Genomic DNA, 55435 nt, shown 5'->3' with positions numbered 1-55435 from the left:
GATATCGACGATGGCCTGCGCGCGGGTTTCCTCGATCTTGACGAACTGCTCCAGCTCGATTTCGTGGCCGAGCAGTGGCGCGGGGTTGAACGGCGCTTTCCGCGCGCCGCGCGCGAGCGGCAATTGCGCGAACTGGTGCGCGGCCAGATCGGCCTGATGGTCAACGACCTGATCGGCGAGACGCGGGAGCGTGCCCAGGGCATGGCCTCGGTGGCGCAGGTGCGCGGCGCCAGCCGCCCCACGGCCGCCTTTTCCGGCCCGCTCGCGGAGGCCGAGCGGCAGCTCAAGCGCTTCATGTACGAGAAGCTCTATTACCATCCCGAACAGCTTGCCACGGCCGAAAAGGCGCGCGAGGTCACGGCCACGCTGTTCGCTGCCTATCACGCCGATCCGGCGCTGATGGGCGAGGGCTGGGCCGGGCGCCTTGACGAGGCCGAGCCGGCCCGCAGCCGTCACATCGCCGACTATATCGCCGGGATGACCGATCGTTTCGCCATCGCCGCCTATGCCCGGATCACCGGGATCACGCCCGAAGGGCTGAGCAATGTCTAAGGCGGTCCGGATCTGCCTCGTCGGCGCCTCGGGTCTCGTCGGCTCGGCCCTGATCCGCGCCGCGGTCGGCCGGCGCGACGTTCGCCTGGTCGCCATTGCCCGCCGCGAGCTCGACCTTCCGCCCGGCGCGCGGATGGAAGTGCTGGTCGCCGATCCCGCCAACTGGGGCGACGCCATCGCCGCCGCCCGGCCCGACACCGTGGTCAACTGCCTCGGCACAACGTGGAAGCAGGCCGGCGAGGACGAGGCCGTGTTCCGCGCGGTCGATCAGGATCTCGTGCTGGCCTGCGCGAAATGGGGGCAGGAGGCGGGCGCCCGCCAGTTCATCTCGGTCTCCTCGGTCGGCGCGGCGATCAGCGCCAAGCAGTTCTACCTGCGCGTCAAGGGCGAGGTCGAGACTACGCTCGGCAAGCTCGGCTACAACCGGCTCGACATCCTGCGCCCCGGCCTGCTGCGGGGCAGCCGCCGCGAATTGCGCCCAGCGGAGCGGATCGGCCAGGTGGTGGCTCCGCTCGCCGACCTGTTCCTGCGCGGGGGGCTTGCCCGCTACCGCTCGGTCCGGGCGGACTGGCTGGCCGAGGTGATCCTCGCCCTCGCGCATGAAAAGGCGCGCGGACGGTTCGTTCACGAACACGAGGCGATGGAGCGCGCGCTGAAGCGGCAGGCCTATCACGCCTCGATCGCTCAGGCGCAGGCTGTGGATTGATCGCGGCCTACGCAAAACGCGCCGTTGACTTCGCAGGTGCACAAGGGCAGGCGAGGAAGCGTCGCTGACCGCGCGGGAGAGTTCCGGCGAATCGCCCCAACAGGTGATGCGCCGGGCGCCGAAGGAGCAACCGCCCCGGAATCTCTCAGGCAAAAGGACCGCACAGGGTCGATAGCGACGCTCTGGAAAGCGCTTTTCCGGTAACGGAAGGGCCACCGAAGGGGTAACCTCGCGCCGGCGCTGCCGGGTCCGGGGGAAAGCTCTCAGGTTTCCGTGACAGAGGGGGCGCCGATTGGTGCCCTGAATCTGTCTGGAAAGCCTGACTGTGAGCGAAAATTTCGAAACCGCCAATGATGATGAAGCCCCGCTCGAGGTGCTGACCCTGCCGCTTGACGGCTGGCACCGCCAGCGCGGCGCCCGCATGGTCGAATTCGCCGGATACTGGATGCCGGTGCAGTACGAGGGGATCATCGCCGAACATCTCTGGACCCGCGAACATGCGGGCCTGTTCGACGTTTCCCACATGGGCCAGCTCACGGCGTCAGGCGAAGGCGTCGCCTCTGCGCTGGAAGCCGTGCTGCCGGCCGACATCGCCGCGCTGAAGCCTGGCCGCCAGCGCTATTCGCTGCTGCTGAGCGAGGAAGGCGGAATCCTCGACGACCTGATGGTCACCAACCGGGGCGATCATTTCTACCTCGTCGTAAACGGCGCGACCAAGTGGGACGACATCGGCCACCTGCGCGAACACTTGCCAGACGAGATCACGCTCAATCATCTCGACGAGCATGGCCTCCTCGCCCTGCAGGGGCCGGAAGCGGCCGAGGCCCTTGGCGCGCTTGGGCTCAAGCCCGCGATCGCGGGGATGCCCGAAGTTGCCGAGCTGAAATTCATGCAGGCCGCGCCCTATTTCTGGGGCGAGGTGCCGCTCGGCGTCAGCCGCTCGGGCTATACCGGCGAGGACGGCTACGAGATTTCCGTGCGTGGCGAAGATGCCGCGGCTCTGGCCGAAGCGCTCTGCGCCCAGCCGCAGGTGAGGCCCATCGGCCTTGGCGCGCGCGATTCGCTGAGGCTCGAAGCGGGGCTCCCGCTTTACGGCCACGACCTGTCCGAAGAGACCGATCCGGTCAGCGCGGGCCTTGCGTTCGCGATCAGCAAGCGCCGCCGGGCCGAGGGCGGGTTCCTCGGCGCCGATCCGGTGCTGGCCGCGCTGGCGGACGGGACCTATGCCCAGCGCGTCGGCCTCGCCCTCGAAGGACGTCAGGCCGCGCGCGAGGGTGCGCTGGTCATGTCCGGGGATGCCGAGGTCGGCCGCGTTACCTCGGGCGGGTTTTCGCCCAGCCTGGGCCGCCCCATCGCCATGGCCTATGTTGCCGCAGACAAGGCCGCCGAGGGCACCGCGCTCGAGATCGAGGTGCGCGGCAAGCGCCTGCCCGCCAAGGTCGTGACCATGCCCTTCGTTCCCCATCGCTACTTCCGCTGAGGAGATCCACCATGACCACCTATTACACCGAGGACCACGAGTGGATCGCCGTCGAGGGCGATACCGGCACGGTCGGCATCACCAACTATGCGCAGGGCCAGCTGGGCGACATCACCTATGTCGAACTGCCCGCCGCTGGCGCGACCGTGGCCAAGGGCGATGCGCCCTGCGTGGTCGACAGCGTCAAGGCCGCGAGCGATGTCTATACGCCGGTTTCGGGCGAGGTTGCCGAGGTGAACGAGGCTCTCGCTGATGCCCCGGAACTAGTCAACACCGAGGCCGAGAGCGGCGGCTGGCTGTTCCGCGTCAAGCTTGCCGACCCGGCCGAGCTCGGCGCGCTGATGGACAAGGCGGCCTACGACGCCTTCGTCGAAAGCCTCTGACACGATGCGTTACCTTCCCCTGACCCCGGCCGAACGGGCCGAGATGCTGGGCGTGATCGGCGCGGGCAGCGTCGAGGCGCTGTTCGAGGACGTGCCGGCCTTCGCCCGCCTGCCGGGCCCGGTACCGGGGCTGCCGCTTCACGCCAGCGAAATGGCGGTGGAGCGGCACATGGCACGGCTTGCCAGCGCCAACCTTTCGGCAGCCGAGGCGCCGTTCTTCCTCGGGGCAGGGGCCTATCGCCACCACATCCCCGCCTCGGTCGATCACCTGATTCAGCGGGGTGAATTCCTCACCGCCTATACGCCCTATCAGCCTGAAATCGCGCAGGGCACCTTGCAGGTGCTGTTCGAGTTCCAGACCCAGGTCGCGCGGCTGTTTGGCACCGACGTGGCCAATGCCTCGATGTACGACGGCTCGACCGCCTGCTGGGAAGCCATCGCCATGGCCGGGCGCGTCACCCGGCGCAAGAAGGCGGTGATCTCGGGCGGACTGCATCCGCACTACATCGCCACTGCAGCGACCATGGCACGCTTTACCGGCGATGCGCTCGACACGCGCCTGCCGGACCTCGCCGCCGAGCCGGACGATGCGGCGGTGATCGCCGCGATTGATGGCGAGACGTCCTGCGTCGTCGTCCAGTATCCCGACGTGCTGGGCCGCGTGCCCGACCTTGCCGCCATCGCGGCGGCGGCCCAGGCCAAGGGCGCGCTGCTGATCGCGGTCGTGACCGAGCCGGTCGCGCTCGGCCTGATCGAGGCGCCGGGCAAGCTTGGTGCGGACATCGTGGTGGGCGAGGGGCAGTCGCTCGGCGTCGGCCTTCAGTTCGGCGGGCCCTACCTCGGCCTGTTTGGCTGCCGCGACAAGTTCGTGCGGCAGATGCCGGGGCGCCTTGCCGGTCAGACCGTGGATGCCGACGGCAAGCGCGGCTTCGTGCTTACCCTTTCGACCCGCGAGCAGCATATCCGGCGCGAGAAGGCGACGAGCAACATCTGCACCAATTCCGGGCTCTGCGCCCTGGCCTTCTCGATCCACATGACCCTGCTTGGCGGGGAAGGGCTGGCCAAGCTGGCGCGGGTCAATCACGCCGCCGCGCGCAAGACGGCGGACGCCTTGGCCAAGGTGCCGGGGGTGACCCTGCTCAACTCGGCCTATGTCAACGAGTTCACCGTGATCCTCCCGCGCGATGCGCGCGAGGTGGTGCGCGAGCTGGCGGAATACGGCGTGCTCGGCGGGGTATCGCTGGGGCGCCTCTATCCCGAGGCTTTTGCGCTTCACAACGGGCTGGTCGTCACCGCTACCGAGACGACGAGCGACGATGACATCCATGCGCTGGCGACGGTCCTGACCGAGTTGCTGGCCGATACCCACGAAGGGAGCCCGACATGAGCGCGGTCAACGCGGCCGGGTGGCGGCCGGAAATGAGCCAGGGTTCCGCGCAAGGCGCTGTCACCGCCTCTGGCGACAAGGGCCTCATGCTGGAAGAGGCCCTGATCTTCGAACTGGGCCGTCCGGGCACCTGCGGGGTCGATATCGACGAGCCGGAGGGCGCCGTTCTTCCCGGCCTTGAAAAGTTCCTGCGCGCGTCGGCGCCCGACCTGCCGGGCCTGACCGAGCCGGAAACGGTGCGGCACTATACCCGCCTTTCGCGCCAGAACTATGCGATCGACCTCGGGCCGTTCCCGCTCGGCTCGTGCACGATGAAGCACAACCCGCGCCTCAACGAGAAGGTCGCGCGGCTGCCCGGCTTTGCCGACGTCCACCCGCTCCAGCCGCAGCAGACCGTGCGCGGCGCGGTCGAGGTGATCGTTCAGCTGGCCGACTGGCTGGTGACCCTGACCGGGATGCACGCCGTGGCGATGACGCCCAAGGCCGGTGCGCACGGCGAACTGTGCGGCCTGCTCTGCATCCGCGCCGCGCTCGAAGCGCGGGGCGACAAGCGCGAGGTGATCCTCGTGCCGGAAAGTGCCCACGGGACCAATCCGGCCACGGCGGCCTTTGCCGGCTACCGGGTGGAGAACATCCCGGCGACCGCGGATGGCCGGGTCGATCTTGCCGCGCTCACGGCCCGGTTGGGGCCGGACGTGGCGGCGGTGATGATCACCAATCCCAACACCTGCGGGCTGTTCGAGCGCGACATGAAGGCGATTGCCGACGCGGTCCATGCCGCCGGCGGCCTGGTCTATTGCGACGGGGCGAACTTCAACGCCATCGTCGGCAAGGTCCGCCCCGGCGACCTTGGCATCGACGCCATGCACATCAACCTGCACAAGACCTTCTCCACCCCGCATGGCGGCGGCGGACCGGGTTCGGGGCCGGTCGTGCTGTCCGAGGCGCTCGCGCCCTTCGCGCCGCTGCCCTATGCGGAGCGCACGGCCGAGGGCTATTGCCGCCTGATCGAGGAAGAGGACGCCGGCACCGATCACCCGCACGCCTTCGGGCGGATGTCGGCCTTCCATGGCCAGATGGGCATGTTCACCCGAGCCCTGACCTATATCCTCAGCCACGGCGCCGATGGCCTGCGGCAGGTGTCGGAAGATGCCGTGCTCAATGCCAACTATGTGCTGCGCAGCCTCGAGGACGTGCTCGACGCGCCGTTCGGCAAGGCCGGGCCCTGCATGCACGAGGCCCTGTTCAGCGATGTGGGGCTGGCCGAGGGCTTCACCACGCTGGACATCGCCAAGGGCCTGATCGACGAGGGTTTCCACCCGATGACGGTCTATTTCCCGCTGGTGGTCCACGGGGCCATGCTGGTCGAGCCGACCGAGACCGAGAGCAAGGCCGGGCTTGACCGCTTCATCGCCTCGCTGCGCAGCCTTGCCGAGCGGGCGCGGGCGGGCGACGCGGCGCTCAAGGCCGCGCCGGTTCTGGCGCCGAGGCGGCGGCTCGATGAAACGCTGGCGGCGCGCAAGCCCGTGCTGGTCCACCCGGCATGATCGCTGGCGCCGACCCGCGCGCGCTCATCCCCTATCTGGTGATCGGGGTGATCATGCTGCTGCGTTGGCGCAATATCAGCCGCGCCCGGCCGCTGCGTCCGGCCATGCTGGTGGTGGTGCCGGGCATCGTGGCCGTGGTGACTGCACTGGTGCTGTGGCGTCTGCCGGTGCTGCACTGGGGCTGGGCGGTCTTCGCGCTGGGGCTGGTGGTAGGGGCTGGCGCCGGATGGCAGCGCACGCGGCTGATGCACCTGGAGCGTGACGCGGAGACCGACCGGATCATGGTGCGCAATTCGCCGGCCGCGTTCCTGTTCGTGCTGGCCGTCCTCGCGGCGCGCAAGCTGTTCGCCTGGGAAACCGGCCTGAACGAGGGGCATTCGTCGGCAGCCCATTCGTCGGCAGCCATGCTGGCGCTTTACGCCTCGCTCGGCTTCGCGCTGGGTTTGGTCACGGCCTCGCGCATCGAACTGTGGCGGCGGGCGAAGGGGCTCGACTGAACCGCTTCGCCCGCGCCGGTTCACGAAGGCATCAATTGATGGCGTCGGACCCGGCCTGACCGACCGACTCGATATCGCGGCCAGCACCCTTGACCGTGTTGCAGGCCGAGGCGGTGAGGGTGATGCCGGCAACGGCAAGCGCGAGCAGAAGCTTGCGGACCATGGTTCGTTCCTTTTCCAGCGGCGCGCGCGGCGCGCCTGTCGAAAGGAAAAACGCCTGCCCCCGGGGCCGGTTCCGGCTGCGTGGTCAGTCGGCGTTGGGCGCCGACTGCGGATCGATCGGCGGCCGGCGGTGCAGCACCTGTTCGCGCCGGGCGATGATCAGGCCTGCGGCCACGATGAGCGGCCCGCCGATCCACAGCGCATCGGGCGGCAATTGCCCGAAGATAAGCCAGCCCCACAGGGTGGCCCAGCCGATCTGCGAATAGTCCATGACGATCACGCTGGAGACATTGCCGTAGCGCAGCGCGGCGGTGAGCAGCAACTGGCCGAGCAGGCCGGTCAGCCCGATTCCGCCGATCAGCGCCCATTCGTAGGCATCGTGGGAAGAGACGTAGAAGGGCAGCAGCAGCGAGAGCATGGCCGCCCCGGCGGTGGAGAACCAGAAGACCACGCAGATCGGTTCTTCCGTGCGCGCCATCTGCCGCACCTGGATCGACACCAGCGCCACGCCGAACGCGGCGCCCAGCCCCACCGCGAGCCCGAGCGGGGAGAGGTTGTCACTGTCCGGCCCGGCGATGGCGATCACCCCGGCGAGGCCGAGCAGGACCGCGCCAAGCCGCCAGCGCCCCACCTTCTCGCCCAGCAGGGCGACAGAGAGGATCACCGCGAAGATCGGCGCGGTGAAGCTGAGCACGGTGGCCTCGGCCAGCGGCATGAGCTGGACCACGCCAAGGGTGAGGAACATCGCCGAAGTGCCGATCAGCGCCCGCTGTGCGTGAAGGCGCGGCCGCGCGGTCTTCACCCGGTGCAGCTCGCCCCGCGCCGCCAGCCAGCCAAGCAGGGTCAGGGCGGGCACGAACTGGCGCCAGAACATGGTCTCGGGCAGGGCGACCCCGTGCTCGCCGCTCAACTTGACCATCATCAGCATGGTCGCCAGCATCCCGGCCGACAGCAGCCGCAGGCCGAGCGCGAGGAACGGCCGGTGGTGCGGCCGGGCGGCGGACGGCCCGCTGGATTGCACGTTTGACTGCACAGGGGGGCTTTAGCCGGGCGCCGCGATCAGGCAAGGGGCGGCCATGGATTTCGTGAGCGACCATCTTGCCCTGGTTTGCGGCCTCGCTGCCGCGCTGGTCGCGGCCCTGGCCTGGTGGGGCGACCGGCGGCGCCTGCACCGGCGCGACCGCGACCGGGTGGGCATCATGCCGTGGACCGGCCTGTTCTTCTGGGCGACCCTGCTCGCGGTTCTGCTGCTGGCCGTGGCCGGGCAGGAGTGGCTGGGGCGGAAATAGCGTCCGCCCCGCGCCATCAGGGTGAGCGGATCAGAGGCAGCTTTCCAGATAGGCCTGGTCGAAGCCGAACTGGCGGGCCTTTTCGAGGGTATAGGGGCGCAGGCCGGTCGAGCGGAATTCGCCGATGATCTTGCCGTCGTCGCTCTCGTCGAGATACTCGAACTTGAACAGCTCCTGCGTCACGATCACGTCGCCTTCCATCCCGATCACCTCGGTGATGTTGGTCGTGCGGCGCGAACCGTCGCGCAGGCGCTTGACCTGGACGATGAGGTCGACCGATTCCGCGATCTGGCGCGAGATGGCTTCCTTGGGGATCTTGATGTCGCCCATCAGGATCATGTTTTCCATACGGCCGAGGCACTCACGCGGGGAGTTGGCGTGAAGCGTGCACATCGAGCCATCGTGGCCGGTGTTCATCGCGGCGAGGAGGTCGAAACACTCCGCGCCGCGGATTTCGCCGAGGATGATGCGGTCAGGACGCATACGCAGGGCGTTCTTCACGAGGTCGCCGATGGTGATCGCGCCTTGCCCTTCGAGGTTCGGTGGGCGGGTTTCGAGCGGTAGCCAGTGCGGCTGCTGCAGGCGAAGTTCGGCGGCGTCTTCGATGGTCAGCACGCGCTCGCCCGGATCGATCATCTTCGACAGGGCGTTGAGCATGGTGGTCTTGCCTGAACCGGTACCGCCCGAGATGACCACGTTCATCCGGCAGGCGCCCGCGATCTTGAGCGCGGTGGCCATCTTGTCCGACATCGAGCCGAAATCGCGCAGCATGTCGATCGTGATCGGCTTCTCGGAAAACTTACGAATCGAGATTGCCGTGCCGCGCAGCGAGAGCGGCGGGACGATCACGTTGACGCGGCTGCCGTCCTTGAGGCGGGCGTCGGCCAGCGGCGTGGTCTGGTCGACGCGGCGGCCGACCTGGTTGACGATGCGCTGGGCGATCTGGAACAGGTGTTGCTCGTCGCGGAAACGGATCGGGGCGAGCTGGAGCTTGCCCTTCTTTTCGATGTAGGTCTGCTCCGGCCCATTGACCATGATGTCCGAGACGTCGGGGTCGTTGAGCAGCTCTTCCAGCGGGCCGAAGCCGAGCAGTTCGTCGATCAGCACCTTTTCCAGCGCGAACTGCTCGCGCCGGTTGAGGGTGATCTTCAGCTCGGCCAGCACCTCGAGGATGATCGGGCGGAATTCTTCCGACAGCTCGTCCTTGGACAGCGTGGCGGCGGCTTCCGGGTCGACGCGTTCGAGCAGGCGGGGAAGCACCTGCTCCTTGATCTTGTGAACCGAGGCCTCGAAGCCCTCGGCCTCGTACTGGTTGTTGACCACGGTATTGGCGCGGTCGGCCAGCCGCGACATGGCGTCGTTCTTGCCGTCGAGCGATCCGAAGCCGGGCAGGCCCTCGGCCATCTGCGGGACCTGCGGAAAGGCCTCAGTCGGCATCGGTGGCCGAGGAGAATCGACAGAGGGCGGGGCAACCGACGATTTCATCGGCCGGGCAACGCCAAAGGAAGGACGCGCTCCGGGGCTCATGCCGCCGACCCCGTTCTTCCGTCCGAATGCGCTCATGATCCGTATTTCCCCGTCATTTCAGACCCATAGACTAGGCGGACCGCGCTTCGCCGTGGGCTCGACGGCTCAGGTATATGGTTGAAACTTTGAAAACTTCCTAAATGCGCGTGGCTTGCGTTGAAGGGCGGGGCGCTCGCCGCGTTCGGCCGGCCTGCGCAAAATCCCTTGCTGGGGTCTATGCGGCTGGTTCACCACTTGGTGGGTCTGCGACAGGGAACTGAAACAGCACGGAAGGGGCGGAATCGTCAGGATGGAAACGGCGCACCACGGCACCGAGCGGCGCGGCCTGATCCTGGCGCTGCTGGGCTTCGCCACGCTCTCGATCGGCGATACCATCGTCAAGACCATGGCCGGGCAATGGGCCGCCAGCGCGGTGACCGCCTGCCGCTATGCCTTCGGCGCGCTGGGCCTTGCCGCGCTGGTCGCTGCGCGGGAAGGGGTGGGGGCACTGCGGCCGGTGCGTCCGGCCCTGCAATTGCTGCGCGGGGTGAGCGTGGCGGTGGCGACCATCGGCTTTGCCGGCGCGGTGTTCATCATGCCGCTCGCCGATGCCACGGCGATCGTCTTCGTCAGCCCGATGCTGACCGGCCTGCTTTCCGCGTTGTTCCTCGGCGAGCCGGCACGGCGCGAGACCTGGATCGCTACCGTCGCCGCCTTTGCCGGGGTCCTGGTGGTGCTGCGGCCTAACCTGCTGGCACTGGGCCCCGGCGCGCTGCTGCCGCTGCTGACGGCGGGCGGGATGAGCCTGCTGATTATCGGCAACCGCGCCCTGGTGGGGAGCGCTTCGGCGCTCGCCCAGCAGTTCTACGCGGCGGTTGTCGCGGCGCCGGTCCTCGTCGCCATCGCGGTGGCCGGGGCATTCAGCGATTTTGCGCCGATGGCGGTCGGCGTCCCGTCGCCCTCGGTCGTGGCGCGCTGCGCGATCGTGGCGGTCACGGCGACGACCGGGCACTGGCTGATCTACCGCGGCACGGTGCTGGCCGGAGCCGGCGCGGTGGCGCCGATGGCCTATGTCCAGATCCTCGTCGTGGCCCTGCTGGGCTGGGCCGTGTTCGGAAATGTCCCCGCGCCGCTCAGCGTGGCCGGCATGATGATGATCGTCGGTGCCGGGCTCTACCTGTGGCGCGCCGGCCGGATGCGTGAGCCGGTCGAGGTGGAGTGAGCGGGGAAGGGGAGCCTGCTGGCTGTGCCGCCGCCCTGCGCGGTCGCCCGGCCCAGGCCGGGTTTCTCGGCTGGATCGCGGGCAAACCGCGGGATTTCGACGCGCCGACCCGAACGCCGGGGCGCTGGCGGTAAACAGGCCGTTTACCAACAATCGGAAACCCCGGGAAACCACCTATAGTTAAATAGGTCGCACCCGGCGGGCTGCCTGCCGGGCCTGTCGGTTGCTTGGGTGAGTCGGTGGAAAATTCATTGTTCCGACATTTTCCGTGGCGCTGGGCGCTCTACTGGTTGGTCGCCCCCAACCTGGCGATCGTGCTGATGTGGCCGTTCGGCGGGCCGCCGATGGGCAAGCCGATCCTGATCGCCGGATGCTTTGGCCTGATCTTCTCGCAGGCCCCCTGGCTGTGGCTGCGCCGGACCTGCGGGATGTTGCTGACGCTGGGCATGGTGACCTTCTACATCGCCCGCAATTTCAACATCGATCCCAGCCAGATCGCCTTTGCTCCCACTTATTTTTCCGAGGCTTCGCCGCTGCGCTCGGCCCAGTTCGGGCTGGGCGTGGCCGCGGTGCTGGTCTCGCTCGGCATCGTCTGGACCTGCGTTCCGCGCGTCCAGCGCTTCGCGATCCCGATGAACTGGCTGATGGGCTTCCTCGCCGTGACCGGGGCGATGCATTTCGATACCTATGCCACGGCGGCCACGCGCGGCACCTATGATGCGATCTCGGCCCCGGTAAACCTGTCATCCGCGGTCGAAACCAGCGGTCACAGCCAGCCCCGCGCCGATCGCCGCAACCTGGTGGTGATCCTCGTCGAAGCGCTGGGCATGCCGAATTCGCCCGTCACTCGCCGCCTGTTCGAGGCTGACTGGGACCGTCCCGAATGGCGGGCCCGCTACAACGTCAATCGCGGCACCGTCCCCTACTACGGGTCGACGACCAATGCCGAGATGCGCGAACTGTGCGGGGTCTGGTCGCTGAACCAGGTCGCGGACTTCAGCAAGACCGACTGCCTGCCCCGCCGTTTCGCCCGCGCCGGCTATGAAACCACGGCGATGCACGCCTTTACCGGCGAATTCTTCGGCCGCGCCACATGGTGGAAAGAGGCGGGCTTCGATCACACCCTGTTCCGCGAAAAGCTGGTGCAACACGGCGCGCGCATTTGCGGCGGCGTTTTTCCCGGTGCCTGCGACGAGGACGTGCCCGGCCAGATCGCCGCCGGCCTGAAGCGCGCCGTCCGGCCCCAACTGGTCTATTGGGTCACGCTCAACTCGCACCTCCCGGTGGTCGAGGCGCCCGACCTCGGCACGGACAACTGCACCTTCGGCGGGCCGGAACTCGCCGAGCAGAGCGACCTGCTCTGTCCGCTGTTCCTCGTCCACCACCGCCTGGCCGACGCGATCACCCGCATGGCGCTCGATCCGACGCTGCCGCCGACCGACATCCTGATCGTGGGCGATCACATGCCGCCGTTCTTCCAGCGCGACGCCCGCGCTCAATTCGAAGGGCATGAGGTTCCGTGGGTCCTGCTGCAGGCCAAGGGCGGCAGCGCCCCGCGCGCCGTCGCAACGAACCTCTCCCGCTGAGCCGCGCCCTGTGGCATGGCAGGCCATGCGCCTGCCTTTCCTCATTCTCACGACCGCCCTGCTTTGCGCCGTCCCGGCTCCGCTTGCCGCCCAAAGCGCGCCCAAGCCGCCCCGTCCCGCCACCGGCCCGGCTCTGCCGGAGTGGCTCGCCGGCAATTGGTCGATGGAGGACGGCGCGCTCTGGGCCGAGGAAATCTGGACCAGCGCGCGCGGCGGGATCATGCTCGGCATCGCCCGCCAAGGCTTCGGCGCCAATCTCGAGAGCTGGGAGATGCTGCGCATCGCGGTGAAGGGCGGGGCCCTGGTGCTCACCCTCCAGCCGAGCGGCGGCGGCACGGCGATCGATTACCCGGCGGTCCTGACCTCCGCCGAATCGATCGAATTCGCCAACCCCTCCGCGCGCGAACATCAGCGCATCCGCCTGTGGCGCGCCGGCCAGCTATTGATGAGCGAGACCTCGCGGATCGACGGCAGCGATCCGGCGCGGCTCAACTTCCGCCCGGTCGCCACCGGGGAATAGGGTGATCTGGATAAATCGGCATCGTCATTGCGAACGACCATAGGTCGCGCGGCAATCCAGGGCAGTTGCCGAACGCCGCCCTAGATTGCCGCAGGGCCTCGCCCCTCGCAATGACGAGCGTTTCAGATCAGGCGCACGGCGCTGTAGGCAACAAAAAAGGCGGCCCGGAAGGCCGCCTTCGTTGTTCTTGCCGGGGAGGCGGTTCAGCCTTCGACGTGCTCGGCGAGTACCGTCAGGCCCTTGTCGCCCACTTCGGCGAAACCGCCGGAGACGACGATTTCCTCAGGGGCCGCGCCGGCCGACCTGTAGATCTTGAGCACGCCGTCCTTGACGGTCGACATGAACGGCGCGTGGCCTTCCAGCACGCCGAATTCGCCTTCGGAGCCGGGAACGACGACCATGTGGACCTCTTCCGAGCGGACGAGGCGAGCCGGGGTGACGAGTTCGAAGTGGAGGGACATGTCCAGCCTTTCGGTCTCCCCGGGCCGGGCCCGGGGAGCAAGATCAATCAGGCGTCTTCAGCCAGCTTCTTGGCCTTGGCGACCGCCTCGTCGATGCCGCCGACCATGTAGAAGGCAGCTTCGGGCAGGTGGTCGTATTCGCCGTCGACCACCGCCTTGAACGAGCGGACGGTGTCTTCGATCTGGACGAACTTGCCGGGGATGCCGGTGAAGACCTCGGCGACGTGGAACGGCTGGCTGAGGAACTTCTGGATCTTGCGCGCGCGCGCGACGACCGTCTTATCCTCTTCGCTCAGTTCGTCCATGCCGAGAATGGCGATGATGTCCTGCAGCGACTTGTACTTCTGCAGGGTTTCCTGGACGCGGCGGGCGGTCTCGTAGTGCTCGGCGCCGACGACGCGCGGCTCGAGCACGCGCGAGGTCGAGTCGAGCGGGTCGACCGCCGGGTAGATGCCGAGTTCCGAGATCGCGCGGTTCAGCGTGGTCGTCGCGTCAAGGTGCGCGAACGAGGCGGCCGGCGCCGGGTCGGTAAGGTCGTCCGCGGGGACGTAGATCGCCTGGACCGAGGTGATCGAGCCCTTGGTCGTCGAGGTGATGCGCTCCTGCAGCGCGCCCATGTCGGTCGCCAGGGTCGGCTGGTAGCCCACGGCCGAGGGAATGCGGCCGAGCAGCGCCGACACTTCCGAACCCGCCTGGGTGAAGCGGAAGATGTTGTCGACGAAGAACAGCACGTCCTGGCCTTCTTCGTCGCGGAAGTATTCGGCCATGGTCAGGCCCGAGAGGGCGACGCGGGCGCGGGCGCCCGGGGGCTCGTTCATCTGGCCGAACACCAGGGCGACCTTCGAGCCGTCCGGGGTCGGGTTGCCGTCGGCGTCCTTGGCGATAACGCCGGCGTCGAGGAATTCGTGGTAGAGGTCGTTGCCCTCACGGGTGCGTTCGCCGACGCCCGCGAAGACCGACACGCCGCCGTGGCCCTTGGCGATGTTGTTGATCAGTTCCTGGATGAGCACGGTCTTGCCCACGCCGGCGCCGCCGAACAGGCCGATCTTGCCGCCGCGCGCGTAGGGCGCGAGCAGGTCGATGACCTTGATGCCGGTGACCAGGATCGCCGCATCGGTCGACTGGTCGATGAATTCCGGGGCCTTGGCATGGATCGGGGCGGTCTTTTCCGCGCCGACCGGGCCGCGCTCGTCGATCGGTTCACCGATGACGTTCATGATGCGGCCGAGCGTCTTCGGGCCGACCGGAACCGAGATCTGCGCGCCGGTGCTGGTGACCGGGTTGCCGCGGGTCAGGCCGTCGGTCGCGTCCATCGCGATGGTGCGGACGGTGTTTTCACCGAGGTGCTGGGCGACTTCGAGAACGAGGCGGTTGCCGTTGTTGTCGGTCTCCAGCGCGGTGAGGATGGCGGGGAGTTCGCCGTCGAAGGTCACGTCGACGACGGCGCCGATGACCTGGCTGATCTTGCCGGTAGAGGTGAGCACGGTGGCCATTTTGGTTTCCTTGCCTGCTGTTTCGTCGTCGTCAGAGCGCTTCGGCGCCAGCGATGATTTCAATGAGTTCGGTGGTGATCGCGGCCTGGCGGCTGCGGTTGTACTGGATCGTGAGCTTGTTGATCAGATCGCCCGCGTTGCGCGTCGCATTGTCCATCGCGGTCATCGAGGCGCCCTGTTCGGATGCGGCGTTCTCGAGCAGCGCACCGAAGATCTGCACGCGCAGGTAGCGCGGCAGCAGCTCGACCAGGATGGTTTCCTCGTCGGGCTCGTATTCGGTGACGGCATCGGCCTGGACCGCCGCCGTGGGGGCGGGGACGGGGATGATCTGCTGCACGGTCGGCTCCTGCACCAGGGCCGAGCGGAATTTCGAGTAGAACAGGTGCGCCACGTCGAACTTGCCCGCCTCGTACATGGCGATCAGTTCGTTGGCGATCTTCTCGGCCTCGTTGAAGCCGGCCTCGCGCACGGTGGTGGTGTCGAACCCGCCGACGATCGCCTTCTCGAAGTCGCGCCGGATCTGGGCGCGGCCCTTGCGGCCGACCAGATAGAACAGGACGGTCTTGCCCTGGGCTTCCAGTTCGGCGGCCTTGAGCTTGGCGGCCTTGACGATGTTCGAGTTGAACGCGCCGCACAGGCCGCGGTCCGAATTGGCCACGACCAAGAGGTGTACGGCATCGGCGCCGGTGCCGGCGAGCAGCTTGGGCGAGGAGCCGGACACGGTCACCTTGCCGGCAAGGCTGGCCATCACCTGGGCGAGACGCTGCGCATAGGGGCGCGCGGCCTCGGCGGCGGACTGCGCCTTGCGCAGCTTGGCCGCGGCGACCATCTGCTTGGCCTTCGTGATCTTCTGGGTCGACTTGACCGAGTTGATCCGGCCCTTGAGTTCCTTGAGCGAGGCCATGACGGCTCCCTACTGGCGGCCGCCCCGGCAAGCCGGAGCGGCGCTTGTTCTCAAAACCTTACGCGAACTGCTTGGCGAATGCGTCGAGCGCCGCCTTCACCGCGGTCTTCGGGCCATCGCCGAAGTCCTTGGTGGTGCGGATCTCGGCCAGCACGTCGGCGTGCTTGTCGCGCATGAAGCTGAGCATCTCGGCTTCGTACTCGGTGACCTGCGAGACCGGGATGGCATCGAGGTAGCCGTTGGTGCCGGCGAAGATCGAGACGGTCTGCTCCTCGAACGACAGCGGCGAGAACTGCTTCTGCTTGAGCAGCTCGGTCAGGCGTGCACCGCGGTTGAGCAGCTTCTGGGTCGAAGCGTCGAGGTCCGAGCCGAACTGGGCGAAGGCCGCCATTTCGCGGTACTGCGCCAGCTCCAGCTTGATCGAGCCGGCAACCTTCTTCATCGCCTTGGTCTGGGCCGCACCGCCGACGCGCGACACCGAGAGGCCGACGTTGATGGCCGGGCGGATGCCCTGGTAGAACAGGCCGGTTTCAAGGAAGATCTGGCCGTCGGTGATCGAGATCACGTTGGTCGGAATGTAGGCCGAAACGTCGCCCGCCTGGGTTTCGATGACGGGCAGCGCGGTCAGCGAACCGCCGCCGTTGTCGTCGTTCATCTTCGCGGCGCGCTCGAGCAGGCGGCTGTGGAGATAGAACACGTCGCCCGGATAGGCTTCGCGGCCCGGCGGGCGGCGCAGCAGCAGCGACATCTGGCGGTAGGCGACGGCCTGCTTGGAAAGGTCGTCGTAAACGATCACGGCGTGCATGCCGTTATCGCGGAAGAATTCGCCCATGGTCGCGCCGGTGTAGGGCGCGAGGTACTGGAGCGGAGCTGGTTCCGAAGCGGTCGCGGCCACGACGATGGAATATTCCATCGCGCCGTTCTCTTCGAGCTGGCGGACGATCTGGGCCACGGTCGAGCGCTTCTGGCCGACGGCGACGTAGATGCAGTAGAGCTTCTTCGACTCGTCGGTGCCGGCGTTCGCTTCCTTCTGGTTGATGAAGGTGTCGATCGCGATGGCGGTCTTGCCGGTCTGGCGGTCGCCGATGATCAGCTCGCGCTGGCCGCGGCCAACGGGGACGAGGGCGTCGATCGCCTTGAGGCCGGTCTGGACCGGCTCATGCACCGACTTGCGGGGGATGATGCCCGGAGCCTTGACTTCGACGCGCTGGCGGCTGGCGGCCTCGATCGGGCCCTTGCCGTCGATCGGGTTGCCGAGCGCGTCGACCACGCGGCCGAGCAGGCCCTTGCCGACCGGCACGTCCACGATGGTGGCGGTGCGCTTGACGATGTCGCCTTCCTTGATCTCGGCGTCCGAGCCGAAGATCACGACGCCGACGTTGTCGGCTTCGAGGTTGAGGGCCATGCCCTTCACACCATTGGAGAATTCGACCATTTCACCGGCCTGGACCTTGTCCAGCCCGTGGATGCGGGCAATGCCGTCACCCACCGAGAGCACGGTGCCAACTTCCGAGACCTGGGCCTCGGTGCCGAAGCTGGCGATCTGGTCCTTGATGACCTTCGAGATTTCTGCGGCGCGGATATCCATTGTGACTAAGCCTTTCAGCCTTTCATCGCCTGCGCGAGGGAATTGAGACGGGTGCGGATCGAGCTGTCGATCTGCTTGCTGCCGATGCGGACCACGAGGCCGCCAAGCAGGTCAGGGTCGACGCTCGTCTTGAGCTTGACGGTGCGGCCTTCACGCCCTTCCAGCTTCGCGGTGAGCGCGTGGAGCTGGATGTCGGTGAGGGGGTGCGCGCTGGTGACCTCGGCGGTCACTTCGCCGCGGTCGGCGGCGGCGATCGAGGAAAAGGCGCGGATGATCTCGGGCAGGGCGGCGAGGCGGCGGTTGCCGGCGAGCACGCCGAGGAAATTGCGGGTCAGCGGCGAAAGGCCGAGCACGCCGGCGACAGCGTCGATCGCCTTGGCGGCCGCTTCACGGCTGATCTTGGGGTTGCGGACGAGGCCGGCGAGATCTTCCGAGCCGGCGAGGGCTTCGCCCAGCTTCTCCAGATCGCCTTCGACCGCCGAGACCAGGTTCTGCTCGCGAGCCAGGTCGAAGAGCGCCGATGCGTAGCGCCCCTGCAAGCTGGCCGTGATGCCGCCGGAATTCTCCACGCGCGTCAAATCCTTCTTAAACGGGTGCCGTCAGCCAGTGATGGGCCGACGGGTGTCGGGCAGTGCAATAGCGGGCCCGGCGACAGACCGGCCCCCCTGTCGACGGGGGCGCGCCTAGCAACGAACGTCCCGCGATGCAAGGTCGTGGACGCATATCTACGACCAAGGGAGAATTCCGGCCCTTTCGCCGTTGCAACCGGGTCACAAGCCGGCGGCCGCGATGATGGCCGGGGCCGGGGGATTCGCGCGGCGAGGACCGCTCAGCGCGCGGGGCTGCAATCGTAGACCAGCCGTTCGTTGGGTTGGGCCGGGAGCGAGGCGCGCGAGGCGGCCTGGGAATCGCCGAGGCGCCGCGCCGCCTCCTCGCCCGCGCCGCAGGCCGGGGCCGGATCGCGCGCGCGGTCGGCGCGGATCTTGCTCATCGTGTCCTGGTCGAGCAGGAATCGGTCCTCGCGGTAGGTGTGCGTGGCGGGATCGTAGGAGGCGATGGTCGCCGTGTCTTCGCCCTGCGGCGCGACCAGCCGCGACCAGCCTTCGCCGCCGAGGCCGAACTGGGTGCGGCCATTGGCGCAGCCGTCGCCCCGCCAGGTCAGCGGCACGTCGGTCGTGGCCGAGACGGTCACGCGGCTGCGCTGGGGATTGAACACGCAGGTCATGGTCGTCTCGCCGGCCGGGCTTGTGGCGGCGGGAGCCGGGGCCGGGGCGCCCTCGTCCTGCTCGGCCACGATTTCCTTCGCCCGCGAATCGATCCCGGCGATCGAGGGCCGGGTGAACCAGGCCGCGGGCGAGAGAATCAGCAGCACGGCCGACAGGGCGCTGCCGATCTTGCTGTCGCGCTTGCGCCCCTGCTGGGCCAGCCAGATCGCCGCCGCCCCGCACAGGATCGCAAGGATCAGCGACAGGCCGGCGAGGGCAAGGTGATTCTCGCGCGAGACGATCACTTCCATTTCGGCCTGGCGGGTCGCCGCCTGCAGCCGGGCATCGCGCTTGTCCGCCTCGAGCCGCTGCTGCTCCTCGGTCTGGGCGCGGGCGCCGGCCTGCCGCTCGCGCTCGGCGGCATCGAGCTCGGCCAGGCTGCGGCAGGGCTCGCCGGTGGTGCGGGCCGTGACCCCGGCGTTGAGCAGGAAGCGCGTCATCTCGCGCATCGAGACGGCGAAGTAGAATTCCGAATCGGCGCTGGTGTCGGAAACCGTGCCGAACGAGTTGGTCCCGATGACCCGTCCGCAATTGTCGAGCAGCGGACCGCCCGAATTGCCCGAGCCGATCGGCGCGGTGTGCAGGATCGTCTCGAACCCCTTCGATGAACGCCCGGCCGATACGGCGCCGCGCGTCTTGACCGGGGCGACCGGGCTCATCAGGTCGGCCGGGTTGAGCCCCTGCGCCTGATCGACATTGCCCGGATAGCCCACGGCATAGACGTCCTCGCCATCGGTCACCGCCCCGGTGAACAGGGTGGCGGGTGAAAGCGCGCCCTTCTCGGTCAGGCGCAGGAGGGCGAGGTCGTTCTTCGGGCTGAACGCGACGATCTTGGCGAAATAGCCGCTCTTGCCCTGCGAGGGGACGATGCCCACGCTCATCGAGCTGTCCTCGGCCAGCGGGGCGACGACGTGGGCATTGGTCAGGACGAGATCCGGCCCGACGGCAAAGCCCGAGCCGTGGCCGACCAGCGTTACCCCGCCAAGGCCCCGGTCGATCAGCACGACCCGCACGACAGAGCGCGAGGCGGCGGCGATGTCGGCCGGATCAGCCGCCAGCCGGGTCGGCGCGAAAGCCAGCGGCAGGGCTGCAAGCAGCAGGGCGGCAAGGACAAGGAAGCGCTTCACGGGGGCCGGACTAGCCATCAGAGGGGGTGACCGCAAGCGGTGCGGGTTTGACCGCAAGCGGCGGGACGCATTGCGCCGCCCGGCAAGGCATGATCGCGGCAAGATGTCTTGAGAGAGAAGCGAACTGTGCCATGCTGATGACCATGCCCGAAACCAGTGCCCCGATCGACGAGGAAGAAGCCTGGCGCGCCGTCACCGGGCGCGACCGGGGGGCGGACGGCCGCTTTGTCTTCGCCGTGCTCTCGACCGGGATATATTGCCGCCCGTCCTGCCCGGCGCGGCGGCCCCGGCGCGAAGGCGTGCGCTTCTTCGCCGATGGCGCGGCGGCGCGGGCCGCGGGCTTCCGCGCCTGCCTGCGCTGCCGCCCCGACGAGGCTGCGCGCGACGAGGCGGCCGTGCTCGCGGCGATCGCCCTGCTGCGCGAATCCGGCGAATCGGTGCCGCTGGCCGCGCTGGCCGAGCGGACCGGCTATTCCCCGGCCCATTTCCAGCGGCTGTTCGCCCGCCTCACCGGGCTCTCGCCCGCCGCCTATGCCCGCGCGCTCAGGCAGGAGCGCGCGGCGGAGGCGCTGAGCGGCACCGGCCGGGTGGTCGATGCGATCTACGAGGCCGGCTATTCGGCCCCCTCGCGCTTCTACGCCGGGGCGGACCGGCTCGGCATGGCGCCCTCGGCCTGGCGCGGCGGCGGGGAGGGCGTAACGATTCGCTGGGCGGCGGCGCCGACCAGCCTAGGCCCGCTGCTCGTGGCCGCGACGGACAAGGGCCTGTGCCGGGTTTCCTTTGGCGAGGGCGAGGCGGAGCTGCGCGCCCGGTTCCCCAAGGCCGTGCTCGAGACGGGCGGGGCGGATTTCACCACGCTGGTCGAGCAGGTCGTTGCCGCGGTCGAACGGCCCGCGGCCATGCCCCGCCTGCCGCTCGACGTGCAGGGAACGGCTTTCCAGCAGGCGGTCTGGCGGGAATTGCAGCGAATTCCGCCGGGCGAGACCCGGACCTATGCCCAGATCGCCGCCGCCATCGGCAAGCCCGGCGCGGTGCGCGCGGCGGGCTCGGCCAATGGTGCCAACCCGGTCGCGGTCCTCGTCCCCTGCCACCGCGTGGTGCGGGCCGACGGCAGCCTCGGCGGCTATGCATGGGGCGAGGAGATCAAGCGCGAACTGCTGCGGCGCGAAGGCGGCGGGTAAGAAGCGGGCTGGGCGCTGTCCCGATTCCGGTCGGTTGCGGTGTCTAGGGGATTATCCCGATTGAGCGGTTAGCCATGTCCCGGCAGGCTTGGGCGATGAAGCTCCTGTCCCGCCTGATCCCGATCGCGGCCCTGCTGCTGGCCGCACCGCTCGCCGCCGAAGACCTCCCGCCGGTTCCGCGCGAACTGCTCGGCCGTTCGGCGGTCGCCTGCGTGAAACTGGGGGAAGGGGGCGAGGTCGCCTCGGCTTACCTCGCCGTGTCGAGCGGTACGCCGGAGAGCGATGGCGAAATGCTCGCCTGGGTGCGCGCCCTGCGCTGGCAGGCAGCCTTCACCACGCCCGCCCCGGCCGGCTGGTTCGCCATGCCGCTGGCTTTTGGGGAAGGCGAACCGCCGCTGACGCCGACCCGGTGTGGGCCCGCATCAGCGACGTTTACCTGAAGGCTTAGCGGCCCCAATCTTAACGGCAGCGCACGTCCTGGCTCTGGTTCTGGTCGACCGACTTGCCGAGGAAAGCCCCCAGCGCGCCGCCGATCAGCGTCCCGGCTACGCGGTCGCGGCCGCCGTCGATCACGTTGCCCAGCGCCGCGCCGCCGATCGCGCCGATGACGAGGCCGGTCGTGCCGTCAGACCGCTTGCAGTAATAGCGTCCGTCGGAGCCGCGATAGATCTCGTCGTCGGGCGACAGGCGCCGCTCGGTATAGCGCGGATCGTCGCGGTAGTAGCGATAGGCGTCATAGTCGGTCGACGCCGGGGCGCGGTAGTTGCCATAGCCCCCGCCATAGCCCCCGCCGTAGCCGCCGCCATAAGCGCCGCCGCCAACGCCAACGCCGCCGCCATAACCCGGACCATCGCTGCGCGCCCAGCGGATGCCGCGGCTCAGGTTGTCGAGCCGGGCCTGCAGCGCGGTGGCATCACGGCGCAGCATGTCGAGTTCGTATTGCGCGCGGGTCGCCTCGCGGCGGTTCAGGCTGCCGTCGCGCAGGCCGCGGTCGATGCGCTGTTGCAGCCAGTCGATCCGCTGCTGCAATCCGTCGGGCGCGCCGCGCCAGAAGTCGGTCGAATAGCCGCCCCCGGCATAGGGCTGCGCGACAGCCGGCGCGGCAGCGCCGCTGGCAACAGTGGCGACAAGGGCGAATGCGCCCAGGATGTTTTTCGGGGTCATAGATGTCTCTCCAGCCTGTCGCGCGCACCCTGCCGCAGCGCGCGATCCTTTTTGACGCCGATCCGCCTGAACGCAGACCGAACCGCGCCTCGTTCCAGCTAAACGAAACGCACTTCAGACAAACGAGTAGGGATCGATGTCGATCCCGATCCGCACCCCTTGCGGAAAGCGCAGCGGGCCCAGCCAGTCGCGGATCGCCTTCTGCAGCTCGGCGCTGCGCCGGGCATTGATCAGCAGGCGGTAGCGGTAGCGCCCGCGCAGCAGGGCCATCGGTGCCGGGGCGGGCCCGAGGATCGCCACGTCGGGCAGGAGCGGGCGCACCCCGCCGATCGCGCGGGCCGCCTCGCGCGCCTCGGCCTCGTCCTCGCTCGATACGATGATCGCCGCCCAGCGCCCGAACGGGGGCGCCCCGGCATCGCGGCGGCTCTCGGTCTCGGCCGAATAGAAGGCATCGCGGTCTCCGGCGGCGAGCGCGGCGATCACCGGCGCGGTCGGATGGCGGGTCTGGATCAGCACTTCGCCGGGCTTCTCGCCGCGCCCGGCGCGCCCGGCCACCTGGGCGATCTGCTGATAGGTCCGCTCGCCCGCGCGCAGGTCACCGCCCTCAAGGCCAAGGTCGGCATCGATCACGCCCACCAGGGTCAGTTCGGGAAAGTGGTAGCCCTTGGTGACAAGCTGGGTGCCCACGATCACGTCGATCAGCTTGTTCTCGGCCGCCTCGACGAATTCGTTGATCTTCGCGGGCGTGTTGAGCGTGTCCGACGTTACCAGCGCGACCCGGGCCTCGGGAAAGCGCTCGGTCACCTCGTCGGCGATCCGCTCCACCCCGGGGCCGCAGGCGACCATGCATTCGGGCGTGGCGCATTCCGGGCAGGCCTCGGGCACCGGCACCTCGTGCCCGCAATGGTGGCAGGCGAGGCGGCGCGACAGGCGGTGCTCGACCAGCCAGGCCGTGCAATTGGGGCACTGGAAGCGGTGCCCGCAGTGGCGGCACAGGGTCAGCGGGGCATAGCCGCGCCGGTTGAGGAACAGCAGCGACTGTTCGCCCTTGAGCAGGCGGTCCTTCATCGCCTTGACCAGCCGGGGCGAGAGCCAGTGCTGCCGCTCGGGCTGTTCGATGCGCAGGTCCACCACCTCGATCGCCGGAAGCTCCGCGCCGCCGAAGCGGGCGGGCAGGGCAATCTTGCGATAGACCCCGGCCTCGGCCAGCTGCATCGATTCGAGCGCGGGGGTCGCGCTTGCCAGCACCACCGGGATGCCTTCGAACTTGGCGCGGATCACCGCCACGTCGCGCGCATTGTAGCGCACCCCGTCATCCTGCTTGAACGAGACCTCGTGCGCCTCGTCCACCACGATCAGCCCCAGCCGGGCATAGGGCATGAACAGGGCCGAGCGCGCGCCGACAACCACTTGCGCGTCCCCCGAAACGATCGCCCGCCAGGCCCGCCGCCGCTCGCTCGACTTGAGCGAGGAGTGCCACAGCACCGGCGCCACCCCGAAGCGTGCCTCGAAGCGGCGCAGGAAATTCTCGGTCAGCGCGATCTCGGGCAGCAGGATCAGCACTTGCCGCCGCTGCGCCAAGGCCTCGGCCATCGCCTCGAAATAGCACTCGGTCTTGCCCGAGCCGGTCACTCCGTCGAGCAGGAACGGCTGGAAGCCCCCTTCGCGCACGGCGGCAACAAAGGCATCGGCTGCCGCCTGCTGGTCGGCTGAAAGGTCGGGCGCGGCATGGCTCGGGTTGGCCTTGGGATAGGGCCGGTCAAGGTCGACCGTCACCGGCTCCAGCAGGCCGGCGCCGACCATCCCGCGCAGCACACCTTCGGAAACCCCGGCCTTTTCCGCCAGTTCGCGTATCGTTGCCTGCTCACCGTGCAGCGCGTCCATCGCCGCGGCGCGCTGCGGGGTAAGGCGGGCCGGTTCCTCGCCGGTCAGGCGGTATTCCGTGGTCGTGCCGCCGCCCCTCAGCGCCGCGGTCGAGCCCAGCGCCATCCGCGCGACCGCCGCCGGAGAGGCGCAGTAATAGTCCGCCGTCCATTCGATCAGGCGGCGCAGCGGCGCGGAGAGTGGGGGCACCGGCAGCACTTCCAGCAGCGGGCGCAGCTTGTGCTCCGGCACGTCGCCCGCCTCCAGCCGATCGGGCTCCCATACGATGCCCAGCACCTGCCGGGGGCCGAGCGGCGCGATCACGATCGAGCCGGGCTCCACCGCCATGTGTTCGGGCACCCGGTAATCGAGCGGGCCGAGGGCGGCGTTGAAGACAAGAAGGCGGGCGCGGCGCATGGGAAGCGCCTATATGGAGTGAGTGGCCGCGACGCGACAGGGGAGGGCTTGGGTTTTATCCCCGGACGCGCCTATAGGCCGTGAAAGGAATCACCCCTCGCTGCTGGGAGCCGTCCCGTGAAGTTCTTCGTCGACACCGCCGACACCGCCGAAATCGCAGACCTGGCCGCCACCGGCCTGCTCGATGGCGTGACCACCAACCCCTCGCTGATCGCCAAGTCTGGCCGCGATTTCCTGGAAGTGACCAAGGAAATCTGCGGGCTGGTCGATGGCCCCGTCAGCGCCGAAGTGGTCGCGCTCGACCATGCCGGGATGATGCGCGAGGCGGAAATCCTCCGCAAGATCGCCGACAATGTCTGCATCAAGGTGCCGCTCACCATCGACGGCCTGAAGACCTGCAAGGCGCTGACCGGCGATGGTTCGATGGTCAATGTCACCCTCTGCTTCTCGGCCAACCAGGCCCTGCTCGCGGCCAAGGCCGGCGCCAGCTTCATCTCGCCCTTCGTCGGCCGTCATGACGACAACGGCTTCGACGGGATGGAGCTGATCCGCGACATCCGCCTGATCTACGACAACTACGCCTTCTCGACCGAGATCCTCGTCGCCTCGGTCCGCCACGGCGTCCACGTGCTGGAAAGCGCCAAGATCGGCGCCGACGTGATGACCGCGCCGCCCGCCGTCATCAAGGGCCTGTTCAAGCACGTCCTGACCGACAAGGGCATCGAGGGCTTCCTCGCCGACTGGGCGAAGACCGGCCAGAGCCTCTAAGGCCAGAGCCTGTAAGGCCGCAGTCAGGCTTGGTCCGGGCGGGTATGCGTAAATATCTCTATCCCCGCTCGGCCTGAGCTTGTCGAAGGCCGCGCACTGACGCTAGCCTCACGGAACAATGGCCGAAGAATCCCCCCTCGACAGGTTCAAGTCCGCGCTCACCGGCGCCAGCCGCGCGATTTCGGGCGATGCCGAGCTTGATCTGGTCTGGACCGGTGACGGCCCGGCGCTGACCGGCCATACCCTGCGCGTCCCGATGCCGGGGCGCGGCCTGCCGCGCGGCGCGGCGGCGCAAGCGCGCGGGGTGGCGGACAGTTTCGCCCTGCGCCTGCGCCATCACGACGAAAAACTCCACGCCCGAAATGCGCCGACCGAAAGCTCGGCACGCGCCTGTTACGACGCGGTCGAACAGGTCCGCTACGAAGCGCTCGGCGCGCGCGATTTCTTCGGCATGCGCGGCAATCTCGATGCCGCGCTGACCCAGCGGATCGGCACCGACCCGATCACCCGCGCCTCCCGCGCCGACGAGGTTCCGGTGCAGGCCGCGCTTTCGCTCCTGCTGCGCGAGCGGCTGACCGGGCAGGACGTGCCCGAGGCGGCGCGCGGCGGGGTCGAACTGGTCCGCCGTTGGATTGAGGCCAAGGCGGGCAAGGACTTCGACGCGCTGGCCGGCGCCCTCGAAGACCAGCGCGCCTTCCAGACCCTTGCCCTCGGCATGCTCCAGCACCTCGAACTGACCCGGACCGAGGAGATCGAGCCCGAGCAGACCGACACGACCGATCAGGACGGCGAGGAAGAGACCGAGGACGACGAGGACGGCGGCGAGGCCGGCGAGGATCAGTCCCCCGCCGAAATGGCCGCCCAGCCGACTCCCGGCGACGATCAGGGCGGCGAAAGCGGCGAGGGCGAGCTCGACGAGGAGATCGACGACGGCGAAATGGCCGAGGACGGCGAGGAAGGCATGTTGCCGACCCGCCCGAACCGGCCGTGGACCGACTTTCCCGCCGATTTCGACTACAAGGTCTATACCGACAAGTTCGACGAGATCGTGAGCGCAACCGAACTGTGCGACGAGGAGGAGCTGACCCGCCTGCGCTCCTATCTCGATGCGCAGCTCAAGGGTCTGCAGGGCGTGGTCACCCGCCTCGCCAACCGCCTCCAGCGCCGCCTGATGGCGCAGCAGAGCCGCTCATGGGACTTCGATCAGGAAGAAGGCCTGCTCGATGCCGCCCGCCTTGCGCGGATCGTCGTCTCGCCCGGCCATTCGCTGTCCTACAAGCGCGAGCGCGATACCGAGTTCAAGGACACGGTCGTCACCCTCCTGCTCGACAATTCCGGCTCGATGCGCGGGCGCCCGATCTCGATCGCGGCGATCAGCGCCGACGTCCTCGCCCGCACGCTTGAACGCTGCGGGGTCAAGACCGAGATCCTCGGCTTCACCACCCGCGCGTGGAAGGGCGGGCAGAGCCGCGAGCAATGGCTGCAATCAGGCAAGCCCGCGCACCCCGGCCGCCTCAACGACCTGCGCCATATCGTCTACAAGAAGGCCGACGAGCCCTGGCGCCGCGCGCGCAAGAACCTCGGCCTGATGATGCGCGAGGGCGTGCTCAAGGAAAACATCGACGGCGAGGCCCTGCTCTGGGCCCATTCCCGCCTGCTGGCGCGGCAGGAAGACCGCCGCATCCTGATGGTCATCTCCGACGGCGCCCCGGTCGACGATTCGACCCTCAGCGTGAACTCTGCGGGCTACCTCGAACAGCACCTGCGCAAGGTGATCGAGTGGATCGAAAAGCAGAGCCCGGTCCAGCTCGTGGCCATCGGCATAGGCCACGACGTCACCCGCTACTACCGCCGCGCCGTGACCATCATGGACGCCGAACAGCTCGGCGGCACGATCATCGAACAGCTCGCGGACCTCTTCGAGGAAGAGTAATTCCACTTGCGCATTTCCCCTGAGCTGCGCCAAATACGCGGCAGGGGGACAAGGATGCGGTCGAAGATATTCGGACTGCCGCTGCTCATGGCTGCGGTTCACGGGGCTTGCGTCACTGCCCAGCCGATTTCCCCCGCAGCATTGGCGGAGAGCGCCGCGCCCGTGCCCGCGCCGACCCCGGTGCCGTCAGGCCCCGCCATCCCGGCATTGACGCCGCTGGTCCTCCGTTTCGAGGCGGAGATGAGCAGCCAGACCAGCAAGACGGGCGAGCATTTCCCGATCTCGCTCGCCGAACCGGTCCTGCTCGACGGCAAGGTCGTCGTCCCTGCCGGGGCGCTCGGCGAAGGCGAAGTGATCCATGCCAAGAAGAGCGGCGGCAGCGGCGCGGCGGGCGAACTGGTCCTGGCCGCGCGCTGGCTCGACGTGAACGGACGCCACCTGCGCCTGCGCTCGCTCAAGGCGGCCGTGGCCGGGAAGGACGCGATCCACCAGGTCGATGCCCTCAACGCGGCGAGCGTCATGGCGCCCTTGCCGATCGGCCTGCTCGGCTTTGCGATCAGCGGCGCCAAGGCGGTCTATGCCAAGGGTTCGCTGGCCACGGCCAAGACGGCCGAAGCCTTCGCAATCGAACCAACCACAATTTCAGACGGCGCGCCGATGGTCGCCGCGCCAGAAAACAGAGGGGAAATGACTGATGGCAACTAACCGGAACAGGCTGGCTCGCGCCGTGCTTGCCGCCTCGCTGGCGCTTGGCGCCGCTGCGCCCGCCTTTGCGGCCGACAAGGCGCCGGTCGTGATCCCGCCGCCGCCGGCGGGCAAGGGCCAGATCGTGTTCTATCGCACCGGCACGATCATGGGCGCGGCGATGGGCTGTGCGGTCAACGAAAAGGGCCAGAAGATCAGTTCGCTGGGTTCGGGCCGCTACTTCATCCTGGTCACCGAACCGGGCCGCCACGAATACATGGTCAAGAGCGAGGCGAAGGATTTCCTCGCGCTCGAGGTCGAGCCCGATGAAACCCAGTATGCCCTGTGCAAGATCAAGATGGGCATCATGGCCGGCCGGCCCGATCTCGCCCCGTCGACCGAGGAGGCCTTCAAGGCCTCGCACACGGACCGGCTGGTCGATGCCGACGACATGGGCCCCGGGCCCGGCGCCCTTCGTCCGGATGAGGTGAAGGCTGCCCTTGCCGCGCAACCCGCCGCCCCGGCCGCAGTCGTGCCGGCCGCCGCCGAGCCTGCCGCCCCGGCGCCTGCTACCGCCCAGTAAACCGTGCAGGCAGGCGCGCGGCACCTCGCGCGCCTGCTTGACCTTTGGCCCCGCGCGCGTAAGCCCCCGCGCCATGATCCAAGCCGCGCACCCGCTCACGCTGTTCAACAGCCTGACCCGCCAGCCCGAGCCGTTCGAGCCCGTCCACGAGGGCGAGGCGCGGGTCTATTCCTGCGGCCCCACGGTCTACAACTACCCCCACATCGGCAACATGCGCGCTTACGTCTTCGCCGACATTCTCGGCCGCACGCTGAGCTTCAAGGGCTACCGGCTCACTCACGTCATCAACATCACCGATGTCGGCCACCTGACCGATGATGCCGACGCGGGCGAGGACAAGATGGAGAAGATGGCGCGCCAGAATGCGCAGTCCATCTGGGACATCGCCAAGCACTATACCGAGGCCTACTGGGCCGACATCCGCGCCCTCAACGTGCGCCAGCCGGCGCAGTGGACCATCGCCACCGATTTCATCCCGCAAATGATCGACTTTGCTAAATCGATCGCGGAAAAGCACTGCTACGAGCTGCCCTCCGGCCTCTATTTCGATGTCTCCACCGTTTCCGACTACGGCCGCCTCGCCCGCGCCCAGACCGACGAGGGCGAGGGCCGGATCGAGGCCGTCGAAGGCAAGCGCAACGGCGCGGACTTCGCGATCTGGCGCAAGACACCCGAGGGCGAGAAGCGCCAGATGGAATGGGATTCGCCGTGGGGCAGGGGCGCCCCCGGCTGGCACCTCGAATGCTCGGTGATGAGCGGTCAGGTCCTCGGCTTCCCGTTCGACATCCACACCGGCGGGATCGACCACCGCGAGATTCACCACCCCAATGAGATCGCCCAGAACCAGGCGTTCTGCTGCACGAACGGGCTCGACGTTCCCGCCAACAGCGGCGCCCGCGTGTGGATGCACAACAATTTCCTGGTCGAACGCTCGGGCAAGATGAGCAAGTCGTCGGGCGAATTCCTCCGCCTGCAACTGCTGATCGACAAGGGCTATCATCCGCTCGCCTACCGCCTGATGTGCCTTCAGGCCCATTACCGCAGCGAGCTTGAGTTCTCCTGGGAAGGGCTCGGCGCCGCGCTGACCCGGCTCAAGCGGCTGGTGATGGCGGTGGGCAACCTCAAGGCGCAGGCTGCCCCGGCCGAGACTTTCGGGCCGAAGTTCGCCCCCTATCTTGACCGTTTCGATGCCGCCGTGTCGGACGATCTCAACACCCCGGTCGCGCTTACCGTGCTCGAGGAAGTCGCCGGGCTCAAGAAGGTCGATGCCGGCGAAAAGCTCGCCGCGCTCGCCGCGATGGACACTGTTCTCGGCCTCGACCTGATGGCGCTCGCCCGCGCAGACCTGCGCATCCGGCCCAGGGCAGCCACGATCGACGAAAGTGCGATCGAGCAGACCTTGGCCGAGCGCAAGGCCGCCCGCGCCGAAAAGGACTTCGCCCGCTCCGATGCCCTGCGCGACGAACTGGCCGCACAAGGTGTCGAAGCCATGGACGGCGATCCGCTCGGCTGGGAATGGAAGCTCGGCTGAACGCCCGGCTCAGTCCCGGGCGCGGTGCAGCCAGCAGTTCACTGCAAAGCGCGCGCCGGCAAAATCCTCCGGCGCGCTGACGGGACGCACCTCGTGCAGGCTGATCGCTGGAAAGGCGATCAGCCGGTTGTCGTGCGGCTCGATTTCCACGGGCGCTTCGCGGCTGAACGGATAGAGCGCCAGATTGCCCCCGCTGAACCGGCGTGGCCGGCCATGGAGGTAATAGACGATCGAGACGACCCGGTCGGTTGCCGAACTTTTCCGCCGATCCTGCGTCAGCGTATCGATGTGCGGCTTGAAGTAGGACCCATCGCGGTGCGCCGCCATTTCCAGCTCATACCGTGCCACCGGAAAGGGCTGCATCCCCACCAGCGGAAACAGTTCGTCCAGCCGCTCCGTGATCGCCGCGCGAAATGGTTCGCTCAGCGGCCCGAGGTGATCCTCGTGATACCAGGCCACCCGCCGGTCCGACGCATAGCCGCCCTGGTTTTCCCCCGCGATCAGCGAAGGCACGAACCGCTCCTCACCCGCCAGGGCATAGGCGAGCAGCGCACCGTGCAGGTCGCCGGGCAGGAAATCGTCGATCAAGGCATGGCGAGGCATTCGGGACATGCCGGCATCAATACTGAGCCCGCCCCTGAATTGCAGCACGATTTTCTCGGTCCCTCACAGGTCCTCCAGTAACAATACCTCCAGTTCCACGGTCAGCACCGGTTCCGGCAGGAGGCTGTGCTCGACCGCGCAGACCATGGCGTCGGCGACGAGATGCCCAGAGATGTCGAACTCGTGCTCGGGCAGGGCGTCGATCAGGCGTTCGCCGGCGGCCAGCGCCTCGTCCCCGGTGAAGGTGAGGGCGATGGTGTGGCGCGTTCCGGCGAAAGTTGCGCTGGCCCAGGCGCGTTCGGCATGGCGCAGAAGCTCGCCGCGATTGTCGGCAAGGGCGAGGATCTGACCGAGCAGGCGGGCCCAGGTGCCGCGGCCCCAGGAATTGCGGCTGGGGTCGCGGTGGATTGTGGCGATATGCTGCAGGGCGCTCTTGGTTTCATACTGCACGGGGCGTCTCCCGGTAAGAGTTCATGAAATGTTCCACCCGTTTCGCCGTGGTGGTGCGGGGCATTCGGCCATTGCGCAGGTCCTGGACGAAGCGCGGATCGTGGGTCGCGAGGCGCCCAAACTTGGTCCACGGCATCCCGGTTTCACGCAGGAATTTCTCGATCCTGAAAAGCAGCATGGGGCTCCTCGGTTGGCAACGAATCGGTGTGTTTGTTCCCTATTCATTCTCGTTCAAATCCTACTTGTCTAGGAAAAATACATCGCCTAAGTTGGATTCATGGTTACGAATGATCCTCGCGCCCGCCTGCTCTCGCTGTCCGAAGAAAAGGGGATCAGCCTGTCTTCGCTCTCGGCGTTGATTGGCAGAAACTCCACGTATTTGCAGCAATTCGTGCGCAAGGGCAGCCCGCGCAAGCTGGAGGAAAGTGATCGGCGCAGGCTGGCCGATTTCCTCGGCGTGGGGGAGGCGGAGCTGGGCGCGCCGGAGTATATTTCCCGCGATTCCGCACCTATCCTTGGTAAACGTGGCCGCAACCTCGACTGGCTCGATATTCCGCGCCTCGCGGTGGAGGCCTCGGCCGGGCCCGGCGCGCTGGGAGAAGACGGCGCCGCGATCGGCGCCCTGCGCTTTTCGGCCCGTTGGCTGCGCGCGCAGGGCTTCGATCCGGCGATGCTCAGCGCGATTCTCGTGACGGGCGATTCGATGGAGCCGCTGCTGCGCGACGGGGACGAGATCCTGGTCGACCGCACGCCGCGCCCCTTGCGCGATGGCATCCATGTCGTGCGGGTGGGGGAGGCCCTGCTGGTCAAGCGCGTGCAGGCCGGCGTGCCCGGCAAGCTGGAACTGAAGAGCGAAAACCCGGCTTACCGCGCGATCGAGGTCGACCCGGCCGAGGCCGAGGTGATCGGCCGCGTCGTCTGGAAAAGCGGCCGGCTTTGACCGCTCGGGGCGCAACTGCGTCTTGATTCGCGGGAGCGCAGACCCCATTCCCCACGGCATGTCCACTTCCGCACCTGACGCCCTGCCGCTGCGCGCCGCCATCGTTCCCGTCACCCTGTTCGAGCAGAACTGCTCGCTGCTGTGGTGCACGAAGACCATGCGCGGGGTGCTGGTCGATCCCGGCGGCGATCTGCCGCGCCTCCGTCAGGCGATCGAGAAGGCGGGGATCACTGTGGAAAAGCTGCTCGTCACCCACGGCCACATGGATCACTGCGGCATGGCCGGGGTCTTCGCCAAGGAACTCGGCGTGCCGATCGAGGGCCCGCACGAGGATGACCGCTTCTGGCTCGACAGCCTGGCCGAATCCGGCGCGCGCTACGGGATCGAGGGGCACCCCTTCGTGCCCGACCGCTGGCTCGAGCATGGCGACACGGTCACTTTCGGGGAAATCACTCTCGACGTGGTCCATTGCCCCGGCCACACCCCGGGGCACGTGGTCTTCGTCCACGCGCCGTCACGTTTCGCCGTGGTCGGCGACGTTCTCTTCGCCGGTTCGATCGGGCGGACGGATTTTCCGCGCGGCAACCATCAGGACCTGATCGATTCGATCACCCAGCGCCTCTGGCCGCTGGGCGACGACATCACGTTCATTCCCGGTCATGGCCCGACCAGCACCTTCGGGCGCGAGCGCGAGACCAATCCCTTCGTCGCGGACAAGCGCTTCGCCTGACGGGCGAGGAAATCGCTGTCCTACATCCGCGCAGCCTGTCAGCCTTGTCCCGCGGGCCGTTCGGACCGGTTATTTGAACCGTCGGTCACGCCAATCGGGTCGGACAAGTGTCACCCTTCCACCTTGTCGTCGGATTATTGAAAACAAAGAACAAATTTGGCGAAAGCGGCGCAATCAGGGTGACAGTCGTGTCACCCTGCGCCCAGGATCGCACCTTACATCAGGCCCACGGCGATCAGCACGGCCACCACGGCCAGTCCGATCGCGATCAGGAAGGTGGTCATGGTCCCGATCATCCGGCCTTTCTCGAGCGATCCGCCGTCCATGCCGAGCCCGTGCAGCACCCGGCCGAACATGAAGATCGCGCCGATCGGCGCCAGCCAGGCGCCGCCCTTGCCGGTCATCTCGATCAGGCCGATCAGGATCAGTACCAGCGGCACGTTCTCGGCGAAGTTGAGCTGGGCGCGCATCCGCCGTTCGATCATGTCGTTGCCGCCCGTGCCGATCGAAACCTTGTGCCGATGGCGCAACTGGCCCACGCGCTGACCCAGCCAGAAATTGATGATGGCGGCGGCAGCGGCAAGGCACAGGGTGGTCTGAAGCAGCATGGAATTTCCCCCTCGGTGATTTCGCTGCGATTGCTAGCCTCCCGATGCTTGCAACGCACGATAAAATCGCTATAGGCGCGCCTTCGCTCTCCCCGGGCCAAACAGTTCGGGTCGGGTCATAGACCTTACATTTCATTTGCAGGAACAGGTGCCGAAATGGCTGTCCCCAAGAGAAAAACTTCCCCGTCCCGCCGGGGTATGCGCCGCAGCCATGACGCTCTGCAGGCCGAGGCGTTTCATGAGTGCTCGAACTGCGGCGAACTGAAGCGCCCGCACAACCTGTGCCCCAGCTGCGGCCACTATAACGGGCGCGAGATCATCGCTGTCGGCCTCTGAGCCGATTTGAAGCGGGGTTGAGGGGATGAGCCTGCCGCGTATCGCCGTCGATGCGATGGGCGGTGACGTGGGCGTGCGCGTGATGGTCGAAGGGGCCGCGCTCGCGCGCCGTCGCCACGATCGCTTCAAGTTCCTGCTTGTCGGGGACGAGGAGCAGATCAAGGCCGCGCTCGAGAATCATCCCAACCTGCGCGCCGCTTCGGAAATTCTCCACGCCCCTGATACGATCAGCGGCGAGGACAAGCCGAGCCAGGCCCTGCGCCGCGCCAAGTCCACTTCCATGGGCATGGCGGTGAACGCGGTGAAGGCCGGCCATGCCGGTGCCGCGGTCAGCGCCGGCAATACCGGCGCCCTGATGGCGATCAGCAAGCTCGCCCTGCGCACCCTGCCGGGAATTGATCGTCCCGCGTTGGCCGCCCTGCTGCCAACGCTGGGCGAAAACGATCTCGTCATGCTCGATCTCGGCGCCAATACCGAGTGCGACGCCCGCAACCTCGTGCAATTCGCGATCATGGGCGCGGCCTATTCGCGGATCGTCACCGGGCTCGAAAGCCCGCGCGTCCGCTTGCTCAACATCGGTACCGAAGAGATCAAGGGCACCGATGTCTTGCGCGTCGCGGCCAATGACCTCAAGCACGCCGCCGACGAACTGGCGATGAGTTTCGAGGGCTTCACCGAGGCCGACAAGATCAATCGCGGCAATGTCGATGTCGTGGTGACGGACGGTTTTTCCGGCAACATCGCGCTCAAGGCGGTCGAAGGCACGGCCCGTTTCGTCGCCGACCTGCTGCGCCGCTCGTTCGCCTCGTCGCTGCGTTCAAAGATCGGCTTCCTGATCTCGCGCCCCGCGACCGAGCTGCTCAAGCATCACCTCGATCCCAACAATCACAACGGCGCGGTCTTCCTCGGCCTCAACGGCGTGGTGGTGAAGAGCCATGGCAGCGCCAATGCGCTCGGCGTGGCCAATGCCGTCGCGGTGGCGGCCCGCCTGCTCGAGGATGACCTGACCACCCGCATCGCCGCCGACCTTGCCCGCGTCGGGGCCGACAGCCTGCGCCAGACCAACCGCAGCGCCCGCGCCAAGGGCGAAGGAGCCGCCTGATGACCCGCCGTTCGGTGCTGATCGGCACCGGCTCCGCACTGCCCGCCCGCATCGTCACGAACGACGAGATGGCGCGGATGGTCGACACGAGCAACGAGTGGATCGTCGAGCGCACCGGCATCACCCAGCGCCACATCGCGGGTGAGGGCGAAACCACCTCGACTCTCGCGATCGCCGCGGCGCGCGCGGCGATCGAATCCGCAGGGATCGAGCCGGCCTCGATCGACCTGATCGTGCTGGCCACCTGCACGCCCGACCAGACTTTTCCGGCCACGGCCACGCTCGTCCAGACGGCGCTGGGCTGCAATGGCGGGATTGCCTTCGATGTCGGCGCGGTCTGCTCCGGTTTCCTTTACGGGCTGGGCGTCGCGGACTCGATGTTGCGCTCGGGCATGGCGCGGCGCGCGCTGGTGATCGGTGCCGAAACCATGAGCCGCCTGCTCGACTGGGACGATCGCACGACCTGCGTTCTGTTCGGCGACGGTGCCGGTGCCGTGGTGCTCGAGGCGCGCGAGAGCGACGACCCGGCCGCCCCCGGCGTTCTGGCAACCCGCCTACATGCCGACGGCGCGCATAACGGCTTGCTGCACACCGATGGCGGCGCCTCGTCGACCGGAACGGTCGGCAAGCTGCGCATGAAGGGCAAGGAAGTCTTCAAGCACGCGGTCACCAACCTGGCCGACGTGCTGCGCGAAGTGCTCGAAGTCGCGGAAATTCCCGCTGCCGAGCTTGACTGGGTGGTCCCGCACCAGGCCAACAAGCGCATCCTCGACGGCACGGCGAAAAAGCTCGGCCTGCCGATCGAAAAGGTGATCATCACCGTCGATCGCCATGCCAACACCTCGGCCGCCTCCGTCCCGCTCGCGCTCGACGTCGCCATGCGCGACGGGCGGATCAAGCCGGGCGACCTAGTCATGCTCGAGGCCATGGGCGGCGGCTTCACCTGGGGCGCGAGCCTGCTGCGGATCTGACCGGGCCCATCCAGGGTTGTGTTTTTTTGGGGCGCTGGCCTTTGTCGTTTGTCCGCAAGCAATTAGTTGCGTTTTGATTAGACGCGGCTAATTTGGTTACCGGGATTCGGGTCTAACTTGTTTCTTGGGGGGAAAGGGGCTTTGATGCGCTCCATGTCTACGCTTACGCGCGCCGATCTGGCCGATGCGATCAATCGCAAGCTGGGCTTTTCACGAGCCGATTCACTCACACTGGTGGAATCCATTCTGGCCCGCATGTGCGAAGCGCTTGCCGATGGTGAGAATGTGAAGATTTCCGGATTCGGAACCTTTCTGCTGCGCGACAAGACCGAGCGGGTCGGGCGCAATCCGAAGACCGGGGTGGAAGTGCCGATCACGCCGCGCCGCGTGCTGACCTTCCGCGCCAGCCAGATGCTCAAGGACCACATCGCCGGGGCATGATGGGGCGCTGCGCTTGACCGGGCCGGACAATCCGACGCTCTTTTCCGACGGTCCGGATCATATCGAACGGCCGGTGTTCGCCGACGGGAAGGCGCCTGACGCCCTGCGGACGATCGGCGAAGTGGCGGCCGCCCTCGGCATTCGCCAGCACGTCCTGCGCTATTGGGAAGAGCAGTTCCCGATGCTCCGCCCGCTCAAGCGCAGCGGCGGGCGGCGCTATTACCGTCCGGACGACATCGCGCTGGTCGAGCGGATCGATCGGCTGGTGCACCGTGAGGGCTATACCCTGCGCGGCGCACGGCTGGCGTTGCAGGGCAAGGGTGGCGAAAAGGCGCCTGTCGGCGCGGAAGCAGCCACGCCGCCTATTCCTTCTACCGGTCCGGCTTCATCCGAACTGGTGGACCGCCTGCGCGCCTTGCGCAATCGGCTCGGCGCGGCGCTCGGCTGAGCGGATCAATCCTCGATCAGTTGCGGTCCGAGATCGGGGTCGAGATCCCGCGGGCGCATCAGGTGAACCAGCCGCGCGCAGCCGTCATGCAGGTCGGCCCAGCTATCGATATCCAGCTCCAGCACGGCGAAGGTCGCCGTGGGGAACTTTACCTCGACCATCTCGCGCAGCGGGCTTGAGCCGTCCTCGGGCACGAGGTCGAAGATCAGGTCTTCCAGCCCGGGATTGTGGCCGACCATGATCAGCCTGTCGTACCGGTCCGGCTGGTCGCGCAGGACATCGGCGAGGGTGGCCGAGCTGGCGAGGTAGATCCGCCGGTCCCATTCGATCGGCATGGTCATGCCGGTCGCGGCCTCGGCCAGTTCGATCGTCTGCGCCGAACGCACTGCCGGAGAGGCGAGCGCGCGCTGCCACGGTACGCCATGCTCCAGGATGTGGCGGCCCATTACGGCAGCCCCCTTGGTGCCGCGTTCGTTGAGCGGACGATCGAAGTCGCGTGCACGGGCATCGTGCCAGTCGGACTTGGCGTGGCGGAAAAGGCCCAGAAGCTTCATTCGGCTCGGTCGTGTGGCAGGGATTCGGTTCGCTCCGCAGGAACACTTCCGGCGATGCGTTGTAAAGCCTCATCCAGCGTCAGGCGGTGGATCGGCGTCCCGGGCGGGAACGCGCTGAGCAGGCGGCTGGGAAATGCGGGTGAGAGAACGACGAAATGCCCGTGGTCGTCCTTGCTGCGGATCAGGCGGCCGAAAGCCTGGGCAAGCCTTGCGCGGATGATCCGGTTGTCATGCGCGGTCCCGCCGCCGGCGGCGCGCCGGGCGCGGTGGAGGATCGAGGGCTTGGGCCAGGGCACCTGCTCCATCACCACCAGCCGCAGAGAATGGCCGGGCACGTCGACCCCGTCGCGCAGGGCATCGGTGCCGAGCAGGCTCGAGCGGTGATCGTCGCGGAATATGTCGACCAGGGTGCCGGTGTCGATCGGGTCGACGTGCTGGGCATAGAGCGGCAGGCCGCCGCGCGCGAGCCGGTCCGCGATCCGGCCGTAAACTGCGCGCAGCCGCCGGATCGCGGTGAACAGGCCGAGCGCGCCGCCGCCCGCCGCCTCAATCAACCGGCCATAAGCGGCGGCCAGCGCGGGCAGATCGCCCTTGGGCACGTCGGTTACGATCAGCACTTCCGCCTGTGCGGCATAGTCGAACGGGCTGTCCGCACTGGCGAGTTCGGGTGAGACAGCGACGTGGGCCGCGCCCGATCGGGCGATCGCGGAGTCCCAGTCGTCCCCGTCCGCTCCGGTGCGGTCTTTCAGCGTGGCGCTTGTCAGCATCACCCCGTGCGCCGGTTCGAGCACGGTGGCGGCGAAGGGCTTCATCGGGTCAAGGTAATGGCGATGCAGGCCGACGTCGAATTCGCGCGCGTCGGAGCGGTCGAGCGCCAGCCAGTCGACGAATTCAGGGTCGGCTGGGCCGCCAAGCCGTTGGAGCAGGGCTTCCCATGCCGAGATCAGGTCAATCCGCCAGCCGAGCGAATGACGCGCGCCCTCGATCCGGGCGCGGCCTTGCGGGTCGAGCCAGTCGGGCGGGTCGGCGAGGATCGCTTCGAGCCGGGCGCTGAGGCGGTGGAGCGGCTGGCGTAGCGCGGCGAGTGCGGCCTGGGCCTGCGCGGCCAGTTCGACGAATTCGCCGGGCAGCTGGGCTGCTTCCGTTTCCAGCCCATAGCCCGCTTCCTGCCCCCCGCTCTCGTCGCGGGCGTAGACGAGGCTGCGCACGCCCGCGAGGAGGTCTTCGATCGGGCCGGAGGGCGCGCCTTCGGCCAAGCGCTGAAGCCAACCGTCGGAGGGCAGGGCCTCGGCCGCTTCGCGCGCGGCTGCGATCGCCTTGCCGCCGGCCTCGTCGTAGCTGGCAACATCGGCAAGCCGCGCGGAGAGGCCGCGGCGCCGGCCCTTGGAGCCACGTTCCGGGCCTATCACCCAGCGGCGCAGCTCGATCGCTTCGCTCCCGGTCAGTTCGGCGGCGAAGGTGGAATCGGCCGCCTCGAACACGTGGTGGCCTTCGTCGAAGACGATCCGGGTCGGGCGCAGGGCATGGTCGCGCCCCCGCGCAGCATTGACCATGACGAGCGCGTGATTGGCGATCACGAGGTCGGCGTCGGCGCTGGCCCGGGCGGCGCGCTCGATGAAGCACTTCCGATAATGCGGGCAGCCGGCATAGACGCATTCGCCGCGCCGGTCGGTCAGGGCCGCTATGCCGCGCTGGCGGAACAGGGTGCCGAGCCAGCCGGGCAGGTCGCCGCCGATCATGTCGCCGTCCTGCGAATAGCCTGCCCAGCGCGCGACCAGCTGGGCCATGATCGCGGCGCGGCCGTTGAAACCGCCTTGCAGCGCATCCTCGAGGTTGAGCAGGCAGAGGTAGTTTTCCCGGCCCTTGCGGACCACGACCGGCTGGCTGCCATCGGGCCGGGTCTGAGGCCAGGCGCGGCGGCTTTCGCGGCGGAGCTGGCGCTGGAGGGCCTTGGTATAGGTCGAGACCCAGACCGTGCCGCCGCTTTTCTGAGCCCAGAGCGAGGCGCCGGCGAGATAGCCCAGGGTCTTGCCGATGCCGGTGCCGGCTTGCGAGAGCAGCAGGTGCGGGGTGCCTTCGCGCCGGCGGGGAGCGAAGATGCGGGCGGCGGCGCGGGCATAGTCGCGCTGGGTCGGGCGGTTTTCCGCTTCGTTTCCAGTGAGCCCGGCGAGGCGCTCGGTTACTTCGGCGTCTGTCAGGTCGACCTGTGCGGGCTGGGGACGCTCGGCGGTTTCGTCCCATTCGGGCAGGCGCGCGAACAGCCAGCGCTCGGCCGTTTCCGGGCGCCGTAGCTGTCCGGAAAGCAGCGTGGCCCAGGGCCAGCGCAGACGGGTGAGGGTCTGCAGCTGGGTCCATGCCCCCTCGCGCTCCGCCCATGCATCGCTGCTGCAAGTGGCCAGCAAGCTGCCTGCGGCCTGCTGGAGCAGGGCAGGTACAGCGCCATCGTCTTGCGGCTCGGCCAGCCCCAGCGCATGGGCCAGGCCCTTGGGCGTGGGGACCATGAACCGGGCCGGGTGGACGAAGGCGAAGAGTTCGAGCAGGTCGAGGCCCGAGAGGTCGGGATAGCCGAGGCGGCTGGCGACGAGCGGGGCATTGAGCAGCAACAGCGGGGTATCGGCGGCGGCGGTGATCGCCTCGCCCTTGCCCACGGCGCGCGTCGCCGTGCCTTCGCGCAGCCACGATCCGCCGTGGCTGGCGTGGAGGGCCGGGAGGGTGAGCGCGTCCATCGCCTCCAGATGGCGCGGGGGGAACGTAAAGTAAACAAGGCCCGGCCGCGTGGGCGGCCGGGCCGTTAACTTATGCCCAGTGGAACAGGCGGCTCCAGACCGATGGACCGCGGACTTCATCCATCGGCTGGATGCGGCCATAGGTCAGGCGGCGCATGACGGGATCGAGCGGCTGACGCGGTTCAAGCCAGCGATCGGGCCGGGAATGGCCCTGAGAGGATAGGCTCATGTGCAACTCCTCCAACGCATGAGGGCCCCTGTGGAGAGGACGGGGCGAGCCTCATGCACGACAGAATGCCTTAACTTTCGGTCCGGTTCCCCAAAAATGCGATGAAGCGAGGGCTTGCGCCACGGCCCGCCTTGCGCGAAGGGCTGGGCATGACTGATACGCTCGAACGCCCCGACGTGCTCGCCGCCGCAAAGGTCTCAAAGGCATGGCCTTTCGAGGAGGCGCGCAAGCTCCTCAAGCGCTACCCGGATGGCCGGAAAGACGGCCCGGTGCTGTTCGAGACCGGCTACGGCCCCTCGGGCCTGCCTCACATCGGGACGTTTCAGGAGGTCCTGCGTACGACCTTGGTGCGCCGCGCCTATGAAGCGCTGACCGGGGCGCCGACCCGACTCGTGGCCTTTTCCGACGACATGGACGGCCTGCGCAAGGTACCGGACAACGTGCCGAACCAGGGCCTGCTGGCCGCTCACATCGGCCATCCGCTGAGCCGGGTGCCCGACCCGTTCGAGCGTTACGAGAGCTTTGCCCATCACAACAACGCGATGCTCCGCGAATTCCTCGACCGCTTCGGGTTCGATTATGAATTCGTCGCCGCCTCGGACCGCTACAATGCGGGCGGGTTCGATGATGCGCTGAAGAACGTCCTCGTCAACTATCAGGCGATCATGGACATCATGCTGCCGACCCTGCGCGAGGAGCGGCGGCAGACCTATTCGCCGGTCCTGCCGATTTCGGCCAAGACCGGGCAGGTCCTGCAGGTGCCGATCGAGGTGATCGATGCCGACTCCGGGATCGTGCGCTTCGAGGACTGCGGCGAGATGGTCGAGCAGTCGATCCTTGGCGGCAAGTCCAAGCTGCAGTGGAAGGTCGACTGGGCGATGCGCTGGGTCGCGCTCGGGGTCGACTACGAGATGTGCGGCAAGGACCTGACCGACAGCGTCACGCAGTCCGGCCGGATCGCGCGGGTGCTGGGCGGGCAGCGGCCGGAAGGGCTGATCTACGAACTCTTCCTCGACGAGAAGGGCGAGAAGATCTCCAAGTCCAAGGGCAACGGGCTGACCATCGAGCAGTGGCTGACCTATGGCAGCGAGGAAAGCCTCGGCTTCTACCTGTTCCGCGAGCCCAAGAGCGCCAAGCAGCTGCATGTGGGGATCATTCCCCGCGCGGTCGACGAATACTGGCAGTTCCGCGAGAAGATCCCGGGCCAGCCGGTCGAGCAGCAGCTCGGCAACCCGGTCTGGCACCTGCTGCGCACCAATGGCCAAGATCAGGGTGGGGCTGCGGGCGAGGGCGAGAGCCTGCCGGTGACCTATGGCCTGCTGCTCAACCTCGTCGGCGTGCTCGGCGCCCAGGCGACGCGCGAGCAGGTCTGGTCCTACCTTGGCAACTATGTCGAGAATGCCGATCCGGCGGCCCACCCGGCTCTGGACGGGCTGGTCGGCAAGGCTCTGGCCTACAACCGCGATTTCATCGCGCCCACGCTCCAGCGCCGCAAGCCCGAAGCGAACGAGGCCGCCGCGCTGGCCGCGCTGGACGAGGAACTGGCGGCGATGGACGAGGCGGCCACGGCCGAGGAACTGCAGAACCTCGTCTACGAGATCGGCAAGGACCCGCACTTCGGCTTCGAGCAGCTGCGCGACTGGTTCAAGGCGCTTTACGAGACCCTGCTGGGTTCCAGCCAGGGGCCGCGCATGGGCAGCTTCATTGCGCTCTACGGCGTGACCAATACCCGCCAGCTGATCGCCGAAGCGCTTTCCTGAGCGCCATTGGCCGGCGGGCGCCGGCGTGGTAGCTTGCCCGGCATGAAGCGAACGGGCCTGATCCTCGCGGCGGCGCTCCTGTTGGCCCCGGCCTTCTTGCCAAAGGCGCTGGTGGCGCCGCTGGGCGCAGCCGCGCCGGGCGCGGCGCTCTCTCCGGTCGAGCAGGCGGCGGCCTTTCGCGGCGCCGGGTTCCTGATGGTGCGGGGCAAGTGGCAGGCCTGCGGCGATCCGGGCACGGAAAGCTACATGCCCGGCACGATCGAGGCCGTGCGCGACCTCAATGGCGACGGCCTGCCCGAGGCGGTTATCATCGAAGGCAGCGGCTTTTGCTTCGGCGCGGCGGGCACGGGCTACTGGCTGATGAGCCAGCGCCCGGACCAGACGTGGAAAGTGATGAGCCGGGGGCAGGGGATCGTGCAAGTCCTGCCCACCCGGGGCGCGGCGAAATGGCCCGATATCGAGATCGGCGGGCCGGGGTTCTGTTTCCAGGTCCTGCGCTGGAACGGCCGGGCTTATGTCCATAACCGCTATCAGTACGAAGGGCGCGCCTGCCGGCCCTGATCGTGCCAAGGAACCCGAAGGGCCGGGCGCTCGTTTGGGGCGGGTGAAACTCGATACCAGCCCGGAAGCTCTCGCCGTCGAACTGCTCGGCCGTCCTTATCACGAGCTGGACGAGGAGGAGCAGCACATCCTGCGCCGGGTCATGTCGAGCAAGATCGAGCTTGATCCCGACGAGACGGAGGCGGCCAAGGGCAATTTCGGCGATCGGCTGGCTGACCGGGTGGCGGCGATTGGCGGATCGTGGAGCTTCATAATCGTCTTTGCCGTGGTCCTGCTGGCGTGGATGCTGGTCAACGGGCCGCTGGCAAAGCGCTGGGGCGTCGTCTGGGACGGCTATCCCTTCATCTTTCTCAACCTCGTGCTTTCCACGCTCGCCGCCTTGCAGGCGCCGATCATCATGATGAGCCAGAACCGGCAGGCCAAGAAGGACCGCATTTCCAACCGCCACGACTACGAGGTCAACCTGCGCACGACGGTCGAACTCCTACGCCTGCACCGCAAGATCGACGGGGTGTTCAACAAGCTCGGGCAGTTGCAGGGCGAGGTCAAGGAAGTGCCGGAAAAGACCGGCGAAGTGGTCAACGGAGCCGTTCCGGATGAACTGTCCGGCAGCGCCCGGGACGGTTTGGCCACGCTCGCGAGCGCTGCCCCGATCAATGTCCCGATCAAACCTTCATCAAACCCGGTCTCGGGGTAACTCCTGATCAACCATTCCGGACTAGTCTGCGTTGACCAAGACTGTCGGAAGGCTTCTGATGGATACCATCACCATCGACGGCATGGACGAGCATGACTTTCGGTACGAGATCGAGGACATGCTGCGCCTGGACCGTGTCGATGACGCGCTAGCGCGTCTGCGCGCCCTGCTGGAGCCCTATGCGGGGCTGGGCGGGATCCTGCCGGCTCGCTTCCTCGATATCTCCGTCAACGACGTGGAGTTCGGCGGCTGGCAGCGACTCGCGAGCCGACTCGGCAGCTATGACCGTCCGAATCACCCGATCTCGGCGATCGGCGTTGCCCTTGCCGATGCGCGGGTTCTGGGCGGGCCGGGGCCGTCGAGCGGGCGGCTCGCACCGTTCATCAAGACCTTCTACTTCAGCGACGACGCCTATCCCTTCACCGACGCGACCCGCGACGACCTGCTCGACGGTTATACCCGCGAGGGATTCGGCTGGCAGAGCGATTACCAGGCGAGTGACGCGACCCTGTCGATCAAGGGGATCGACGACCTCCACGGCGCGATCGTCGAGCTGGAGGACCGCCTGTTCGATCACCCCAATCCGCCGGAGGACTATGTCCGCGCCGGAGCGATCGGGGCCTGTTACCTGGCCGTGCTGATCCACCAGGCGCTGCGCGAGACGATCCGCCGCAACGGGCTGCCCCGGCCGCTCTGCGTGCTCGCGGCCTGCGACGGGGTCTATCCCTTCTTCGACGCGCCCGTGGCAGGCAGCGATGAATGCGAGGCCGCGCCGCCGGTCGAGGCCGCCCCGGAAGACGTCTGGCCCAACGAACTTGAGGGCGCGCGCCCGGCCGATGAGGATCTCGAAGAGGCCGGTTCGGGCGAGGGCAGCCTGCTCGGGATCATCTCGCGCAAGGGGACCAAGGCCCCGGTCATGGTGCTGGGCGAGGCCGACATGGCCGAGGCTGCGCGTTTCAACGAAATGGCCGCTGCCCAGTGGGGCAATGTCGGCGCGCCGGAAGGCGAGGTCCTGCGCAGCCATGGCTCCGCCGCGCCGGTCCTGCCCGAGCCGCTGGCGGACGATGCCGGCGAGGGCGACTGGGCCGCGCCGCAGGACATGCCGGAAGGCGGGCTGTTCACGCTGGCCGGCTATGCCGAGGACATGTACGCGGGGACTGAACTGGGCGATGCACCGCTCGACCTCCGGCCCGAAGACGAGCAGGCCGGTGACGAACGGGCCGAGGATGAGCAGGCCGGCTTTGAGCCAGCTGTGAGCGGCCGGCCGGATTTCCGGAACTGGGACTATGCGAAGCCGGACGATGCGGACCGCGTGGGGGGCGTTCTCAACCCCTCCGGGCACAGCCTGCGCAGCCGCTTCGTGGCCGAGCCGCCGGTGGCGACCGTTTCCCTTTCCGATCGCCTCCGCGCCCTGTTGGGGCGGATCAGGCTGGCGATTGCGGGGCTGATGCAGCGGCGCCGGGGGGCGCCGGAGGACTGACGGGAGGCGCCGCCTGCGCCTTGCGCGCGGCGATCCAGCGGTCAATCTTGGCTTCTAGCACGGTCAGCGGCAGCGCGCCCGAGCCCAGCACCTGCTGGTGGAAGGCGCGAATGTCGAACCGGGAGCCAAGCTCGCTTTCCGCCCGCGCGCGCAGGCGCTGGATGGTGAGCGCGCCGATCTTGTAGGCCAGGGCCTGCCCCGGAATGGCGATGTAGCGTTCGACCTCGGCCGTGGCATCGGTGCGGCCCATGCCCGAATTGGCCAGCATGTAGTCTATCGCCTGGTCGCGGCTCCAGCCCATGGTGTGGAGGCCCGTATCGACCACCAGTCGCATGGCGCGCAGCATCTCGTCATCCAGCGTGCCCCAGTGCTGCATCGGATCGGCGTAAAGACCCATCGCGTAGCCCAGCGTTTCGGCATAGAGCGCCCAGCCCTCGACATAGGCGGTGTTGCCGCCGAAGCGCTGGAAATCGGGCAGCGAGGTGTCTTCCTGGGCGAGGCTGACCTGGAAGTGGTGCCCCGGGATCGCCTCGTGCAGGTAAAGCGTGGTGATGCCGGAGAGGAAGCGGCTCGGCAGGTCGTAGGTGTTGTAGAAGAAGATGCCGGGGCGCGTGGCGTCGGAGCTGCCCTGGTTGTAGCTACCGCCGGCCTCGTATTTCTCGCGGTAGGCGGGGTAGGGCTGGATCAGCAGCTTGGTGCGGGGCACGCGGGCGAAATATTGCGGGACCAGCCGGTCCACCTCGAGCGAGACCCGGGCGAAGCCTTCGGCCAGTTCCTCGCGCGTTTTCGGATGGAAGCGCGGATCGGTGCGGATCGTGTCGAAGAAAGCGCGCAGGGGGCCGGCATAGCCGAGCTGACGCTGGACCTCGGCCATCTCGCGCTGAATGCGGGCGACCTCGCCGAGGCCGAGCTGATGGACCTCGGCCGGATCGATGGCGAGCGTGGTATTGTCCCTGACCTCCAGCCGGTAAAGCGCGGCGCCGCCCTTCATCTGGGCAAGGCCTACGCTGTCACGCGCGGCGGGGAGATATTCGCGGGCAAGGAAGGTGCGCAGGCGGCGGTAGGCGGGATAGACCTCGCCCCGGATGGTCGCGGCATAGTCCGCCCGGAGCGCGGCGCGGGTGGCCTCGGGCATGGCCTTGGGAAAGTCGGTGGCCGGCGAATAGAACGGGGAATCGGTGACCTTCTGGGCCAGCAGGGCGTCGATCTGGCCGATCATGTTGCGCACGGTCAACTTGGGTGCGACCACGCCGCTCGCCATGCCTTCGCGCATCCGCAAGATGGCCTGGCCGAAAACCTGGCCAAGCGCCTTCTGCAGGGCGAGGGCGTTGCGATAGTCGGCCACCGAATCGTAGGGCACGGCGCCGCCGCGGGCGAGCAGGGCGGGCAGTTCGCTGTGCAGGCCGTCGAAATGATTGAGCGGCAGGACTTCGGCGACGGCGCGCATGTCGGGCTGGAGCCACGACAGTTCCTCGCGCTTCTGCCAGGCGAAGGCGTCGTAGGAAACCTGCCGCTCGGGCGTGAGGAGGGCGCGGTCGATCGCGGCGAGGCCGTCGAGGCTGCGACGGGCCGAGGCGAGGCGGCGGCGGCTGAGCGTGTCGGTGAAGAGCAACGCCATGTCGGCCGGCTCGACCCGTTCCCCGCGTGAAAGTTGGCCGAGCGGGTCGAGCCCGTCCTCGCGCCGGGAATCGTCGGCGAACAGGGCCATCAGCCGCTCGTTGATGCCGGTCGGCACGGGCAGCGCCGCCGGCTGGGCGGGGCGCCGGGGGGGCGGGGCCGCCTGGATCGCGGCGGAGAGCAGGGCGGCTGCCAGCAGGCAAGGCGCCGCCCTGCGCGCGAGGGTCAGCCCCATCGGCGCGACCGGTACCACTTGGTGATGACGTATTTGACGCCCTTGGCCACCGGAATGGCGGCGTGCATCGTGTCCCAGTTGGGGGCGCCGTCGGGCAGCATGTTGTTCCAGACCAGCAGGGCGCCGCGCTGCGGCTGGATCGCGATGCCGAGCCGGGTGAAGTCGGTCGAGCCGCCTTCCTCGACATCGTTGAGATAGGCCATGGCCGTCCACGAGCGCTGTCCGCCGCGCTTCGCCTCTTGCGGCCAGTACTTTGCCCTGGTCCAGAACCAGTCGCAATGCGCGCGGAATTCCTGGCCGGGCAGGTAGCGCTGGCCCTGCACGGTCTCGCCGTGGTCGGGTTCCATTCCGAGCAGGTCGTCGATCCGCCGCTCGATCATCCGCACGAAGGGATCGGCGCGGTCGACGTCGCCCGAGTAGGAGGTGCGGAAGCCCTGCTCGTAAGTCGTCTCGAAAAGCGAGGAAGGCTTGGCCACTTCATCGACCATGGCGATGAACCGGTCGCATTCCGCCGGGCTGAGGAAGTTGCCAAAGGCGTAGATTTCGGCCCGCTCGGTCGGCACCTTGTAGGCGGCGGGATCGGCGGCGAGGCGCGCGCGGACCTTCTCGCCAATGCGGGCGAGGGCCGCCTGGTCGACCACGGGCGCGGGCTTGTCGGGATTGGCGGTCTGGGCGGTCATGCCGGTCAGGAGTAGCGCGCCGCCCGGCGAGGGCAAGGGGCGAGAGCATCGTGCCCCCGGGAAAAGAAGAAGGCCCCCGACCGTGAGGTCGGGGGCCAGTCTGTCGGTCCACTCAGCCGACAGGAAGCATCTTACCAGAAGAAGTCGTAGATGACATCGACAACTTCGCCATCGTAGATGTCGACCAGCAGGGCATCGTCATAGTACCGGACCCAGCGATAGGGGCCGTAGGCCGGCGGCAGGCGATACTCGTACGGGTCGTCGATCCAGTAGTTCTGGCTGAAGAACAGCGTGTCCAGATAGAACCCGATCGACAGGCGGCGGTAGCTGTAGTTGTTGTACGGCGCATAGTAGCGCGGCATGCGGAACAGCTGCCGGTTGCTGCTGCGGAAGGACTGCCAGTTGTACCGGTTGTCCTGCCGCCAGTTGCGGCTCCAGTTTCCGCCGCGGTCCCGGTCGCGGTCATTGTCCCAGCGCTGCTGGGGTGCGGTGCGGACGTTGCGGTTGCGGTCGAAGTTCTGGCCCTGCCACTGGCGGCCGTCCCAACCCTGCTGCTGACGCGGCGCTTCGCGGTTGTAGCTGCGATTGCGGTCCTGGTCGGCATAAGAGCGGTTCGGCTGGACCTGAACCTGGCGCGGGCCATCGAAGCGCTGCTGCGGCGGCTGGGCGGCCGGCGCATTGTTGCGGAACGCCGGTGCCGGACGGTTCACGACGCCGGAGTTGGCATCGCGGCCATAGCGCTGGCCCTCGGCCGGACGCTGCGAGCCCCAGCCGCGGCCGGCATCGGCCCCGTTGCGGTCGCCGCCCCAGTTGCGGGCCTGCGGGGCCTGCTGCTGCGGTTGAACCTGCGGCTGCGGGCGCTGCGGCTGAGCCTGCTGCTGAACCTGCGGCGCGGCATTGCCGCCCCGGTTCCAGACGCCGCCACCATTGCCACCGTTGCCGCGATCATTGTCGCCGCCGCCACGGTTTTCGCTGCCACGGAAATTGCCGCCACGGCCTTCGCCGCCACGGTCGCCCGGGGCCGCCGAGGCAACCGACGGGAGGGTAAGGGCCGCAAGGCCCACGGCGAGGGCCGCAAGGCCACTCGACTTCTTGAAAGATATCAGGCGCATAGCCCCGGTCTCCATTCCTCTCGCATCCGGAGCATTCTCCGGCGCTGTTGGAATCGGAATACCCTTAGCGCGATGACGGCACCCTGAACCAGTCGTGCAGGGTTCTGTTAATATTTCTCCGCCTGATAATGAACGGGCCGGACCTCATTGGAGGCCCGACCCATCCGGAAATCAGCGGGTCAGCTTCTTGCCCAAGCGCGTCAGCGCGTCAGCTTCTTGCCCAAGCGCGTTAGCGCGTCAGCTTCTTGTAGGCCAGCGCGGTCGGACGATCCGCGGCATCGCCGAGGCGGCGGCGCTTGTCTTCTTCATAGGCCGCGAAGTTGCCTTCGAACCATTCGACATGGCTGTTGCCCTCGAAGGCGAGGATGTGCGTCGCCAGACGGTCGAGGAAGAAGCGGTCGTGGCTGATCACCACAGCGCAGCCGGCGAAGTTCTCGATGGCGTCTTCCAGCGCGGAGAGCGTTTCGACGTCGAGGTCGTTGGTCGGTTCGTCGAGCAGCAGCACGTTGCCGCCGGCCTTGAGCATCTTGGCCATGTGGACGCGGTTGCGTTCACCGCCCGAGAGCTTGCCGACGTTCTTCTGCTGGTCCGCGCCCTTGAAGTTGAACGCGCCGACATAGGCCCGGGTCGACATGTCCTGCTTGTTGACGGTCATGTAGTCGAGCCCGTCGGAGATTTCCTCCCAGACGTTGTTCTTCGGGTTCAGGGCGTCGCGGCTCTGGTCGACATAGCCCAGGTGCACGGTCGAGCCGATCTCGACGCTGCCGGTGTCGGGCGTTTCCTTGCCGGTGAGGATCTTGAACAGGGTGGACTTGCCCGCGCCGTTCGGCCCGATCACGCCGACGATGCCGCCGGGCGGAAGCATGAACGAGAGGTCCTCGAACAAGAGCTTGTCGCCATAGGCCTTCGAGATGTTCTTGATCTCGATCACCTTGCCGCCGAGGCGCTCGGGCACCTGGATGACGATCTGGGCCTTGCCGATCGGGCGGTTGTCCTGCGCGTTCTGCAGTTCCTCGAACTTGCGGATACGCGCCTTGCTCTTGGTCTGGCGGGCGGCGGGGGTCTGGCGAATCCACTCCAGCTCGCGGCTGAGGGCCTTCTTCTTGCCGCTTTCCTCGCGGTCTTCCTGCTCGAGGCGCTTGGCCTTCTTCTCGAGGTAGGTCGAGTAATTGCCCTCATACGGGAAGTACTTCCCGCGATCGAGCTCGAGGATCCAGCCCACCACGTTGTCGAGGAAGTAGCGGTCGTGGGTGATCATCAGCACCGCGCCGTGGTATTCCTTGAGATGGTTTTCCAGCCACTCCACGCTTTCCGCGTCGAGGTGGTTGGTCGGTTCGTCGAGCAGGAGGATGTCGGGCTTCTGGATCAGCAGGCGGGTCAGCGCGATGCGGCGCTTTTCACCGCCCGAGAGGCTGTCCACCGACCAGTCGCCCGGCGGGCAGCGCAGGGCCTCCATTGCGATTTCGAGCTGGTTGTCGAGTGTCCAGCCGTCGACCGCGTCGATCTTGTCCTGAAGCGCGCTCATCTCGGCGCCAAGTGCGTCGAAGTCAGCGTCCTCCTCGGCCATTTCCATGCCGATCTGGTTGAACCGCTCGACCATGTCGGCCGTGGCGCGCGCGCCGTCCTTGACGTTTTCGAGCACGGTCTTGCTGGCGTCGAGCTGGGGTTCCTGCTCGAGATAGCCGACGGTGATGTTCTCGCCCGGCCAGGCCTCGCCGGTGAAGTCCTTGTCGATCCCGGCCATGATCTTGATCAGGGTCGACTTGCCCGCGCCGTTCGGGCCGACGATGCCGATCTTGGCACCCTGGTAGAACTGCAGGTTGATATTGCTCAGCACCGGCTTCTGGGCGCCGGGGAAGGTCTTCGTCATGTCCTTCATGACGTAGGCGTATTGCGCGGCCATCGGATTCCTCTGGGGATTGGCAGTGTCGGAAAGTTGCCGCCGCCTCTACAGGCGCGGCCCCTTGCCCGCAAGCGCGGGTTGCAGGGGCGGAGCGGTGGACTGCTGCTATTGTGCGATGGTGGGCGCTGACGGGCTCGAACCGCCGACCCTCTCGGTGTAAACGAGATGCTCTACCAACTGAGCTAAGCGCCCCCGTGCGGGGTAGTGCGCTATTGCGCGAAGCGGGCGCCGGGTCAACCGGGGCAATCTTTCCGAAACGTAATGATCCACCCATGCTGTGGTAGGTTCGCCGGGGCTAGATCGGTTGTCAGACGGTCCGGCAGGCCGGATTTACCAGCCCCAAACCCCTCCTGCCGGACCGTCGACCGCCGCGAGCCACCATCGGGGTGCTGCCCGCGCATTCCAGCGAAGGTCCGCGAGTGGTCCGTCCCGTTTTCCATGATCCTTCCGGCCGGCGTCGCCGCCGGGTGCGCCGGGGCCTGTTTGCCGGCCTGCTTCTTCTCCTGGCGGCAAGTGCGGTGTTCGCGACCACCGTTTTCGAGGTCCCGGCGCATGACCCGCTGCCCATCGGCTACGAGCGGATGCGCGCCCTGCCGTTCCGCGCCCAGGTCAGCCACATCAAGCACCGCATCACCGGCCTGTTTCACCCCTCGGGCAAGGCCGCGCTGACCGCCAGCACCCAGCATCCGCTCACGGTGGGCTTCGTCAGCACGCTGAACGAGGACGGCACGGCCTCGCTGATGCACAACATCAATGCGCTCGACTGGGTCGCGCCGACCCTGCTCAGCATGGACGCGCACGGCCAGATGGCAGTGGACGACAATCCGCCGCTGCGCCGCATCGTCGGCAATGCCATGCACCGCCCGCTGATCATGCCGGTGTTCCAGAACATCACCGACGGCGAATGGGACGGGGCACAGACCGCCGCGCTCATGCACGATCCGCGCCGCCGCACGGCGATGATCGGCCAGATCGCCAATTACCTCGCCCGCACCGGCGATGCCGGGGTGATGTACGACTTCGAAAGCCTGCCTGACCAGTCTTTGCCCGATCTCGTTCGGCTCGTGGCGGAAACGAAGGCCGCGCTCGCTCCGCGCGGCAAGCTGGTCTCGGTCACCATGCCGATCGACAACGCGGCCTGGCCTGCCGCGGCGCTGGCCAAGGCCTCGGACCGCGTGGTGCTGATGGCCTACGACGAGCACTGGCAGGGCGGCCAGCCGGGGCCGATCGCCTCGGACGGCTGGTTCGTTTCCAACATGGCCCGGCTGCTGCGCGAGATGCCACGTGACAAGATCGTCGCCGCGCTGGGCAATTACGGCTATGATTGGCACGACGGCCATGCCGATGCGCTGTCGGTCGAGGAATCCTGGCTCGCCGCGCGCGACAGCGAGACCCGGCCGACCTTTGTTCCGGCCGCGGGCAATGCCGGCTTCTCCTATGCCGACGATGACGGCCACCGCCATGACGTGTGGACGCTCGATGCCGTGGCGAGCTGGAACGAGATGCAGCAGCTGCGCCGGATGGGCATCGAGAGCGTCGGCCTGTGGCGCCTCGGCTCGGAAGATCCGGGCTTCTGGACCGCACTGGCCGACTGGCGGGCGAAGCACCGCACAACCTCGCTCGAAACCATTTCCGAGGCGGAGAACGCCGATGTCGAGGGGCAGGGCGAGATCCTGCGCGTGGCCGCCGCGCCCACTCCGGGCAAGCGCGCGATCACCTTCGATTCGCGCGGATCGGGCCTGATTCGCGCCGAGCGGTTCGACGAGCTGCCCACCCCCTATGTCGTGCAGCGCACCGGCAATCGCCCCAAGCTGATCGCCCTGACCTTCGACGATGGCCCGGACCCGACCTGGACGCCCAAGATCCTGTCGGTGCTGGAACGCTACCACGTGCCGGGGACCTTCTTCATCGTCGGCGAGAACGGCGTGGCGAACCGGGGCGTGCTGCAGCGGCTGGTGGCCGACGGCGACGAGCTGGGCAATCACAGCTACACGCACCCCAACATGGCCGACGAGGCCGAGACCGGAGTGGGGCTGGAACTGAACGCCACCCAGCGGCTGATCGAGGCCTATACCGGCCGCTCGACCCGCCTGTTCCGCGCGCCCTATTTCGGGGACGCCGAGCCGACCACGGCCGACGAACTCGGGCCGGCCCTGCTCGCCCAGAAGCATGGCTATACGGTCGTCGGCCTGCACGTCGACCCGGACGACTGGATGCGCCCCGGGGTCGATGCCATCGTCCAGCGCACCATCGCGCAGGTTGAGGCGAACGACCCGAACCGCTCCGCCAACGTGGTCCTGCTGCATGACGGCGGCGGCGACCGCTCGCAGACCGTGGCGGCCCTGCCGCAGATCATCGAACGGCTGGAACATGACGGTTACCGCCTGGTCCCGGTCTCGACCCTGGCCGGGCTGGACCGTGACGCCGTGATGCCGCGGATCGAGGGAGTGGACCTTGCCGCCGTGCGCGCCGACGTGGCCGCCTTTACCGTGATCGGAATCGGCATCCAGGGGCTCGACTGGCTGTTCTTCTTCGCCATCGCGCTTGGCGTGCTGCGCGCGGTCAGCCTTGCCGCGCTGGCCCTGATGCCGGCCCGCCGCCGCCTGCCGGACGTGGACCCCGAGCGGCCGTTCCGTCCGACCGTCACCGTGATCGTCCCGGCCTATAACGAGGAGCGGGTGATCGAGGCCTCGGTGCGCCGGATTCTCGATAGCGACTGGCCCGAGCTGGAAGTGATCGTGGCCGACGACGGCTCGAAGGACGGGACCAGCGCGATCGTCGCCGCCGCTTTCGGTGACGAGCCGCGGGTGCGGCTGATGACCCTGGAAAACGGCGGCAAGGCCTCGGCGCTCAACCGCGCGCTCAAGCTGGCGCGGGGCGAGATCGTGGTCGCGCTCGATGCCGATACCCAGTTCGAGCGGGAATGCATCTCGCGCCTCGTGCGCTGGTTCGCCGACGAGCGGATCGGGGCCGTGGCGGGCAATGCCAAGGTCGGCAACCGGGTCAACCTCGTCACCCGCTGGCAGGCGGTGGAGTATGTCACCGCCCAGAACATCGAGCGGCGGGCGCTCACCCGGTTCGATGCGATCATGGTCGTGCCCGGCGCGGTCGGCGCCTGGCGGCGCACGGCGCTCGACGCGGTCGGTGGCTATCCCGAAGACACCCTGGCCGAGGACCAGGACCTGACCATCGCGATCCAGCGCAAGGGCTGGCAGGTGGCCTACGACGAGGAAGCCGTGGCCTGGACCGAGGCGCCCGAGACCTTCCACGCCCTGTCGAAGCAGCGCTTCCGCTGGTCGTTCGGCACGCTGCAGTGCCTGTGGAAGCACCGCCGCGTGATGCGCGAGGGCCGCCCGAGCGGGCTGGCGCTGGTCGGGATGCCGCAGGCCTGGCTGTTCCAGATCGTCTTCGCCGTGGTCTCGCCGCTGATCGATCTTGCGCTCGCCATCTCGATCATCGGCACGGTCGTGCGCGTGGTGCAGCACGGCTGGGCCCAGACCGAGACCGACGTGCTGCGGATGGGCGCTTACTGGGCCTGCTTCACCGTGGTCGACCTCCTGTGCGGTCTCGTCGCCTTCAAGCTCGACGTTCGGGGCGAGAAGTTCCGGCCGTTCCTGCTGCTCGCCCAGCGCTTCGTCTACCGGCAGGTGATGTATTCGGTGGTGATCCGCGCGACCGGCGCTGCGCTTGGCGGCATGGCGCAGGGCTGGGGCAAGCTCGACCGGACCGGGCGGGTCTCGGCGCCGGGGCAGGGGCCGGACGAAGGGCCGGGGGCAGGTCCTGTCGCGGCCTCAGGCGCAGCTGGGCAGGCGCAGGCGGGCGACAAGACCGCCGCCCATCTTTCCGCCGCGCCCGCCGGGGCTCTCGCCGGCGTCTGATAGTTCGAGCACACCGCCGTGGAGCCGGGCCACGGCGGTGACCATCGCAAGGCCCAGCCCGGTTCCCGGCGCGCCGCGCGAATGGTCGAGCCGGGTAAAGCGCTCGACAACGCGCGGCCGGTCCTGCGCGGCGATCCCGGGGCCATCGTCGGCAACGGCGAGGATCAGGTCCGGCTCCGCCACCCCAACGCTTACCGCGATCCGGTTGCCGCCATATTTGAGCGCATTGTCGATCAGGTTGGCCAGGGCCCGGCTGATAAGCTCCCGGTCGGCCAGGGCGAAGGCCGGGCCGCCTGTCACGGTCAGTTCCTTGCCGGCCTGCTCGGCCAGCGGCTCATAAAGCTCGACGAGATCGGCGGCCACTTCACCAAGGTCGAGCCGGACCCGGCGATCGTGCAGCGCGCCGCTTTCCACCCGGGCAAGGTCGAGCGCGCCGGTCAGCATGGTTTCCAGCGCCTCGGCATCGGCCCGCGCCAAGGCCAGGGCCTCGCCCGCCGGGCCATCGGGCGCGGCCTCGGTCGCGGTGTCGATTGCCGCGCGCAGCCGCGCGACCGGCGAGCGCAGGTCATGGGCCAGCGCGCCCGAGATCGATTTCAGTTCCGTCACCAGGGCGTCGATCCGTTCGGCCATCAGGTTGATCTGGCGGCTGAGGTGATCGAACCCGTCGGCCGTATCCTCGCTGCGCACCCGCGCCGCGAAATCGCCGGAGGCGAGCGCGGCGGCGGTTTCGGCGATGGCGTGGGTGCGGCGGCTGATCACCCAGCCGATGCCGAGCGCGCCGGCCAGCGACATGACGATGGTCAGCACGAGGGTAAGCGTGAAGGCCTCGGCAAAGGCGAGGTCGAAACTGCGGTCGGGCGCGGTCAGCGTGCCGACGACCAGCCGGGAACCGTCCGACATTTCGGTGGCAAGGGCCACCCCATCGGTCGGTTGGACATGGCCCTCGCGCACGACCGGAAGGGCTACCGGTCGGTCAGTCGGGCCAAGGCCGGGCAACCGGGCGAGGTTGACCAGCACCGGCGGGGCCGCGCCCGGTCCGCCGGTCACGGCGGCAAAGACCAGCGGATCGGCCAGGGCGCCGCGCCGCTCGGCCAACTGCCGGGCCAGCCCCTCGCGCCCGCCGTCATAATAGGCCGTGACAAGGTCGTCGCGCAGGTCGGCGATCTGGCGGGCCCGGTCGCCCTCGATCACCTGCAGCATCTGGCTGCGCAGCAGCAGGATGGCGATGGTCATCACCACCAGCTGGAGGACGAAGATCGCCGCGACCAGCCGCGCGGCGGTGGATGAGAGCAGGCGGCGCGGCACCGGCCCGGCCGCTCAGGCCGGGTCCGCGGCCAGGCGGTAGCCGGCCCCGCGCACGGTCTGGAGCAGGGCCTGGGCCTCGCCATCGTCGATCTTGCGGCGCAGGCGGCTGATGTGGACGTCGATCACGTTGGTGCCGGGATCGAAATGATAGTCCCACACCGCCTCGAGCAGCATGGTCCGGGTCACGACCTCGCCCTGGTGAAGCATGAGGTATTCGAGCAGGCGGAACTCGCGCGGCTGCATGGCGATGCGGCGGCTGCCGCGCTTGAC

General features: G+C 68.0%; 54 protein-coding genes, 1 tRNA gene and 2 riboswitches (2 of these 57 cut by a window edge). Of the genes, 30 read left to right on the top strand and 25 right to left on the bottom strand.

Features of this window, described 5'->3' with window-relative positions; translation table 11 throughout:
- The 7 genes from H7F51_RS05710 to H7F51_RS05680 all read left to right on the top strand — a co-directional run.
- Positions 1-552, top strand: the final stretch of a protein-coding gene (locus tag H7F51_RS05710; protein ID WP_185663245.1) for a deoxyguanosinetriphosphate triphosphohydrolase. The gene continues 612 nt to the left of window position 1, outside the view; 552 of the gene's 1164 nt are visible here — the last part of the coding sequence; the start codon falls outside the window, past its left edge; the stop codon is at positions 550-552.
- Positions 545-1258, top strand: a complete 714-nt coding sequence (locus H7F51_RS05705; RefSeq protein ID WP_185663244.1) for an NAD(P)H-binding protein — start codon at positions 545-547, stop codon at positions 1256-1258. The genes H7F51_RS05710 and H7F51_RS05705 overlap by 8 nt, the downstream gene beginning before the upstream one ends.
- 63 nt (positions 1259-1321) lie before the next feature.
- Positions 1322-1429: riboswitch (glycine riboswitch) on the top strand.
- Position 1430: 1 nt separating this feature from the next.
- Positions 1431-1548, top strand: a riboswitch (glycine riboswitch).
- Between the two features lie 35 nt (positions 1549-1583).
- Complete coding sequence (gcvT, locus tag H7F51_RS05700; protein ID WP_185663243.1) at positions 1584-2738, top strand: glycine cleavage system aminomethyltransferase GcvT; 1155 nt, start codon at positions 1584-1586, stop codon at positions 2736-2738.
- Positions 2739-2749: 11 nt separating this feature from the next.
- Positions 2750-3121 carry a glycine cleavage system protein GcvH gene (gene gcvH / locus H7F51_RS05695; RefSeq protein WP_185663242.1) on the top strand — a complete coding sequence of 124 codons (372 nt, stop codon included), beginning with the start codon at positions 2750-2752 and terminating at the stop codon, positions 3119-3121.
- Between the two features lie 4 nt (positions 3122-3125).
- A complete protein-coding gene (gcvPA, locus tag H7F51_RS05690; protein ID WP_185663241.1) occupies positions 3126-4508 on the top strand; it encodes an aminomethyl-transferring glycine dehydrogenase subunit GcvPA in 1383 nt (460 codons plus the stop codon).
- Positions 4505-6055: an aminomethyl-transferring glycine dehydrogenase subunit GcvPB gene (gene gcvPB / locus H7F51_RS05685; protein ID WP_185663240.1), complete on the top strand. Its 1551-nt coding sequence runs from the start codon at positions 4505-4507 to the stop codon at positions 6053-6055. The genes gcvPA and gcvPB overlap by 4 nt, the downstream gene beginning before the upstream one ends.
- Positions 6052-6552, top strand: coding sequence for a CcdC protein domain-containing protein (locus H7F51_RS05680; RefSeq protein ID WP_185663239.1), 501 nt, complete (start codon positions 6052-6054; stop codon positions 6550-6552). Before gcvPB ends, H7F51_RS05680 begins: the two co-directional genes overlap by 4 nt.
- A 31-nt stretch (positions 6553-6583) precedes the next feature.
- On the opposite strand, the gene H7F51_RS05675 is transcribed toward H7F51_RS05680, so the two are convergent.
- On the bottom strand, positions 6584-6715 hold the full coding sequence (locus tag H7F51_RS05675; protein WP_185663238.1) for an entericidin A/B family lipoprotein: 132 nt from the start codon (positions 6713-6715) through the stop codon (positions 6584-6586).
- An 84-nt stretch (positions 6716-6799) separates the two neighbouring features.
- A complete protein-coding gene (locus tag H7F51_RS05670) occupies positions 6800-7735 on the bottom strand; it encodes a DMT family transporter (protein ID WP_343061224.1) in 936 nt (311 codons plus the stop codon).
- Positions 7736-7790: 55 nt separating this feature from the next.
- Between H7F51_RS05670 and H7F51_RS05665 the strand changes: the two genes are divergently transcribed.
- On the top strand, positions 7791-8003 hold the full coding sequence (locus H7F51_RS05665) for a hypothetical protein (protein ID WP_185663237.1): 213 nt from the start codon (positions 7791-7793) through the stop codon (positions 8001-8003).
- A 30-nt stretch (positions 8004-8033) separates the two neighbouring features.
- On the opposite strand, the gene H7F51_RS05660 is transcribed toward H7F51_RS05665, so the two are convergent.
- A complete protein-coding gene (locus H7F51_RS05660) occupies positions 8034-9566 on the bottom strand; it encodes a TadA family conjugal transfer-associated ATPase (protein WP_185663236.1) in 1533 nt (510 codons plus the stop codon).
- A 253-nt stretch (positions 9567-9819) separates the two neighbouring features.
- Here H7F51_RS05660 and H7F51_RS05655 point away from each other — a divergent pair, with 253 nt between their 5' ends.
- The 3 genes from H7F51_RS05655 to H7F51_RS05645 all read left to right on the top strand — a co-directional run bounded on the left by H7F51_RS05655 (position 9820) and on the right by H7F51_RS05645 (position 12837).
- Positions 9820-10731 (top strand): DMT family transporter, encoded by a 912-nt coding sequence (locus tag H7F51_RS05655; protein WP_185663235.1) that lies wholly within the window; start codon positions 9820-9822, stop codon positions 10729-10731.
- 251 nt (positions 10732-10982) lie between these two features.
- Positions 10983-12317 (top strand): sulfatase-like hydrolase/transferase, encoded by a 1335-nt coding sequence (locus tag H7F51_RS05650; protein WP_185663234.1) that lies wholly within the window; start codon positions 10983-10985, stop codon positions 12315-12317.
- Between the two features lie 25 nt (positions 12318-12342).
- Entirely contained in the window at positions 12343-12837 is a 495-nt protein-coding gene (locus H7F51_RS05645; RefSeq protein ID WP_185663233.1) for a DUF6265 family protein, read from the top strand.
- Between the two features lie 203 nt (positions 12838-13040).
- Here H7F51_RS05645 and H7F51_RS05640 read toward each other — a convergent pair whose 3' ends face one another.
- The 6 genes from H7F51_RS05640 to H7F51_RS05615 form a co-directional block, all read right to left on the bottom strand.
- Complete coding sequence (locus H7F51_RS05640) at positions 13041-13298, bottom strand: ATP synthase F1 subunit epsilon (protein ID WP_185663232.1); 258 nt, start codon at positions 13296-13298, stop codon at positions 13041-13043.
- A gap of 47 nt (positions 13299-13345) precedes the next feature.
- On the bottom strand, positions 13346-14791 hold the full coding sequence (atpD, locus tag H7F51_RS05635) for a F0F1 ATP synthase subunit beta (protein WP_185663231.1): 1446 nt from the start codon (positions 14789-14791) through the stop codon (positions 13346-13348).
- 31 nt (positions 14792-14822) lie between these two features.
- Positions 14823-15695, bottom strand: a complete 873-nt coding sequence (locus tag H7F51_RS05630) for a F0F1 ATP synthase subunit gamma (RefSeq protein WP_185663230.1) — start codon at positions 15693-15695, stop codon at positions 14823-14825.
- Positions 15696-15753: 58 nt separating this feature from the next.
- A complete protein-coding gene (gene atpA / locus H7F51_RS05625; protein WP_185663229.1) occupies positions 15754-17283 on the bottom strand; it encodes a F0F1 ATP synthase subunit alpha in 1530 nt (509 codons plus the stop codon).
- A 14-nt stretch (positions 17284-17297) separates the two neighbouring features.
- Positions 17298-17852 (bottom strand): F0F1 ATP synthase subunit delta, encoded by a 555-nt coding sequence (locus tag H7F51_RS05620; protein ID WP_185663228.1) that lies wholly within the window; start codon positions 17850-17852, stop codon positions 17298-17300.
- Positions 17853-18112: 260 nt separating this feature from the next.
- Entirely contained in the window at positions 18113-19675 is a 1563-nt protein-coding gene (locus H7F51_RS05615) for a S1 family peptidase (protein ID WP_343061223.1), read from the bottom strand.
- 137 nt (positions 19676-19812) lie between these two features.
- Between H7F51_RS05615 and ada the strand changes: the two genes are divergently transcribed.
- Both ada and H7F51_RS05605 read left to right on the top strand, forming a co-directional pair.
- The gene (ada, locus tag H7F51_RS05610) at positions 19813-20856 is read left to right on the top strand and encodes a bifunctional DNA-binding transcriptional regulator/O6-methylguanine-DNA methyltransferase Ada (protein ID WP_185663305.1); all 1044 of its coding nucleotides are present in this window, start codon (positions 19813-19815) and stop codon (positions 20854-20856) included.
- A 95-nt stretch (positions 20857-20951) separates the two neighbouring features.
- A complete protein-coding gene (locus H7F51_RS05605) occupies positions 20952-21296 on the top strand; it encodes a hypothetical protein (protein ID WP_185663226.1) in 345 nt (114 codons plus the stop codon).
- Positions 21297-21315: 19 nt separating this feature from the next.
- On the opposite strand, the gene H7F51_RS05600 is transcribed toward H7F51_RS05605, so the two are convergent.
- Complete coding sequence (locus H7F51_RS05600) at positions 21316-22020, bottom strand: glycine zipper 2TM domain-containing protein (RefSeq protein ID WP_246447834.1); 705 nt, start codon at positions 22018-22020, stop codon at positions 21316-21318.
- A gap of 114 nt (positions 22021-22134) precedes the next feature.
- The gene (locus H7F51_RS05595) at positions 22135-24300 is read right to left on the bottom strand and encodes a primosomal protein N' (protein WP_185663225.1); all 2166 of its coding nucleotides are present in this window, start codon (positions 24298-24300) and stop codon (positions 22135-22137) included.
- A gap of 117 nt (positions 24301-24417) precedes the next feature.
- On the opposite strand from H7F51_RS05595, the gene fsa reads away from it, so the two are divergent.
- From fsa to cysS, 5 genes are all read left to right on the top strand, one after another.
- Positions 24418-25068, top strand: a complete 651-nt coding sequence (fsa, locus tag H7F51_RS05590) for a fructose-6-phosphate aldolase (protein WP_185663224.1) — start codon at positions 24418-24420, stop codon at positions 25066-25068.
- Positions 25069-25186: 118 nt separating this feature from the next.
- A complete protein-coding gene (gene cobT / locus H7F51_RS05585) occupies positions 25187-27001 on the top strand; it encodes a cobaltochelatase subunit CobT (RefSeq protein ID WP_185663223.1) in 1815 nt (604 codons plus the stop codon).
- A gap of 54 nt (positions 27002-27055) precedes the next feature.
- Positions 27056-27706 carry a hypothetical protein gene (locus H7F51_RS05580; protein WP_185663222.1) on the top strand — a complete coding sequence of 217 codons (651 nt, stop codon included), beginning with the start codon at positions 27056-27058 and terminating at the stop codon, positions 27704-27706.
- Positions 27696-28268 carry a hypothetical protein gene (locus H7F51_RS05575; RefSeq protein ID WP_185663221.1) on the top strand — a complete coding sequence of 191 codons (573 nt, stop codon included), beginning with the start codon at positions 27696-27698 and terminating at the stop codon, positions 28266-28268. The genes H7F51_RS05580 and H7F51_RS05575 overlap by 11 nt, the downstream gene beginning before the upstream one ends.
- A gap of 73 nt (positions 28269-28341) precedes the next feature.
- Positions 28342-29799 carry a cysteine--tRNA ligase gene (gene cysS, locus H7F51_RS05570; protein ID WP_185663220.1) on the top strand — a complete coding sequence of 486 codons (1458 nt, stop codon included), beginning with the start codon at positions 28342-28344 and terminating at the stop codon, positions 29797-29799.
- A gap of 9 nt (positions 29800-29808) precedes the next feature.
- Here the strand turns inward: cysS and H7F51_RS05565 are convergent, their stop codons facing one another.
- Genes H7F51_RS05565 through H7F51_RS05555 form a run of 3 tightly spaced genes read right to left on the bottom strand, consistent with a single transcriptional unit; the run spans position 29809 to position 31030 of the window.
- Positions 29809-30411, bottom strand: coding sequence for a 2OG-Fe(II) oxygenase (locus H7F51_RS05565; protein ID WP_185663219.1), 603 nt, complete (start codon positions 30409-30411; stop codon positions 29809-29811).
- A 54-nt stretch (positions 30412-30465) separates the two neighbouring features.
- Positions 30466-30852, bottom strand: coding sequence for a hypothetical protein (locus H7F51_RS05560; protein ID WP_343061222.1), 387 nt, complete (start codon positions 30850-30852; stop codon positions 30466-30468).
- A complete protein-coding gene (locus tag H7F51_RS05555) occupies positions 30842-31030 on the bottom strand; it encodes a hypothetical protein (RefSeq protein ID WP_185663218.1) in 189 nt (62 codons plus the stop codon). The genes H7F51_RS05560 and H7F51_RS05555 overlap by 11 nt, the downstream gene beginning before the upstream one ends.
- A gap of 99 nt (positions 31031-31129) precedes the next feature.
- Here H7F51_RS05555 and H7F51_RS05550 point away from each other — a divergent pair, with 99 nt between their 5' ends.
- Together H7F51_RS05550 and H7F51_RS05545 are read left to right on the top strand one after the other, a co-directional pair.
- Positions 31130-31792 (top strand): S24 family peptidase, encoded by a 663-nt coding sequence (locus H7F51_RS05550; RefSeq protein WP_185663217.1) that lies wholly within the window; start codon positions 31130-31132, stop codon positions 31790-31792.
- Positions 31793-31850: 58 nt separating this feature from the next.
- Positions 31851-32522 (top strand): MBL fold metallo-hydrolase, encoded by a 672-nt coding sequence (locus tag H7F51_RS05545; protein ID WP_281384414.1) that lies wholly within the window; start codon positions 31851-31853, stop codon positions 32520-32522.
- A gap of 215 nt (positions 32523-32737) precedes the next feature.
- Here the strand turns inward: H7F51_RS05545 and H7F51_RS05540 are convergent, their stop codons facing one another.
- Positions 32738-33130, bottom strand: coding sequence for an MAPEG family protein (locus H7F51_RS05540; protein ID WP_185663216.1), 393 nt, complete (start codon positions 33128-33130; stop codon positions 32738-32740).
- 156 nt (positions 33131-33286) lie between these two features.
- Here H7F51_RS05540 and rpmF point away from each other — a divergent pair, with 156 nt between their 5' ends.
- From rpmF to H7F51_RS05515, 5 genes are all read left to right on the top strand, one after another.
- Positions 33287-33466: a 50S ribosomal protein L32 gene (rpmF, locus tag H7F51_RS05535; RefSeq protein ID WP_185663215.1), complete on the top strand. Its 180-nt coding sequence runs from the start codon at positions 33287-33289 to the stop codon at positions 33464-33466.
- A gap of 25 nt (positions 33467-33491) precedes the next feature.
- The gene (plsX, locus tag H7F51_RS05530; protein ID WP_185663214.1) at positions 33492-34568 is read left to right on the top strand and encodes a phosphate acyltransferase PlsX; all 1077 of its coding nucleotides are present in this window, start codon (positions 33492-33494) and stop codon (positions 34566-34568) included.
- The gene (locus H7F51_RS05525; protein WP_185663213.1) at positions 34568-35539 is read left to right on the top strand and encodes a beta-ketoacyl-ACP synthase III; all 972 of its coding nucleotides are present in this window, start codon (positions 34568-34570) and stop codon (positions 35537-35539) included. Before plsX ends, H7F51_RS05525 begins: the two co-directional genes overlap by 1 nt.
- A gap of 144 nt (positions 35540-35683) precedes the next feature.
- On the top strand, positions 35684-35980 hold the full coding sequence (locus H7F51_RS05520) for an integration host factor subunit alpha (protein ID WP_185663212.1): 297 nt from the start codon (positions 35684-35686) through the stop codon (positions 35978-35980).
- 13 nt (positions 35981-35993) lie between these two features.
- Positions 35994-36428 carry a MerR family transcriptional regulator gene (locus tag H7F51_RS05515; RefSeq protein WP_221774009.1) on the top strand — a complete coding sequence of 145 codons (435 nt, stop codon included), beginning with the start codon at positions 35994-35996 and terminating at the stop codon, positions 36426-36428.
- 5 nt (positions 36429-36433) lie between these two features.
- Here the strand turns inward: H7F51_RS05515 and H7F51_RS05510 are convergent, their stop codons facing one another.
- The 3 genes from H7F51_RS05510 to H7F51_RS05500 all read right to left on the bottom strand — a co-directional run bounded on the left by H7F51_RS05510 (position 36434) and on the right by H7F51_RS05500 (position 39937).
- Positions 36434-36982 (bottom strand): SixA phosphatase family protein, encoded by a 549-nt coding sequence (locus tag H7F51_RS05510; RefSeq protein ID WP_185663211.1) that lies wholly within the window; start codon positions 36980-36982, stop codon positions 36434-36436.
- The gene (locus tag H7F51_RS05505; RefSeq protein ID WP_185663210.1) at positions 36979-39708 is read right to left on the bottom strand and encodes an ATP-dependent DNA helicase; all 2730 of its coding nucleotides are present in this window, start codon (positions 39706-39708) and stop codon (positions 36979-36981) included. The genes H7F51_RS05510 and H7F51_RS05505 overlap by 4 nt, the downstream gene beginning before the upstream one ends.
- 70 nt (positions 39709-39778) lie before the next feature.
- Positions 39779-39937, bottom strand: a complete 159-nt coding sequence (locus H7F51_RS05500) for a hypothetical protein (protein ID WP_185663209.1) — start codon at positions 39935-39937, stop codon at positions 39779-39781.
- Positions 39938-40086: 149 nt separating this feature from the next.
- Here H7F51_RS05500 and H7F51_RS05495 point away from each other — a divergent pair, with 149 nt between their 5' ends.
- The 4 genes from H7F51_RS05495 to H7F51_RS05480 are packed head-to-tail and all read left to right on the top strand — an operon-like array spanning position 40087 to position 44435.
- Complete coding sequence (locus H7F51_RS05495) at positions 40087-41697, top strand: lysine--tRNA ligase (protein ID WP_185663208.1); 1611 nt, start codon at positions 40087-40089, stop codon at positions 41695-41697.
- A 42-nt stretch (positions 41698-41739) separates the two neighbouring features.
- The gene (locus tag H7F51_RS05490; protein ID WP_185663207.1) at positions 41740-42258 is read left to right on the top strand and encodes a hypothetical protein; all 519 of its coding nucleotides are present in this window, start codon (positions 41740-41742) and stop codon (positions 42256-42258) included.
- Between the two features lie 43 nt (positions 42259-42301).
- Positions 42302-42955 (top strand): DUF1003 domain-containing protein, encoded by a 654-nt coding sequence (locus H7F51_RS18620; protein WP_343061220.1) that lies wholly within the window; start codon positions 42302-42304, stop codon positions 42953-42955.
- 58 nt (positions 42956-43013) lie between these two features.
- Positions 43014-44435: a hypothetical protein gene (locus tag H7F51_RS05480; RefSeq protein WP_185663205.1), complete on the top strand. Its 1422-nt coding sequence runs from the start codon at positions 43014-43016 to the stop codon at positions 44433-44435.
- On the opposite strand, the gene H7F51_RS05475 is transcribed toward H7F51_RS05480, so the two are convergent.
- The 5 genes from H7F51_RS05475 to H7F51_RS05455 form a co-directional block, all read right to left on the bottom strand.
- Positions 44380-46287 (bottom strand): DUF885 domain-containing protein, encoded by a 1908-nt coding sequence (locus tag H7F51_RS05475; protein WP_185663204.1) that lies wholly within the window; start codon positions 46285-46287, stop codon positions 44380-44382. The genes H7F51_RS05480 and H7F51_RS05475 overlap by 56 nt on opposite strands.
- Positions 46278-46967, bottom strand: coding sequence for a prolyl hydroxylase family protein (locus H7F51_RS05470; RefSeq protein ID WP_185663203.1), 690 nt, complete (start codon positions 46965-46967; stop codon positions 46278-46280). Before H7F51_RS05470 ends, H7F51_RS05475 begins: the two co-directional genes overlap by 10 nt.
- Before the next feature lie 131 nt (positions 46968-47098).
- A complete protein-coding gene (locus H7F51_RS05465) occupies positions 47099-48079 on the bottom strand; it encodes an RcnB family protein (RefSeq protein ID WP_185663202.1) in 981 nt (326 codons plus the stop codon).
- A gap of 229 nt (positions 48080-48308) precedes the next feature.
- Positions 48309-49982: an energy-dependent translational throttle protein EttA gene (ettA, locus tag H7F51_RS05460; protein ID WP_185663201.1), complete on the bottom strand. Its 1674-nt coding sequence runs from the start codon at positions 49980-49982 to the stop codon at positions 48309-48311.
- Positions 49983-50098: 116 nt separating this feature from the next.
- Positions 50099-50174, bottom strand: a tRNA-Val gene (locus H7F51_RS05455).
- A 227-nt stretch (positions 50175-50401) separates the two neighbouring features.
- Here H7F51_RS05455 and H7F51_RS05450 point away from each other — a divergent pair.
- On the top strand, positions 50402-53860 hold the full coding sequence (locus H7F51_RS05450; RefSeq protein WP_185663200.1) for a glycosyltransferase: 3459 nt from the start codon (positions 50402-50404) through the stop codon (positions 53858-53860).
- On the opposite strand, the gene H7F51_RS05445 is transcribed toward H7F51_RS05450, so the two are convergent.
- Together H7F51_RS05445 and H7F51_RS05440 are read right to left on the bottom strand one after the other, a co-directional pair.
- A complete protein-coding gene (locus tag H7F51_RS05445) occupies positions 53774-55165 on the bottom strand; it encodes a sensor histidine kinase (protein WP_343061218.1) in 1392 nt (463 codons plus the stop codon). The two genes, H7F51_RS05450 and H7F51_RS05445, sit on opposite strands and share 87 nt — an antisense overlap.
- A gap of 12 nt (positions 55166-55177) precedes the next feature.
- Positions 55178-55435: the 3' end of a response regulator transcription factor gene (locus tag H7F51_RS05440; RefSeq protein WP_185663199.1), read on the bottom strand. The gene runs 432 nt beyond the window's last position; the window shows 258 of its 690 coding nt (coding positions 433-690); the start codon falls outside the window, past its right edge; its stop codon occupies positions 55178-55180.

The sequence above is a fragment of the Novosphingobium flavum genome, from assembly GCF_014230315.1.
Taxonomy (GTDB): domain Bacteria; phylum Pseudomonadota; class Alphaproteobacteria; order Sphingomonadales; family Sphingomonadaceae; genus Novosphingobium; species Novosphingobium flavum.
The sequence above is the reverse complement of the archived record's forward strand: the minus strand, read 5'-3'. Positions and strand labels throughout refer to the sequence as shown.

Bases quoted from the DNA above. Each gene is read 5' to 3' on its own strand.
- H7F51_RS05705 (WP_185663244.1), top strand. From the start codon at position 545: ATGTCTAAGGCGGTCCGGATCTGCCTCGTCGGCGCCTCGGGTCTCGTC.
- gcvH (WP_185663242.1), top strand. From the start codon at position 2,750: ATGACCACCTATTACACCGAGGACCACGAGTGGATCGCCGTCGAGGGC.
- gcvPA (WP_185663241.1), top strand. From the start codon at position 3,126: ATGCGTTACCTTCCCCTGACCCCGGCCGAACGGGCCGAGATGCTGGGC.
- gcvPB (WP_185663240.1), top strand. From the start codon at position 4,505: ATGAGCGCGGTCAACGCGGCCGGGTGGCGGCCGGAAATGAGCCAGGGT.
- H7F51_RS05680 (WP_185663239.1), top strand. From the start codon at position 6,052: ATGATCGCTGGCGCCGACCCGCGCGCGCTCATCCCCTATCTGGTGATC.
- H7F51_RS05675 (WP_185663238.1), bottom strand. From the start codon at position 6,715: ATGGTCCGCAAGCTTCTGCTCGCGCTTGCCGTTGCCGGCATCACCCTC.
- H7F51_RS05665 (WP_185663237.1), top strand. From the start codon at position 7,791: ATGGATTTCGTGAGCGACCATCTTGCCCTGGTTTGCGGCCTCGCTGCC.
- H7F51_RS05660 (WP_185663236.1), bottom strand. From the start codon at position 9,566: ATGAGCGCATTCGGACGGAAGAACGGGGTCGGCGGCATGAGCCCCGGA.
- H7F51_RS05655 (WP_185663235.1), top strand. From the start codon at position 9,820: ATGGAAACGGCGCACCACGGCACCGAGCGGCGCGGCCTGATCCTGGCG.
- H7F51_RS05645 (WP_185663233.1), top strand. From the start codon at position 12,343: ATGCGCCTGCCTTTCCTCATTCTCACGACCGCCCTGCTTTGCGCCGTC.
- H7F51_RS05640 (WP_185663232.1), bottom strand. From the start codon at position 13,298: ATGTCCCTCCACTTCGAACTCGTCACCCCGGCTCGCCTCGTCCGCTCG.
- atpD (WP_185663231.1), bottom strand. From the start codon at position 14,791: ATGGCCACCGTGCTCACCTCTACCGGCAAGATCAGCCAGGTCATCGGC.
- H7F51_RS05630 (WP_185663230.1), bottom strand. From the start codon at position 15,695: ATGGCCTCGCTCAAGGAACTCAAGGGCCGGATCAACTCGGTCAAGTCG.
- atpA (WP_185663229.1), bottom strand. From the start codon at position 17,283: ATGGATATCCGCGCCGCAGAAATCTCGAAGGTCATCAAGGACCAGATC.
- ada (WP_185663305.1), top strand. From the start codon at position 19,813: ATGACCATGCCCGAAACCAGTGCCCCGATCGACGAGGAAGAAGCCTGG.
- H7F51_RS05605 (WP_185663226.1), top strand. From the start codon at position 20,952: ATGAAGCTCCTGTCCCGCCTGATCCCGATCGCGGCCCTGCTGCTGGCC.
- H7F51_RS05600 (WP_246447834.1), bottom strand. From the start codon at position 22,020: ATGACCCCGAAAAACATCCTGGGCGCATTCGCCCTTGTCGCCACTGTT.
- H7F51_RS05595 (WP_185663225.1), bottom strand. From the start codon at position 24,300: ATGCGCCGCGCCCGCCTTCTTGTCTTCAACGCCGCCCTCGGCCCGCTC.
- cobT (WP_185663223.1), top strand. From the start codon at position 25,187: ATGGCCGAAGAATCCCCCCTCGACAGGTTCAAGTCCGCGCTCACCGGC.
- H7F51_RS05580 (WP_185663222.1), top strand. From the start codon at position 27,056: ATGCGGTCGAAGATATTCGGACTGCCGCTGCTCATGGCTGCGGTTCAC.
- H7F51_RS05575 (WP_185663221.1), top strand. From the start codon at position 27,696: ATGGCAACTAACCGGAACAGGCTGGCTCGCGCCGTGCTTGCCGCCTCG.
- cysS (WP_185663220.1), top strand. From the start codon at position 28,342: ATGATCCAAGCCGCGCACCCGCTCACGCTGTTCAACAGCCTGACCCGC.
- H7F51_RS05565 (WP_185663219.1), bottom strand. From the start codon at position 30,411: ATGTCCCGAATGCCTCGCCATGCCTTGATCGACGATTTCCTGCCCGGC.
- H7F51_RS05555 (WP_185663218.1), bottom strand. From the start codon at position 31,030: ATGCTGCTTTTCAGGATCGAGAAATTCCTGCGTGAAACCGGGATGCCG.
- H7F51_RS05550 (WP_185663217.1), top strand. From the start codon at position 31,130: ATGGTTACGAATGATCCTCGCGCCCGCCTGCTCTCGCTGTCCGAAGAA.
- H7F51_RS05545 (WP_281384414.1), top strand. From the start codon at position 31,851: ATGTCCACTTCCGCACCTGACGCCCTGCCGCTGCGCGCCGCCATCGTT.
- H7F51_RS05540 (WP_185663216.1), bottom strand. From the start codon at position 33,130: ATGCTGCTTCAGACCACCCTGTGCCTTGCCGCTGCCGCCGCCATCATC.
- rpmF (WP_185663215.1), top strand. From the start codon at position 33,287: ATGGCTGTCCCCAAGAGAAAAACTTCCCCGTCCCGCCGGGGTATGCGC.
- plsX (WP_185663214.1), top strand. From the start codon at position 33,492: ATGAGCCTGCCGCGTATCGCCGTCGATGCGATGGGCGGTGACGTGGGC.
- H7F51_RS05525 (WP_185663213.1), top strand. From the start codon at position 34,568: ATGACCCGCCGTTCGGTGCTGATCGGCACCGGCTCCGCACTGCCCGCC.
- H7F51_RS05520 (WP_185663212.1), top strand. From the start codon at position 35,684: ATGCGCTCCATGTCTACGCTTACGCGCGCCGATCTGGCCGATGCGATC.
- H7F51_RS05510 (WP_185663211.1), bottom strand. From the start codon at position 36,982: ATGAAGCTTCTGGGCCTTTTCCGCCACGCCAAGTCCGACTGGCACGAT.
- H7F51_RS05505 (WP_185663210.1), bottom strand. From the start codon at position 39,708: ATGGACGCGCTCACCCTCCCGGCCCTCCACGCCAGCCACGGCGGATCG.
- H7F51_RS05500 (WP_185663209.1), bottom strand. From the start codon at position 39,937: ATGAGCCTATCCTCTCAGGGCCATTCCCGGCCCGATCGCTGGCTTGAA.
- H7F51_RS05495 (WP_185663208.1), top strand. From the start codon at position 40,087: ATGACTGATACGCTCGAACGCCCCGACGTGCTCGCCGCCGCAAAGGTC.
- H7F51_RS05490 (WP_185663207.1), top strand. From the start codon at position 41,740: ATGAAGCGAACGGGCCTGATCCTCGCGGCGGCGCTCCTGTTGGCCCCG.
- H7F51_RS05480 (WP_185663205.1), top strand. From the start codon at position 43,014: ATGGATACCATCACCATCGACGGCATGGACGAGCATGACTTTCGGTAC.
- H7F51_RS05475 (WP_185663204.1), bottom strand. From the start codon at position 46,287: ATGGGGCTGACCCTCGCGCGCAGGGCGGCGCCTTGCCTGCTGGCAGCC.
- H7F51_RS05470 (WP_185663203.1), bottom strand. From the start codon at position 46,967: ATGACCGCCCAGACCGCCAATCCCGACAAGCCCGCGCCCGTGGTCGAC.
- H7F51_RS05465 (WP_185663202.1), bottom strand. From the start codon at position 48,079: ATGCGCCTGATATCTTTCAAGAAGTCGAGTGGCCTTGCGGCCCTCGCC.
- ettA (WP_185663201.1), bottom strand. From the start codon at position 49,982: ATGGCCGCGCAATACGCCTACGTCATGAAGGACATGACGAAGACCTTC.